We start from the raw sequence: 41,899 nt of genomic DNA, 5'->3' as shown, positions 1-41,899 counted from the left end.
GGAAGCTAAGCCTCACAGCGCCGATGGTACTGCAGGGGGGACCCTGTGGGAGAGTAGGACGCCGCCGAACAATTATTGTGGGGATGCCCCGCACCTTTATGGTGCGGGGCATTTCTGCGTTCAGTGGCGTTCGCTCGCGTTCACCTGCGTTCACGGACGTTCATAGGCGTTCATGGGTGTTGGCCCCCGTTCATGACGCCTTCAAGCTCCGTTCACAAGTCCCGTTCGGTGACGAGGCTCTGAGCATGGCTCAGGATCGGGTATGCTTTATCTCGTTGCAGCGCCCCAATAGCTCAGTCGGTAGAGCGTCTCCATGGTAAGGAGAAGGTCTACGGTTCGATTCCGTATTGGGGCTCCGCGTAGAAGAAGGCCCCCGCCACTCGGCGGGGGCCTTCTTGCTGTCTGCTCGACCGGACAGATTCAGCTGGGGTGGGGCTCCGGGACGCGCATCGCGAGGATGGCCATGTCGTCGGAGGCCGGCTCGGCCGCGAAGCGTTCCACCGCGCGCAGTACCCGGGAGGCGACCGCGCCCGCGGTCAGTCCCGTACAGCTCGTCAGAACATCGGCCAGGCCGTCGTCGCCCAGCATGCGGGTGCCTTCCCGGCGTTCGGTGACGCCGTCGGTGACACACAGGAGGACATCGCCCGGGTCCAGGGTGATCGTCTGCTCGTACAGCTCCAGGTCCTCCATCACACCGAGGAGCGGCTGCGGCTCGGCGGCCGGCTCGACCGTGCCGTCCTGGCGCAGCCGCAGAGGGAGCGGATGGCCGGCGCAGACCATCTTGAGGACCGCGCTGCCGTCCTCCTGTGGCCACAACTCGCCGTACAGCAGGGTGAGGAAGCGGCTGCGGGCGCCCTCCTCGAGGATCGCCGCGTTCAGCCGTTCCAGGACCGCGGGCCCGCGGAAGCCCTCGCGGGCCAGCAGCCGGAGCGCGTGCCGGGCGAGGCCGGTGACGGCCGCGGCCTCCGGGCCCGTACCGCAGACATCGCCGATGGCGAAGCCGTAGGCGCCGTCCCGGATGGGGAACAGATCGTAGAAGTCGCCGCCGACCTCGTTGCCTTCGCCCGCCGCGCGGTAGATGACATCGACCTCGACGCCCGGTACCTCGGGGAGGCCCGGCGGCAACAGGCTCCGCTGGAGTGCCTGGCTGATGGCGGTGCGCTCGGAGTAGAGACGGGCGTTGTCGAGCGCGAGTGCCGCTCGGCGTGAGAGGTCCTCGGCGAGCTCCAGGATCTCCTGGCGGAAGTGCTCGTCCGAGGGCTTGCCGAGCGTCAGCATGCCGATGACCCGGTTGCGGGCCACCAGCGGGAGGACGACGGTCTCGCCGCCGACCGCCGCCGCTGTCGCCAGCGTGATGCCGACGCCCGAGGCGAGGGAGGAGGAACTCCGTCCCAGTTCCCGCATGGAGGTGCGCAGCGCGGCCTGGTGGGCGGCTTCCGAGGGGGCGTTCCAGATACGGGCGCCGGGGGCCGGGACCGGGTCCGGCGGGTCGATCTTGGCGAGGAGCGCCTTGAGGCCGTCGATGCGTTCCTCGTCCTCGTGCAGTACGTACGAGAGGTACGGGTCGGAGGACTGGTCGGCGATCGTGTAGACGGCGCACCAGGTGGCGAGGGTGGGGACGGTCATCTGCGCCATCAGGGCCAGCGTCTGGTCGCGGTCCAGTGTCCCGGCGAGCAGGTCGGAGGCCTCGACGAGGAAGGAGAGCGAACCCCGCCGGAGGCGTTCGAGTTCACCGAGGCGGGCCGATTCGACGGCCAGGGCGATACGGTCGGCGGCGAACTGGAGGCGCAGTGCCTCTTCGTTGGAGTAGCGGCCTGCGCCCTCCGCGGCGACGCCCAGGGAGCCGGTGAGCCGGCCCTCGACCTTGAGCGGGACGGTCACGACGGAGCGCATCCCGGTGCCGTTGAGGAGCGGGACGGCGCCCGGGACCGCCGTCAGGTCGTCATGGACGGCCGGCATACGAGCGGAGCCGTACCGTCCGGTCCCGGCCTCCACGGGGACGCGTGCGAAGCGCTGACGGGCGGAGGGGAGGCCGGTGGAGGCCCGGACCTCCAGCTCCGTCTCGTCGTCCGTGGCGAGCAGCAGGAAGGCCGAGTCGCCGTCGAGCATGTCGCGGGCGCGTTCCACGGTGCGTTGGAGGAGTCCGTCGAGGTCGTCGGGGGCCGGGGAGCCGATGAAGACCTCGAAGGGGTCCGCGGTACGGCTCTCGGCGCCGGAGTCACCCGCGCCGCGCAGCGGGGTCTGGATGACGGCGCGCTCGTAGTCGTGGACGAGGAGACAGACGGTGGACGGCTCACCGTGGGTGTCGCGCACCCTGAGGTGGGAGGCGTAGACGGGGACGACCCGGCCGTCCGAGGCGCGGATTCCGTAGCTGCCCTCCCAGCGGGAGAGCTGGAGGGCCTCGACGATGCCGGTGCCCAGGCCGGGGGTGTGGGGCCAGGCGGCGATGTCGGTCAGCGGCTTGCCGATGACCTGGTCGGCCTTGTATCCGAAGAGGTGCTGGGCGTCCTCGTTCCAGTTGACGACGGCCGCGCTCCGGTCGATCTGGACGACGGCGACCCGTACGCGCTCGTCGGCGACGGGGAGCAGACTGGTGGGCAGGACGGGTCCGGCCGAGCGGGTGCCCACGGGGCGCTGGGGAAGGTCGAGCTGGAACCAGACCTGTTTGTACGTGGAGGTGTACTCGACGCCCCAGCGCGAGGCGAGGGCGGCGCAGAGCAGCAGGCCCCTGCCGTTCTCGCGGTCGGCGTTGGCGAACGACCGGCCGGTGCCCTGGATGGGGATCTCGCGCTCGGGGTAGCGGTCGGCGACCTCGACCCGGACGCCGTCCTCGGTACGGAGGCACAGCACGTCGGCGGAGGTGCCCGCGTGGATGACGGCATTGGTGACGAGCTCGCTGGTGAGGACGACCGCGTCGTCGACGACATCGGCGTAGCCCCATCCCTGGAGCGTGTCGCGGACGAACGCGCGGGCGGTGGCCACGGACCGTCCGACGGGGTCGAAGGTGGCAGCCGCCCGCGCGGTGATCACATAACTCCTCGTACGCGTTTCGACGCCCGGCTCCGCCATGATCGGCTCCGCCCCTCCTGGTGCCCGGTGGGTAGTACCTTCGCCACACCGCCCCCTGCCGGGCGGACCGGGGTGGTTGGACAGCCGGAGGCCAGGTTACTTACCTTCGCTGTCCGAGCGGATGCCGGTCGCCGCTGTTTCCGCCCTGCGGGGGCGGGGACGCTAAGCGAAGCTGCCGAACTGTTATGGCCTGGTTCGGACGTGGTGAAACACTGGGCAGGCTTCCGGAGACAGCCCGGCGGTACGGTCAACCCCTGCGGGAGGGACACGGTGGAGTCTGGCACGGCGGCGCGTGGCACGAGTACGCGTGCGAAAGGCGGACGGTCCCGGAGCAATGGGACTTCCGAGGTGGACACGGCTGAGCTGCAGAGACTGCTGGCCGCCTTGGTGTCGATGCGGGACGGCAATTTCCGTAAACGGCTGACCGTCGCCGGCGACGATGTGATGGCGGAGATCGCCGCTGTCTTCAACGAGGTCGCCGACCGCAATCTCCATCTCACGGGTGAGCTGGCCCGGGTGCGGCGCATGGTAGGGCGTGAGGGAAAACTCACGGAGCGGCTGGAGACGGGCGCCTGCGAGGGATCCTGGGCTGCCGCCATCGACGCGTCGAACGCGCTGGTGGACGATCTGGCACGGCCTGTCTCCGAGGTCGGGCGGGTGCTCTCCGCGGTCGCCGAGGGCGATCTGGAGCAGCGGATGGAGCTGCGCTCGCACTCCGCCGACGGTGCGGAGCGGCCGTTGCGTGGTGAGTTCCTGAAGGTGGCCCGTACGGTCAACAACCTGGTCGATCAGCTCTCGGCGTTCACCGACGAGGTGACGCGGGTGGCGCTGGAGGTCGGTACCGAGGGCAAGCTCGGGGGCCAGGCCAAGGTGCGCGGTATGTCCGGTTCGTGGAAGGACCTCACGGATTCGGTCAACACGATGGCGTACCGGCTCACCGCTCAGGTACGTGACATTGCTCTCGTCACGACGGCCGTGGCCAAGGGTGATCTGTCGCGCAAGGTCACGGTGCATGTGGCCGGCGAGATGCTTCAGCTCAAGAACACCGTGAACACCATGGTGGACCAGCTCTCCTCGTTCTCCTCCGAGGTGACGCGGGTCGCCCGGGAGGTCGGTACCGAGGGTGAGCTGGGCGGTCAGGCGACCGTGCCGGGGGTGGCGGGGGTCTGGAAGGACCTGACCGACTCGGTGAACACGATGGCCGGCAACCTGACCAGTCAGGTGCGCGGTATCGCGGAGGTCACGACGGCGGTCGCCAACGGTGATCTGTCGCAGAAGGTCACGGTGAGCGCGCGGGGCGAGGTGGCGCAGCTCGCGGAGACGATCAACCAGATGACCGAGACGCTCCGTACCTTCGCGGACGAGGTGACCCGGGTGGCGAGCGAGGTGGGCGCCGAGGGTCTGCTCGGTGGTCAGGCGCAGGTGCCGGGCGCCGCCGGGACCTGGAAGGACCTCACGGACTCGGTCAACACCGTCTTCCGTAATCTGACGACGCAGGTGCGGGACATCGCGCAGGTGACGACGGCGGTCGCGAACGGCGATCTGTCGCAGAAGGTCACCGTCGATGTGGCGGGCGAGATGCTGGAGCTGAAGAACACCGTCAACACGATGGTGGACCAGCTCCAGTCGTTCGGTTCGGAGGTCACCCGGGTCGCGCGGGAGGTCGGTGTCGAGGGCCGGCTGGGCGGCCAGGCCGAGGTGCCGGGCGCGGCGGGGACCTGGAAGGACCTCACCGATTCGGTGAACACGGCCTTCCGTAACCTCACCGGCCAGGTGCGGGACATCGCGCAGGTGACGACGGCGGTCGCCAATGGCGATCTGACCCAGAAGGTCACCGTCGATGTGGCGGGCGAGATGCTGGAGCTGAAGAACACCGTCAACACGATGGTGGCGCAGCTCTCCTCCTTCGCCGACCAGGTCACCGTGATGGCACGGGACGTGGGCACGGAGGGCCGGCTGGGCGGTCAGGCGCGGGTGGACGGCGTCAGCGGCACCTGGAAGGAACTCACCGACTCCGTCAACTTCATGGCGGGGAATCTCACGGATCAGGTGCGTCAGATCGCGCAGGTGACCACCGCGGTGGCGCGGGGTGATCTGTCGCAGAAGATCGACGTGGACGCGCGCGGCGAGATCCTGGAGCTGAAGAACACCATCAACACGATGGTCGATCAGCTCTCCGCCTTCGCCGACCAGGTGACCAGGGTCGCGCGCGAGGTGGGTACGGACGGACGGCTCGGCGGTCAGGCGAAGGTGCCGGGTGTGGCCGGTGTGTGGCGGGATCTGACCGATTCCGTCAACGGCATGGCGGGCAACCTCACCGATCAGGTCCGTAACATCGCGGGTGTCGCGACGGCGGTCGCGCGGGGTGACCTGTCGCAGAAGATCGACGTGGACGCCCGGGGCGAGATCCTGGAGCTGAAGAACACCCTCAACACGATGGTGGACCAGCTCTCGAACTTCGCCGAGCAGGTCACGCGGGTGGCGCGCGAGGTGGGCACCGAGGGCATCCTCGGCGGTCAGGCCGAGGTCCAGGGCGTCTCCGGCACCTGGAAGGACCTGACCCAGTCCGTCAACTTCATGGCGAACAACCTGACCTCCCAGGTCCGCAATATCGCCGAGGTCACCACGGCGGTCGCCAGGGGCGATCTGTCGAAGAAGATCACGGTCGACGCCAAGGGCGAGATCCTGGACCTGGTCACGACCGTCAACACGATGGTCGACCAGCTTCTGAACTTCGCGGACGAGGTGACGAGGGTCGCCCGTGAGGTGGGTACGGAGGGCATCCTCGGCGGTCAGGCCAGGGTCCGGGGTGTCACCGGCATCTGGAAGGACCTCAGCGACAACGTCAACACCATGGCCAACAACCTGACCAGTCAGGTGCGGAACATCTCGCGGGTCTCGGCCGCGGTCGCCAACGGCGATCTGACGAAGAAGGTGACGGTCGAGGCGCGTGGCGAGGTCGCGGAGCTCGCCGACACCGTCAACACGATGGTGACGACGCTGTCCTCGTTCGCGGACGAGGTGACCCGGGTCGCGCGTGAGGTGGGCACCGAGGGCGAACTGGGCGGCCAGGCGAGGGTGCCCGGTGTGTCGGGGACCTGGAAGGACCTCACCGAGTCGGTGAACTCGATGGCGTCCAATCTGACCGGTCAGGTGCGTCAGATCGCCACCGTCACGACCGCCATCGCGAAGGGCGATCTCACCAAGAAGATCGACATCGACGCTCGCGGTGAGATCCAGGAGCTCAAGAACACCATCAACACCATGGTCGACCAGCTCTCCTCCTTCGCCGAGGAGGTGACCCGGGTGGCCCGCGAGGTGGGTACGGACGGCCAGCTCGGCGGCCAGGCGCGGGTGCGGGACGTCGACGGGACCTGGCGCGACCTGACCGAGTCGGTGAACGAGATGGCGGGCAATCTGACCCGTCAGGTGCGCGCGATCGCCGCCGTGGCCACCGCGGTGACCCGGGGCGATCTCAATCTGAAGATCGATGTCGACGCGGCGGGCGAGATCCAGGTCCTCCAGGACAACATCAACACGATGATCGCCAATCTCCGGGACACCACCCTCGCCAACGAGGAGCAGGACTGGCTGAAGGGCAACCTCGCGCGTATCTCCGGTCTGATGCAGGGCCGCCGCGATCTCGACGACGTGGCCTCGCTGATCATGAGCGAGCTGACCCCGGTGGTGTCGGCGCAGCACGGCGCGTTCTTCCTGGCGATGCAGACCGGCACTGTGCCCCAGGTCGGTACGGACGGCGGCAGGGACGGTGCGTACGAGCTGTGCATGCGCGGCAGTTACGGCTACTCGGCCGGTTCGATGCCGACGGTCTTCCGGCCCGGTGAGACGCTCATCGGCACGGCCGCCGAGGAGAAGCGCACCATCCAGGTCAATGTGCCGCCGGGCTATCTCAAGATCTCGTCCGGGCTCGGGGAGGCGTCACCGGCGCATGTGATCGTGCTGCCGGTGCTCTTCGAGGGGAAGGTCCTCGGGGTGATCGAGCTGGCGTCGTTCCAGCCGTTCACGCATATCCAGAAGGACTTCCTCAACCAGATCGCCGAGATGATCGCGACGAGCGTCAACACCATCAGCGTCAACTCCAAGACGGAGGTGCTGCTGAAGCAGTCGCAGGAGCTGACCGAGCAGCTCCGTGAGCGTTCGGCGGAGCTGGAGAACCGGCAGAAGGCCCTCCAGGAGTCCAACGAGGAGCTGGAGGAGAAGGCGGAGCTGCTGGCTCAGCAGAACCGTGACATCGAGGTGAAGAACACCGAGATCGAAGAGGCCAGGCAGGTGCTGGAGGAGCGGGCCGAGCAGCTCGCGGTCTCGATGCGCTACAAGTCGGAGTTCCTCGCGAACATGTCGCACGAGCTGCGGACCCCGCTGAACTCGCTGCTCATCCTCGCCAAGCTGCTCGCGGACAACGCGGAGTCGAACCTCTCCCCGAAGCAGGTGGAGTTCGCGGAGACGATCCACGGCGCGGGCTCCGATCTGCTCCAGCTCATCAACGACATCCTCGATCTGTCGAAGGTCGAGGCGGGCAAGATGGATGTCAGCCCGACCCGGATCGCGCTGGTCCAGCTCGTCGACTATGTGGAGGCGACGTTCCGGCCGCTCACCGCGGAGAAGGGGCTCGACTTCTCCGTACGGGTCTCGCCGGAGCTGCCCGCGACCCTGCACACCGATGAACAGCGTCTGTTGCAGGTGCTGCGGAATCTGCTCTCCAACGCGGTGAAGTTCACCGACGGCGGAGCGGTGGAGCTGGTGATCCGCCCGGCCGGCACGGATGTGCCGCACGCCATCAGGGAGCAGTTGCTGGAGGCGGGTTCGCTGCGGGACGCGGACGGCGATCTGATCGCCTTCTCGGTCACCGACACGGGGATCGGGATCGCCGCGAGCAAGATGCGGGTGATCTTCGAGGCGTTCAAGCAGGCGGACGGCACGACCAGCCGGAAGTACGGCGGTACGGGTCTGGGCCTGTCCATCAGCCGGGAGATCGCCCGGCTGCTCGGGGGCGAGATCCACGCCGCGAGCGAACCGGGCCGCGGGTCGACCTTCACGCTCTATCTGCCGCTCCACCCCAGCGAGCTGCCCCCCCAGGGCTATCCGCAGTTGACGCCCGCGGGCATGCGGACGCACGGACGCCCGGTGGAGGACGGTACGGCGGACTCGGCGGGCCGGCAGCAGTCGGAGGCGGCCTCCCCGGACACCGAGCCGGCGGGCCCCGCCGCGCTGTTCCGGCGCCGTCGCAGGAGCACGGGTGCCGGAACGCAGGGCTCCGCGCCGTCGGGACAGGGGGCGCAGGCCCCGCGGGCGGCGGGCACGGGCCCCTCGGGCCGCGAGGAGTCCTGGGGCTCCCGCGCGGGCGGTACGGGCCGTCAGGACGCCCCCCGCGAGAGCCGTACGTTCGGTTTCGCCGGGGAGAAGGTGCTGATCGTGGACGACGACATCCGCAATGTCTTCGCCCTGACCAGCGTGCTGGAGCAGCACGGACTGTCGGTGCTGTACGCGGAGAACGGCCGTGAGGGCATCGAAGTCCTGGAGCAGCACGACGATGTGACAGTCGTTCTGATGGACATCATGATGCCCGAGATGGACGGCTACGCGACGACGACGGCGATCCGCAGGATGCCGCAGTTCGCCGGGCTGCCGATCATCGCGCTCACCGCGAAGGCGATGAAGGGCGACCGGGAGAAGGCCATCGACTCGGGTGCTTCCGACTATGTGACCAAGCCGGTTGATCCCGATCATCTGCTGACGGTGATGGAGCAGTGGATGCGCGACAGGTGAGCGGCCCGATGAGGAAACATCACCATGTCCTGACGGAGTACGCCGGACGGTGTGTGAGGCGGTGGTATTCGGGGAACCTTCTGGTCTCCCGCTACGTTTCTGCTTCGTGCACAGTGACATCACGGTGACAGGGTGTGGCGACAGGCGGGGTGCGGCTACCATGACCGGCACAAGGACGGACGGCGTAAGGGAGTCGTCCCCTGGGGCGGCACCCGGTGTGACACGGGGCACCGCGAGCGGGGGACATCCCATGCCGGGGCGAGGAGGGCGGGCGGCCATGGTGCAGAAGGCCAAGATCCTCCTGGTCGATGACCGGCCGGAGAATCTGCTGGCGCTGGAGGCCATTCTCTCCGCGCTCGATCAGACGCTGGTGCGGGCATCGTCCGGGGAGGAAGCGCTCAAAGCGCTGCTGACGGACGACTTCGCGGTCATCCTGCTGGATGTCCAGATGCCCGGGATGGACGGGTTCGAGACGGCCGCGCACATCAAACGGCGTGAGCGGACGCGGGACATCCCGATCATCTTTCTCACGGCGATCAACCATGGCCCGCACCACACCTTCCGGGGTTACGCGGCGGGTGCGGTCGACTACATCTCGAAGCCGTTCGATCCCTGGGTGCTGCGCGCCAAGGTCTCGGTCTTCGTCGACCTGTACATGAAGAACTGCCAGCTCAAGGAGCAGGCCGAGCTGCTCAGACTCCAGTTGGCCGGGGCGGGCGAGACCAAGGAGCCGACCGGTCTGCTCGCCGAACTGTCGGGACGGCTCGCGGCAGTTGAGGAGCAGGCGGAGGCGCTCTCCAAGCAGCTCGACGACGATTCGGCGGATGCCTCCGCCGTGGCCACCGCCGCCCATCTCGAACGCAAACTCACGGGTCTGCGGCGGGCTCTGGACGCGCTGGAGCCGGGCGCGGGAAGCAGTGGTACGCCCACCCTGCCCTCCCAGAGCTGAGACCGGCACAGGCCCCGCCGGGCCTGATCCGATGTGCCCCCGGATGTGATCCGGTGAACGGCGTCAGTTTTCCCCGGACTTGTGGCGACACGTACGGGTGAAGTGGTAGGCACACGTGTCGACGGCCGTGTACACCGGTAACCTCACCACCATGGCCTCACGTACGTCCGGCAAGGGTTCCCAGGGCACGGCGGGCACCGCGAAGCCGCGGGCCGGCCGTACGACCGGCGCCGCGAAGGTGGTACCCGCCAAGAAGACGGTGGCGAAGAAGACCGCGCCCGCGAAAAGACCACCGGCCAAGAAGGCGCCCGTCAAGAAAGCCGTCGCCAAGCCGGTGCCCAAAGCCGCGCCGTCCCCCACCGGGGGCGTGTACCGGCTCGTACGCGCCGTATGGCTCGGGGCGGCCCATGGTGTCGGCGCGATGCTCCGGGGCGTGGGGCGCGGGGCGAAGGGGCTCGACCCGGCCCACCGCAAGGACGGTCTGGCCCTGCTGCTGCTCGGTCTCGCCCTGGTCGTCGCGGCCGGCACCTGGTCGAATCTGCGCGGCCCGGTCGGTGATCTGGTCGAGATGCTCATCACCGGCACGTTCGGACGGCTCGATCTGCTGGTGCCGATACTGCTGGGCGCGATCGCCGTACGGCTGATCCTCTATCCCGAAAGGCCCGAGGCCAACGGGCGGATCGTCATCGGGCTCTCCGCGCTGGTCGTGGGCGTGCTCGGACTGGTCCACATCGCCTGTGGCGCGCCGGGGCGCGGCGAGGGCACCGAGGCCATCCAGGACGCGGGGGGGCTGCTGGGCTGGGCCGCGTCCAGGCCGCTGATCTTCACCGTGAGCGAGGTCCTCGCCGTACCGCTGCTTCTGCTGCTCACCTTCTTCGGGCTGCTGGTGGTCACCGCCACCCCCGTCAACGCCATTCCGCAGCGGCTGCGGCTGCTCGCCACCCGGCTCGGTCTCCTCGCGCCCCTCGAAGCCCCGGAAGGGGCGGACGAGCGGTACGACGAGCGGTACGGGGACGACGAGCGGTACGGGGACGACGAGCGGTACGACGAGCAGTGGCGTGAGGGGCTGCCCGCCGGCGCGCGCCGCCCGTCCGCGCGCCGGAGCGGAGTGCCCGGGGAGTACGACCCCGACCAGGCCGAGGCGGACGCGCTCTCCCGGCGGCGCAGGCCGCGCAGGGCCTCCGTACAGCCGGCCATGGAGCGTCCCATGGACGCGGTGGATGTGGCCGCCGCGGCGGCGGCCGCGCTGGACGGCGCGGTGCTCAACGGGATGCCGCCCTCGCCGGTCGTCGCGGATCTCACGCAGGGCGTCTCCGCGGGCGGAATGCGCAAGGACGGTACGGAGTCCGGGGAGCGCTCGGAGCTTCCGGAGCGCCCGGAGCCCGCGCCCTCCGCGCCGGTGCCGGCCGCGCGCGAGCCCCGGAAGCGGCCCGCGGGCGCCGCCGTCGCGGATCTGACCAAGCCCGCGCCGGCGCTGGACAAGCCGCTGCCCCCGCGCGCCGAACAGCTCCAGCTCCGCGGGGACATCACCTACGCGCTGCCCTCGCTGGACTTGTTGGAGCGCGGCGGTCCCGGCAAGACGCGCAGCGCCGCCAACGACGCCGTCGTCGCCTCGCTCACCAATGTGTTCATGGAGTTCAAGGTCGACGCGGCCGTCACCGGCTTCACCCGGGGCCCGACCGTCACCCGGTACGAGGTGGAGCTGGGCCCGGCCGTGAAGGTCGAGCGCATCATCGCGCTCACCAAGAACATCGCGTACGCCGTGGCCAGCCCCGATGTGCGGATCATCTCCCCGATCCCCGGCAAGTCCGCGGTCGGTATCGAGATCCCCAACACCGACCGGGAGATGGTCAACCTCGGTGATGTGCTGCGTCTCGCGGACGCCGCCGAGGACGACCATCCGATGCTGGTCGCGCTCGGCAAGGACGTCGAGGGCGGCTATGTGATGGCCAATCTGGCGAAGATGCCGCACATGCTGGTCGCGGGCGCGACCGGTTCCGGCAAGTCGTCCTGCATCAACTGTCTGATCACCTCGGTGATGGTCCGGGCGACCCCGGAGGACGTCCGGATGGTCCTGGTCGACCCCAAGCGGGTCGAGCTGACCGCCTACGAGGGCATCCCGCATCTGATCACGCCGATCATCACCAACCCCAAGCGGGCCGCCGAGGCGCTCCAGTGGGTCGTACGGGAGATGGATCTGCGCTACGACGATCTGGCCGCCTACGGCTACCGGCACATCGACGACTTCAACCGGGCCGTGCGCGACGGCAAGGTCAAGGCACCCGAGGGCAGCGAGCGCGAGCTGTCGCCGTATCCGTATCTGCTGGTGATCGTGGACGAGCTGGCCGATCTGATGATGGTCGCTCCCCGCGATGTCGAGGACGCCATCGTCCGTATCACCCAGTTGGCCCGCGCCGCCGGAATTCATCTGGTGCTCGCCACCCAGCGGCCCTCGGTCGATGTCGTCACCGGTCTGATCAAGGCGAACGTGCCCTCACGGCTGGCGTTCGCCACCTCCTCGCTGGCGGACAGCCGGGTCATCCTCGACCAGCCGGGCGCGGAGAAGCTGATCGGCAAGGGTGACGGGCTGTTCCTGCCGATGGGCGCGAACAAGCCGACCCGTATGCAGGGCGCCTTTGTGACGGAGGACGAGGTCGCGGCGGTCGTCCAGCACTGCAAGGATCAGATGGCGCCGGTCTTCCGCGACGATGTCGTGGTCGGCACGGCGAAGAAGAAGGACATCGACGAGGACATCGGCGACGATCTGGATCTGCTCTGCCAGGCCGTCGAACTGGTGGTCAGCACTCAGTTCGGCTCGACCTCGATGCTCCAGCGGAAGCTGCGCGTCGGTTTCGCCAAGGCGGGCCGGCTGATGGATCTGATGGAGTCGAGGAACATCGTCGGACCGAGCGAGGGCTCCAAGGCGCGCGATGTGCTGGTGAAGGCGGACGAAGTGGATGGAGTGCTCGCCGTGATCCGCGGGGAGCCTCAACCGTAGGAAAACGAGGAAAACGACGAAAACAAGGAAAACGACGAAAACGAGGAAAACGGAATCCTCGGCCAGCCCGAGCCAGCCCGACGGACGCGACCGAGCCTGACCGGGTGCGACCGGATTCTGTCGAGTCCAGCCGGGTTCTGGAGATCCTGACAGAACCCGGGCGAATCCAAGGGCAACCGTTTCCCTTGGGTGAACGTCAAGTTGGTGAGGGAAGCATGCTGTCCCTCTGCCACGCCGTCCGGTCATTCCGATGGCGTACAAAGTGCATCCGCCCGGTTGCCCCACCCTTTCGTACCACCCATAGACTGAACGTCCAGCAGGTGGCTACACGCTCGAAAGGCGCCCCCGTGTCCATCGGCAAATCCCCCGACGGCAGTGCCCCCGACGGCAACTCCCCGGAAGACGACCGGAATCCCCCCGACGACGACCGGAACTCCCTGGAAGAAGATCAGAACTTCCTTGAGGACGACCGGAACTCACTTGAAGACAGTCCCTTTTCGATCGAGGACGATCGGCCCTCGATCGGCCAGATCCTTCAGCAGGCACGTGTCGATGCCCGGCTGAGTGTCGACGACATCAGCAACTCCACCCGTGTGCGCGTGCCCATCGTGCACGGGATCGAGCAGGACGACTTCTCCCGCTGCGGCGGCGATGTCTACGCCCGCGGCCATATCCGCATGATCGCCCGCGCGGTGGGGGTCGATCCCGAACCGCTCGTCGAGCGGTTCGACGCCGACCACGGCGGGCGCCCGGCACCCACTCCCGCCGCCCCGCTCTTCGAAGCGGAACGGATCCGGCCCGAGCGTCGCAGTCCCAACTGGACCGCGGCGATGGTCGCGGCGATCGTCACGGTGGTCGGCTTCGTCGGCTTCACGGTGTTCGGCGGGGAGGAGGACACCGGTGGCAAGGGCAAGCAGGCCGCCGAGGGTCCCAAGCCCCAGAAGAGCGGTGTCAAGCCCACGCCGAGCAAGCCCGCGCCCAAGCCCGAACCGTCGGACAGCGCCATCGCGGCGGCCCCGCTCGACAAGGTCACGGTGCGGCTGTCGGCCATAGAGGACAAGAGCTGGATCTCGGCCAAGGCACATGACGGCAAGCTGCTGTTCGACGGACTCCTCAACAAGGGCGACTCCAAGACCTTCCAGGACGACGAGCAGATCGATCTGATTCTCGGCAACGCGGGTGCGATCGAACTGTTCGTGAACGGCAAGAAGGTCGAGGACGAGTTCGAGGCGGGACAGGTCGAGCGGCTCTCGTACACGCAGGGCGACCCCGAGGCCGGCTGACCAACCCTGCGGGACAGGGGCAGGGCCAGGACAAAGTAGTCTTGAGCCCATGCCCGAACGCCGTACCGTCGCCCTTGTCACACTCGGCTGCGCCCGTAACGAGGTGGACTCGGAGGAGCTCGCAGGCCGCTTGGCAGCGGATGGCTGGGAGCTCGTCCAGGACGCCTCGGACGCGGATGTCGCCGTCGTCAACACCTGCGGGTTCGTCGAGGCCGCGAAGAAGGACTCCGTCGACGCCCTGCTGGAAGCCAACGATCTCAAGGACCACGGCAGGACCCAGGCCGTCGTCGCCGTCGGCTGCATGGCCGAGCGGTACGGCAAGGAGCTCGCGGAGGCCCTGCCGGAGGCCGACGGAGTCCTCGGTTTCGACGACTACGCCGATATCTCCGACCGGCTCCAGACCATTCTGAGCGGCGGGGTCCACGCCTCGCACACCCCGCGTGACCGGCGCAGACTGCTGCCGCTCAGCCCGGTCGAGCGGCAGGGCGCAGGGGTCGCGCTGCCCGGTCACGCGCAGACGGCGGCCGAGGTCGCCCCGGCCCCCGAGGACCTGCCGGAAGGGCTCGCCCCGGCCTCCGGGCCCCGGGCGCCGCTGCGGCGGCGTCTGGACCGCAGCCCCGTCGCCTCCGTGAAGCTCGCTTCCGGCTGCGACCGGCGCTGCACCTTCTGCGCCATCCCGTCCTTCCGCGGGTCCTTCGTCTCCCGCCGCCCCTCCGATGTGCTCGGGGAGACGCGCTGGCTGGCCGAGCAGGGCGTCAAGGAGGTCATGCTCGTCTCCGAGAACAACACCTCGTACGGCAAGGACCTGGGGGACATCCGGCTGCTGGAGACCCTGCTGCCGGAGCTGGCCGCGGTCGACGGGATCGAGCGCGTACGGGTCAGCTATCTCCAGCCCGCCGAGATGCGGCCGGGGCTGATCGATGTGCTCACCTCGACGCCCAAGGTCGCGCCCTACTTCGATCTCTCCTTCCAGCACTCGGCGCCCGGTGTGCTGCGCGCGATGCGGCGCTTCGGGGACACCGACCGTTTCCTGGACCTGCTGGAGACCATCCGGGGCAAGGCGCCGCAAGCAGGAGTGCGCTCCAACTTCATCGTCGGTTTCCCCGGCGAGACCGAGGCGGACTTCGCCGAACTGGAGCGTTTTCTCACGGGTGCGCGGCTCGACGCGATCGGCGTCTTCGGGTACTCGGACGAGGACGGCACCGAGGCGGCGACGTACGAGAACAAGCTGGACGGCGAGGTCATCGCCGAGCGGCTGGCGCACCTGTCGCGGCTGGCCGAGGAACTGACCGCGCAGCGTGCCGAGGAGCGGCTCGGTGAGAGCCTTCAGGTGCTGGTGGAGTCGGTCGGGACCGAGCCGGACGCCGCGGCGGGCGGCTACGGGGAGGCGGCGGTCGGCCGCGCGGCGCACCAGGCGCCCGAGACCGACGGCCAGGTGATCTTCACTTCGGGCGAGGGCCTGCGTCCCGGCCTTATGGTCGAGGCGAAGGTGGTCGGCACCGAGGGCGTGGACCTGGTGGCCGAATGCTACGAGCTGCCGCTGCTCCCCGGGGACGATGCGAGGATCCCGGGCGAGGAGGCGGCCAGATGACGGGTGTCCCGGCGTCCGCGGCCGGGGGAACCGGCGCGAAGCCGGCGCCCGGCGGGAAGCGGGTGGCGGTGGTGGTCGACAAGGCCAGTCTGTGGAACATCGCCAATATCCTCACCATGGTGAGGCTCGTGCTGGTGCCCGCGTTCGTGCTGCTCCTGCTCCAGGAAGGCGGGTACGACCCGGTCTGGCGCGCCTGGGCCTGGGCCGCCTTCGCCGTCGCCATGATCACGGACATCTTCGACGGTCATCTCGCCCGTACGTACAACCTGGTCACCGACTTCGGGAAGATCGCCGACCCGATCGCGGACAAGGCGATCATGGGGGCGGCGCTGGTCTGTCTCTCCGCGCTCGGTGATCTGCCGTGGTGGGTGACCGGGGTCATCCTCTTCCGTGAACTCGGGATCACGTCGCTGCGGTTCTGGGTGATCAGACACGGGGTCATCCCGGCCAGCCGCGGCGGCAAGATGAAGACCCTGGCCCAGGGGGTGGCGGCGGGGATGTACGTCCTGGCGCTGACCGGGCCGCTGGCGACGTTCCGCTTCTGGGTGATGGCGGTGGCCGTGGTGCTGACGGTGGTCACCGGGCTGGACTATGTGCGGCAGGCGGTCGTGCTGCGGCGCCGGGGCCTCGCGGCGGAGAGCGCCGCGGCGCTCGGTGTGCCCGGCGAGGGGAAGTCCGCGCGGTGACCGGGGGGCCGGCCGGGGCCGCCACCGGGTCCGCCGCCGGTGCCCGGAGCGGCGCCGGTGCCGGGAGCGCGGCACGTGGCCAAAGCGCGGCCGGTGCCCGGAGCGCGGCCGGCCTCCGGAGCGCGGCCGGTGCCGGGTCGGGGTCGGCGGGGGAGTGCGCGGCACAGGTGCTGGCGGCCCTGGAAGGCCTCGGTGGGACCCTCGCGGTCGCGGAGTCCCTCACAGGCGGTCTGGTGGCCGCGGAGCTGACCTCGGTCCCCGGCGCCTCCCGGACCTTCCGCGGGTCCGTCACGGCCTATGCCACGGCTCTCAAACGGGATGTACTGGGCGTCGACGCGCTTCTTCTCGAAGAACGCGGTGCGGTCGACCCCGAGGTGGCGCGGCAGATGGCGGCCGGAGTGCGGCGTGTGCTGGGCGCCGGCTGGGGTGCGGCGACCACGGGCGTCGCGGGCCCGGAGCCGCAGGACGGACAGCCGGTCGGAACGGTCTATGTGGCCGTGGTGGGGCCGGAAGACGTGGGGAAAGTGACCGCTTTGCGGTTGAACGGCGACCGTGCGGACATCCGTAAAGAGAGTGTACGCAGCGTGCTCGCGCTGCTCCTCAGCGAACTCTCCAGGAACGGGCGGGCACAGGATACGGAACAGAACGGGGGGAATTGATGTTTGCAGCCCTGAGTGAACACGACATCGCTCCCCGCACGGCCGCGGCGCGAGGCGGTACGGTGGGGCGTGAAGGATGCGGCTACGCGGTCCGAGGAGGGAGCCACCGATGATTCTGCTCCGTCGCCTGCTTGGTGACGTGCTGCGTCGGCAGCGCCAACGCCAGGGCCGTACTCTGCGCGAAGTCTCCTCGTCCGCCCGAGTCTCGCTCGGCTATCTCTCCGAGGTGGAGCGGGGGCAGAAGGAGGCATCCTCCGAGTTGCTCTCCGCGATCTGCGACGCGCTTGACGTACGGATGTCAGAGCTCATGCGGGAAGTGAGCGACGAACTGTCGCTGGCCGAGCTGGCGGCGTCGGCGGCGGCCAACGAGCCGGTGCCCGCGCCGGTACGCCCCATGCTCAATTCTGTCTCGGTGACGTCGGTGGCGGGAGTACCGACGGAGCGGGTGACGATCAAGGCGCCCACCGAGGCGGTGGACGTCGTCGCCGCCTGACGGTGAGGGTCGCGTAGCGTCGCACAGAGTTCCTTACGTCGTGTTTCGTTACTCAGAGTTGGTCATATGACGTCGTCCGGACGACGTCGGCCCGGCCGCACAGCGCTTGACGGAAGCCCCGATCGGTCCCAAGGACCGGCCGGGGCTTTTGTTCTGCACTGAATGACCGTTTTGATTCATATGTGCCATGGTGGAAAGTGACTTCGCGGGCACAAGGGTGAGTGGAACCGTGAACGGAACTGGAGGGCATGCATGTCTGTCGTGAAGAGTTCCCTGTCCGAGGCGGACCTGAAGCTGGTCGGCGAGGCGCTGCAAGGCGCGCTCGTGGATCTGGTGGACACGGCGCTGGTGGCCAAGCAGGTGCACTGGAACGTCGTCGGGCCGCGCTTCCGCTCCCTGCATCTGCAACTCGACGAGGTCGTGGCCACGGCCCGGCAGCACTCCGACACGGTCGCCGAGAGGGCCTCCGCGCTCGGCGTCACACCGGACGGAAGGGCCGCGACGGTCGCGACGACGAGTTCGTTCGTCGCCGCGCCCAGCGGCTGGATCAAGGACGCGGACGCCGTCGGGATCCTGGTCGACGGCTTGGTCGCGGTGATCGGGCGGATGCGTGAGCGCGTCGAGGCGACGGCCGAGGCCGACCCGGTGACGCAGGACGTACTGATCCAGGTGACCGCGGATCTCGAGAAGCACGCGTGGATGTTCCAGGCGGAGAACGTCTGACGGGTCCCGGGGCCGCCGGCCGCCGGCGGCCCGCGGAGCCGGTCCCGTAGGCCGGTCGCGGAGGAAGCTCCGCGCGCCGGGGTGTGCATCCTGTGCGCCCTCCCGGCGGTTGATCGATCAGGTCTAGCGTCGGCCGGAGGAGGCAGCCATGGCAAGGCGATGGGTCCTTCTGCCGGCGCTCGCCCTGGGTGGGCTGTGGTGGTGGGCCGTACTGCGGCTCGCGCTGGTCCCGGAGCACAGCGGTCTGGTGGAGGGGGCGGTGACGGCGGGCGGTTGGGGCCTGAGCCTGCTGCCCGTCCATGTCGCGGCCGCGCGGCGCCGGTCCGGCACGCGGCGCGGATCCGGCGCGGATCGGGGCTCCGGTCGTGGCGGGGCCATCACGGCGGGTGGGGACGGCAGTTGACGGAGCGAGGGCGACGGGGTCCGTGACAGCGGCCCGTGAGCGGTCCGTGGGGCTGGGGCCGTCGGGCAGGCAGTCGGTGCCGCCCACTGACGACCCGTCAGCTCGTCGGCCCCGACTGGCACACCGGACACCAGTAGACGGGCCGGTCGTCCTGGTCGCCCTTACGGATGAGAGCGCCGCAGCGGGTACAGGGCAGCCCCTTCCTGCCGTACACCGACAGCCGCCGACTGCCGCCCGGACGGTTGCGGTTGGCTTCGAGCAGCCTCTTCGCGGCCGTCACCAGGCGCTCGGGCGACGGGAGTTCCCCGACGGGGAGCCAGGGGGTCGCGCGGACCAGGAAACACGTCTCGGACTTGAAGATATTGCCGACCCCCGCGAGATTGCGCTGGTCGAGCAGGGCCTCTCCGACCGGGCGGGCGGGATCGGCGAGCAGATTGCGCAGCGCCGCGACGGGGTCCCAGTCGGGCCCGAGCAGATCCGGGCCGAGATGGCCGACCGCGCGCTCCTCCTCACGGGTGCGCAGCAGTTCCAGAACGGGGAGCCGGTAGCCGATCGCGGTCCGTTCCGCTGTGCCGAGGACGGCCCGGATCTGGTGCGCGGGACCGCCGCGCCAGCGCTCACCGGGGGCGTAGACCTTCCAGGCGCCTTCCATGCCCAGATGGGAGTGGAGGGTGAGACCGCCCTCGATACGGGCGAGAAGATGCTTTCCGCGCGGGATGACCTCCAGGACGGTCCGCCCGGTGAGATCGGCGGTCGCGAACCGGGGCACCCTGAGATCGGACCGGACGAGGGGCCGGCCGGCGAGCGCGGTGTGCAGACGTCGGGCGGTCTGCCAGACGGTGTCTCCTTCGGGCATGTCTTCCATGATGCGCGGTGGTGGGGGAGCGCCGCGCGCCCCCAGGCGTTCAGGCGCGCAGACGCAGGCCCCTGGGGGTCGCGTGGAACCCCGCCGCCTCCAGGACACGGCCCAGGGGGGAGGTCAGCGCCGGGGCCCCGTTGGTCCGCTCCACGGTGACGGTGCCGAGGGCGTCCGCGCGGGCCGCGCCCGCCAGCGCCTCGGCGGCGGCCCCGAGCGCGGGGTCCTCCGGATCCGTGGGCCAGGCCAGCAGTGTCTTTCCGCCGCGCTCCATGTACAGCGTCAGCTCTCCGTCGACGAGGACGACGAGGGACCCGGCCTTCCGGCCCGGTTTGTGACCGGCGCCGTCCGGGGGCTCGGGCCAGGGCAGCGCCGCCCCGTAGGCGTTGGCGGGGTCGGCGGCGGCCAGGACCACGGCACGCGGCGAGGGGTGTGCCTCGGCGCGGTCACGGGCCGTCGCCGCCGCCCGTAGCCGGTCGACCGCGCCGTCCATCGCGAACTGGGCCGCGCCCAGGCCCTCGACGACATAGCCGCGGCGGGCCTGTCCGCTGTCCTCGAAGGCGGACAGCACGCGGTAGACGGCGGAGAAGCCGCCTTCCACCCCCTCGGCCGCGACGGCCCCCCTGGTCACCACGCCATGGCGGTCGAGCAGGGTCCGGGCGAGGGCATGGGCGCGATGGGTGGGATCCGGCTCCTGGGCCGGGAGCAGTGACCAGCGTCCGCTCACCGTCGGCGGACCCGTACGCGACGCGGGTCTGGCCGCGGCCGTCAGGCTGCCGTACCGCCCGCGTGGCACGGGGCGCCGGGCGCGGTGGGCCGTGGAGCCGGCGGTCCGTCCCGAGCCGAGCAGTGACCGCAGCGGCGCGAGCGTGTCGTTGGTGAGCCGGCCCGACCAGGCCAGATCCCAGAGGGCGTCGGCGAGTTGGGGATCGGTCGCCTCCGGGTGGGTGGTGGCACGTATCTGGTCGGCGATCTGCCGGAAGAACAGGCCGTACCCGCCCGACAGCGTGGTCAGTACCGATTCGTGCAGGGCGGTCAGCTCCAGCGGATGCGGAGGAGGCAGCAGCAGCGGCGCGGCGTCGGCGAGATAGAGCGAGACCCAGCCGTCCTTGCCCGGCAGGGCGCCCGCACCGGCCCACAGGACCTCACCGGTGGTGGTCAGTTCGTCCAGAAGCCCAGGGGTGTAGCCGGAGATCCGGGACGGGAGGACCAGCTTCTCCAGCGCCGACGCCGGGACGGGCGCGCCCTGCAACTGCTCGACGGCACGCGCCAGTCCGTCGATGCCGCGCACGCTGTTGGCGTGCAGATGCTGCCACTGCGGCAGGAACGTGGCGAGCGCGGCGGGCGCCACCGGCTCCAGCTCCTGGCGCAGCGCGGCCAGGGAGCGGCGGCGCAGCCGGCGCAGCACCGTGGCGTCGCACCACTCCTGGCCGATGCCGGAGGGATGGAACTCGCCCTGGACGACGCGGGAACTCGCGGCGAGGCGGTGGAGCGCGCCGTCGGTGACCGCCGTGCCGAGACCGAAGCGCTCGGCGGCCGTGTTCGAGGTGAACGGGCCGTGCGTACGGGCATGGCGGGCGAGGAGATCGCCCAGAGGGTCCTTGACCGGCTCGGTGAACGCCTCGGGGACACCGACCGGCAGGGCCGTGCCCAGGGAGTCCCGCAGCCGTCCCGCGTCCTCGACGGCCGCCCAGTGACCGGCTCCGCCGATCCTGACCTTGATGGCCCGGCGGGTCGCGGCGAGCTCCACGGCCCAGGCGGGGTCCGCCCCGCGCGCGGCCAGCTCCGCGTCGGTGAGCGGTCCGAGAACACGCAGGGCGTCGGCGACACCCTCGATGTCCTTGATGCGCCGGTCCTCCGTGAGCCACTGGAGCTCCCGCTCCAGCTCCGTGAGCACATCCGGGTCGAGCAGCTCGCGCAGCTCGGCCTGGCCCAGCAGTTCGGCGAGCAGACGGGAGTCCAGGGAGAGCGCGGCGGCCCGCCGCTCCGCGAGGGGCGAGTCCCCCTCGTACAGGAACTGGGCGACATAGCCGAAGAGCAGGGAGCGGGCGAAGGGGGAGGGCTCGGGGGTGGTGACCTCGATCAGCCGGACCCGGCGGGACTCGATGTCGCCCATCAGCTCCGTGAGACCCGGGACGTCGAAGACATCCTGGAGGCATTCGCGCACCGCCTCCAGCACGATCGGGAACGAGCCGAACTCGCTCGCCACCTGAAGGAGCTGCGCGGCCCGCTGGCGCTGCTGCCACAGGGGGGTGCGCTTGCCGGGGCTGCGGCGCGGAAGCAGCAGCGCCCGTGCCGCGCACTCCCGGAAGCGGGAGGCGAAGAGCGCGGAGCCGCCCACCTGGTCGGTGACGATCCCGCGGATCTCGCCCGCGTCGAAGGCGACGTCCGAGGCCCCCAGCGGCGCCTGTTCGCTGTCGAAGGCCGTGCCGAGGCGGTCCGGCTCGCCGTCCAGCAGGTCCATGCCCAGCAGATCGGCGTCGGGCAGGCGCAGCACGATGCCGTCGTCGGCGTGCATGACCTGCGCGTCCATGCCGTACCGCTCGGAGAGCCGGGCGCTCAGGGCCAGCGCCCACGGGGCGTGCACCTGAGCCCCGAACGGGGAGTGGATCACCACCCGCCAGTCGCCCAGTTCGTCACGGAAGCGCTCGACCAGGATCGTGCGGTCGTCGGGGACATGGCCGCAGGCCCGGCGCTGCTCGTCCAGATACGACAGCACATTGCCGGCCGCCCAGGCGTCCAGCCCCGCCGCCACCAGGCGCAACCGGGCGTCCTCCTCGGAGAGCGAGCCGACCTCGCGCAGGAACGCGCCCACCGCGCGGCCCAGCTCCAGCGGGCGCCCGAGCTGGTCGCCCTTCCAGAAGGGCAGCCGGCCCGGGGTGCCGGGGGCGGGTGTGACCAGGACCCGGTCACGGGTGATGTCCTCGATCCGCCAGGAGGTCGTGCCGAGGGTGAAGACATCGCCCACCCGGGACTCGTACACCATCTCCTCGTCCAGCTCACCGACCCGGCCGCCGCCCTTCTTGGGGTCGGCCCCGGCGAGGAAGACACCGAACAGCCCCCGGTCCGGGATGGTGCCCCCCGAGGTGACGGCCAGGCGCTGGGCACCGGGGCGGCCCGTGACCGTACCGGCGACGCGGTCCCACACCACACGCGGACGCAGCTCCGCGAAGGCGTCGGAGGGATAGCGCCCGGCGAGCATGTCGAGGACGGCGGTGAAGGCCGACTCGGGCAGGGAGGCGAACGGCGCGGCGCGGCGGACGAGCGCGAGCAGATCGTCGGCCTGCCGGATGTCCAGGGAGACCATGGCGACCAACTGCTGGGCCAGCACATCCAGCGGATTGGCCGGGACGCGCAGCGCTTCGATGGCCCCGCTGCGCATCCGCTCCGTCACCACGGCCGCCTGCACCAGATCGCCGCGGTACTTGGGGAAGACGACGCCCGTGGAGACCGCGCCCACCTGGTGGCCCGCCCGGCCGACCCGCTGGAGACCCGAGGCGACCGAGGGCGGCGACTCGACCTGGACGACCAGATCCACCGCGCCCATGTCGATGCCCAGCTCCAGGCTGGACGTGGCCACCACGGCGGGCAGCCGGCCCGCCTTGAGGTCCTCCTCCACCTGCGCGCGCTGTTCCTTGGACACCGAGCCGTGGTGCGCGCGGGCGAGCAGGGCGGGCGCGCCCCTGGCCGCGCCCGACTGGGCCATGATCTCGGCGGGGGCGTGCGCCTCGGGCAGCGATCCGGCGACATCGCCCCCGTCCGGCACCGTCCCCGTGGCCCGTTCGTACGCGATCTCGTTGAGCCGGTTGCACAGGCGCTCGGCCAGCCGGCGGGAGTTGGCGAAGACGATCGTGGAGCGGTGTGCCTGGACGAGATCGGCGATCCGCTCCTCCACATGCGGCCAGATCGACGGTCGGTCCGCGCCGTCCGTCTCCGAGGCGGGGGAGCCGCCCAGCTCACCGAGATCCTCGACCGGGACGACGACGGAGAGGTCGAACTCCTTGCCGGAGGGGGGCTGGACGATCTCCACCCTCCGCTGCGGCGACAGATAGCGGGCGACCTCCTCCACCGGGCGCACCGTCGCCGACAGCCCGATCCTGCGCGCCGGGCGCGGCAGCAACTCGTCGAGCCGCTCCAGGGACAGAGCGAGATGGGCGCCCCGCTTCGTCCCGGCGACGGCATGCACCTCGTCCAGGATCACCGTCTCGATCCCGGCGAGCGCGTCCCGCGCCGAGGACGTGAGCATCAGGAAGAGCGATTCGGGGGTGGTGATCAGGATGTCCGGCGGCTTCGTGGCCATCGAGCGGCGCTCGGCGGCCGGGGTGTCACCCGAGCGGATACCGACCCGTACCTCCGGCTCCGGCAGCCCGCGCCGCACGGACTCCTGCCGGATCCCCGTGAGCGGACTGCGCAGATTGCGCTCCACATCGACGGCGAGAGCCTTCAGCGGTGAGACGTACAGCACCCGGCAGCGCTTGCGCGCCTCGACGGGCGGGGGGACGGAAGCCAGCCGGTCCAGGGCGGCGAGAAAGGCGGCCAGCGTCTTGCCGGAACCGGTCGGGGCCACGACCAGCACGTCCGAACCCCGCTCGATGGCATGCCAGGCCCCCTCCTGCGCCGCGGTGGGTGCGGAGAAGGCCCCCGTGAACCAGCCGCGGGTCGCGGGGGAGAAGGAGTCGAGCGCGGTCCGTGCCATGTCCCCCATCGTGCACCCACCCACTGACAGTCGCCCCTGACCTGCGGCGACGTACCGCACGCAGGGGTGTACGGAACGTGAGCGCAGGGAGCGGGGCCTCGGGGCGGGACGTGCGGAACCGCCGGACGGCACGTGCGGACCCCGGGGGCGGGGACCGCAGAATGGGAGCATGGCGACCCGGGAACAGGCACGGCACTGGCACTACCCCGCCCTGCCCGGCGTCGACCTCCTGCGCGCGAGCTACGTCCGCAAGACCTTTGTGCGCCACACCCATGAGACCTTCGTCATCGCCGCCATCACGGACGGCGTCGAGGTCTTCCACCACGGTGGCGCCAACCGGTACGCGGGTCCCGGCGCGCTGGCGCTGATCAACCCGGAGGCCCCGCACACCGGTCATGCCCAGGGCCCGGAGGGCTGGCGGTACGGGGCCGTCTATCCGGCGGCCGACGTCGTCGCCTCGATCGCCGCGGAGACGACCGCGATCCGGGGCACCCCCGGTTTCACGGCCCCCGTGGTGGACGACCCGTACGCCGCCCACCTCGTCCACCAGGTCCTGCGCGCGGCCGACGAGGGGAACGCGCTGGCCGCCGACACCCTGCTGCGGATCGCGGTCACCAGGCTGCTGCGGCTGAACGGCGGTGTCCTGCCGCAGCGCGCGATACGCGGGGCCGGGGCGAGGACCGCGGCACGCGCGCGTGCCGTGCTGGAGGACCGGATGGCCGATCCGCCGACCCTGGAGCGGCTCGCCGCCGATCTCGGCACCAGCCCGTTCGCGCTGCTGCGGGCCTTCAAGGACACCTACGGGCTGCCCCCGCACGCCTGGCTGACGGACGCACGGGTACGGCGTGCCCGGCGGCTGCTGGACGCCGGTACGGCACCGGCGGAGGCGGCCGTCACCGTCGGCTTCACCGACCAGCCGCATCTCCACCGCCACTTCACCCGGATCGTCGGTGTGCCGCCCGGCGCGTACCGCAGGGAGCGCCGGCGCGTGGCCGGGCCGGGGGAGGCCACGAGGACTCCGGAGTCCTGACCTGACGGTCTCCGGCCGCCGCCGGGCATGTGACGCGCCCCCGGCGGCGGCCGCTCCGGTGTGTACGGCATGCCGGCCGGCCCGTGCGGAGGGCCGGCCACCGGGCAGGACCGGGCAGGACCGGGCAGGAAGGGCCAGGGCCGCGCCGCCCGGAGCGCAAGAACGTACAAGACCGGACGGGGCCGGCCGTCGTAGCGTCCGTGGCGTGCCAGAACAGACAGCGTCCGCCTCCGCGGACATACCGGCAGACGACCCGGCGGCGACCACCGCCCGGCAGACCCTCGCCCCCGAGCCCGCTCCCGGGCCTGTTCCCAAGCCCGTCCCCGGGCCCGTCCCTGAGCCCAAGCCCGACTCGGCCGTCGTGCGCGACGCCCTCGGCGTCGGGGTCGCCGTCGGACTCTCCGGCTTCGCCTTCGGGGTCACCTCGGCGGGCGCCGGGCTCTCCGTCCTCCAGACCTGTGCGCTGAGCCTGCTGGTCTTCACCGGCGCCTCCCAGTTCGCCCTGGTCGGTGCGCTCGCGGCGGGCGGCAATCCGTTCACCGCCGCCGCGGGCGCGTTCTTCCTGGGTGTGCGCAACGCCTTCTACGGACTCAGGCTCTCCCAGTTGCTGCGGCTGCCGGGACCCGTACGTCCGCTGGCCGCCCAGTGGGTGATCGACGAGACCACCGCCGTCGCGCTCGCCCAGCCGACGCGGCGCGGCGCCAGGATCGGCTTCACGGTGACGGGGCTGTCGCTCTATCTGCTGTGGAACCTCACCACCCTCGCCGGGGCCCTGGGCGCGGAAGCCCTGGGCGACACCGCCGCGTGGGGGCTCGACGCGGCGGGGCCCGCCGTCTTCCTCGCGCTGCTCGCGCCGATGCTCCGCACCGCCACCGAGCGGATGGTCGCGGGCCTCGCGGTCGTCCTGGGGCTGGGCTTCCTGCCGGTACTGCCCGCCGGGGTCCCGGTGCTCGTCGCGGGCCTGGCCGCCCCCGCCGTCCTCTGGTTCGAAGGACGGCGGCTCGCCGGAACCCGTCGGAAGGGGGCGGACCGTTGAACATCTGGATCGCGATCGGGGTGACCGCCGTCGGCTGCTATCTCGTCAAGCTGCTCGGGTTGCTGGTCCCCGTCGGTGTCCTGGAGCGCCCCCTCGTCCAGCGGCTGGCGGCGCTGCTGCCCGTCGGTCTGCTCGCCGCGCTCACCGCGCAGCAGACCTTCAGTGCCGGCGGCGCGCTCGTCCTGGACGCGCGGGGCGCGGGACTCGCGGCGGCGGCGCTCGCGCTCGTCCTGCGCGCCCCGTTCCTGGTGGTCGTCGCTGTCGCGGTGGGCGTCACGGCGGGGGTACGGGCGCTCAGCGGCTGACGGCCGACGGGACGGCCGAAGGACCGGCGACCGACAGCCGACAGACCGACAGCCGACAGACCGATAGACCAACAGCCGGCGGTCGGGCGGTCGGGCGGTCGGGCGGCGGAAGCCGGCGGTGCGGACGAGCCGGACGTGCCGCACCTCGTCACCGTGCGGCAGCCGGGAGACCAGCGCCTCCGCACGCTCAGGGGCGCGATACTGGTGCCATGCGGTTGACGATTTTCTGGGAGCGGATGGCGGACCACTTCGGCGCGGCCTACGCCGATTCGTTCGCCCGTGACCATGTGATGGCCGAGCTGGGCGGCCGTACCGTGCACGAGGCGCTCGACGCGGGCTGGGAGGCGAAGGACGTCTGGCGGGCGGTCTGCGCCGCCATGGGCGTACCGCCCGAGAAGCGGTGACGCGTACGCCGCGGACCGGTGAGGGCCGCGACGGGGCAGGGGATGCCCCGGCGGTGGGTGACACTGGCTCAGTGGCACCGACTGACGCGACTGAACCGACCGACGAGACCGACGACACCGCACCCGGCGCGGCGCATGTGCGAGCCCCGCACGTTCCGCAGCCCGCGCCGATTCCCGCGCCGAGCGCACCCGTGGACATGACCGTGGACGCGCCCCCGGACGTACCGGCGGGCGCGCCGCCCGCTCCTGCCGCCGGGACCGCCACCGGGACGGGGGCCGGAGCGGGGAGCGGCGCCGGGCCGGGTGCCAGGACCGGCGGCCAGGTCCCCATGCCGCGCTGGCTGCCCCGCGCCATGATTCTCGCGCTGGCGCTCATCGCCTGCTTCCAGCTCGGGAGCTGGGCGTTCCATCAGCTCATCGGGCTGCTGATCAATGTGCTGATCGCGTTCTTCCTGGCCCTGGCGGTCGAGCCCGCGGTGAGCCGGATGGCGGCTCGCGGTATGCGGCGCGGGCTCGCCACCTTCCTGGTCTTCTTCGCGGTGCTGATCGTGTGCGTCGGTTTCGTGGTGATGCTCAGTTCGATACTGGCGAGTCAGATCATCGACATGATCGAATCCTTCCCCCAGTACCTCGACTCGGTGATGAACTGGATCAACGCGACCTTCCGTACGGAACTGTCCCGGGTCGCCGTCCAGGACAGTCTGCTGCACTCCGACTGGCTCCAGAGATATGTGCAGAACAGCGCGACCGGTGTCCTCGACGTCTCCACCACCGTGCTGGGCGGGCTGTTCCGGCTGCTCACGATCTTCCTGTTCTCGTTCTACTTCGCGGCCGACGGGCCCCGCCTGCGGCGCGCGCTCTGCTCCGTACTTCCGCCGGCCAAGCAGGCCGAGGTGCTGCGCGCCTGGGAGATCGCGGTCGACAAGACCGGTGGCTATCTCTACTCCCGCGGGCTGATGGCACTGATCTCCGGGGTCGCGCACTACATCCTGCTGGAGATCCTGGGCGTGCCCTACGCGCCGGCGCTGGCGATCTGGGTGGGGCTGGTCTCCCAGTTCATCCCGACCATCGGCACGTATCTGGCGGGCGCGCTGCCGATGCTGATCGCCTTCACCATCGCCCCCTGGTACGCGCTCTGGGTGCTCGGGTTCGTGGTGATCTACCAGCAGTTCGAGAACTACATGCTCCAGCCGAAGCTCACGGCCAAGACCGTCGACATCCACCCCGCCGTCGCCTTCGGCTCGGTGGTGGCGGGTACGGCGCTGCTGGGCGCGGTCGGCGCCCTGATCGCGATCCCGGCGGTCGCCACGCTCCAGGCGTTCCTCGGCGCGTATGTGAAGCGGTACGACGTGATGGACGACGCGCGGGTGCGGGGCCGCACGCCGCGCCGCGGACGGTCGGTCCTGGGACAGGTGCGGCGTGCGCTGCGTGCCCGCGACGGCTCGGCGCCCCTTCCCGAGGAGCCCGAGGGCCCCGACGCCACTGAGGGCCCCGAGGCCGCTGAGGACACCGACCGACCCCGACGGGCCGACCGGCTGTCCTAGGGGCGTCGCGCAGGTCCCAGGACCGCACGTGCCTGGGCGCACGGAACCGGGGGCGGTCACCTTCGGAACCGGGGGCGGTCAGCCCCGGAGCCGGTGCGTCTCCCGTTCCGCGAAGGCGCGGAAGCTGCCCGGTGGGCGGCCGGTGAGGCGCTCGACGGTGTCCGTGGTGCGGTCCTCGGCGCCTTCGGCGATGGCGCGGTCCATGCCGGCGAGCATCGCGGCGAACTCGGCGGGCATGCCGCCGGCCAGACGGTCCCGCATCTGCCCGTACGTCAGCCGGCGGTGGGTGATGGTCCGGCCGGTGACCTGGGTGAGGATGGCGGCGATGTCGCCGTAGCTCAGCGCCTGCGGCCCGGTGATGATCAGGTCGGTGTCCGGCGACCGCGGGGCGGTCAGCGCGTGCACGGCCACGGCGGCGATGTCCTCGGCGTCGACGAATCCGACGCGGCCCCCGCCGGCTGCCGTCCGGACGGTTCCGTCCGCTCTGAGGGTCCGGGCGTGCGCGTGGTCGCCGGTGAAGTTCTGCATGAACCACGACGGCCGCAGAACCGCCCACTCGGGGAACAGGCCGGGCAGGGCCTGGTGAACCTGTCCCACGGCGGGACCGCCTGCGGGGATCGCCGACGAGCTGAGCAGCACCGCCCGACGGACTCCCGCCGTACGGGCCTGCCGGAGGAAGGGCAGCATGACGGCCGCCGGGTCCGCGGCGCCGAGCGGAGGGATGAGATAGACCCGGTCCGCGCCGTCGAGGGCGTTCGCGAAGGACGCGGGCTCGTCCCAGTCGAACCGCACGGGACGGGCCCCGTCCACGGGGGTGGCGCCCCGGCTGGCGGCCTTGACGCGCCGGCCTTGGGCGGTCAGCCGGGCGGCGACACGGCTGCCGGTGGTGCCGGTGGCCCCGATGACCAGGGTGAACGCCTCAGGCGCGGGCATCAGTTGTTCCCCGCGAAGTGGGCGGCAGGGTTCTGGACGGCGAGCGGGTTCCAGCAGTGGCTCCAGGTTGTGGCGGTACAGGTCCACCGGTTCGATGTCCGTGCTCATGGTTCGCTCCGTCCCATACGATACGGACCCTGAGTCCGCTTCGCAGGCTGGACGATACGGACCGTGGGTCCGCTTTGCAACTGGAGGAACCGAGCCGAAATGCCCGAACGCAAGCCACGCGCCGACGCCACTCGCAATCGGGAGGCCGTTCTCGCGGCCGCCGACGCGCTCTTCGCCCGCTGCGAGCGCCCTGAGGCCGTCACCATGGCCGACATCGCGTCAGCGGCCGGCGTCGGCAAGGCGACGCTCTTCCGCGGCTTCGGTGACCGCACCGGCCTGATCCGCGCGCTGTACGAGACGCGGCTCGCGCCGATCAGGCTCGCCGCCGAGGAGGGCCCGCCGCCCCTGGGGCCCGCCGCCCCGCCGCTGGAGCGCGTACCCGCCCTCCTCGACGCCGTCCTGTGTTTCAAGATCGACAATCGTCATCTGGCCCTGGCGCTGGAGGGAACCGGCAGCGACAGCCCCTACGAGGCGGCGCACTACGAGCGGTGGCACGGCACGCTGCGGACCATGCTGGAGCGGATCCCCGGACTCGCCGACGGTGATTTCACCGCGCATGCCCTGCTCGCCGCCACCCGCGCCGACCTCGTCGAGCACCTCGTCGGCCGGCGGGGGATGACGCGTGAGCAGATGCGGGCTCACCTGGGGGCCTTCACCGCCGGGGTCCTGGGCTCCCGTGTGTCACCGGACTGAACGCCCACGTTCTCCGGCCGACGGTGTCCACGGCAGCCGACGGTGTCCATGGCGTGGTCCCGGCGGGCGGCCGAGAACGCCCACGGGGCGGCGTACGCCGACGCGGTGCCGGAGTACGCCGCCCTCGGGGCGCGCGAGTTGCGGGAGGCGGCTCGCGCGATCGTCCCGGCTACTTCGGATCGCGGTCGAAAACCGCCTTCGACCAGAGGTAACCCAGTACCGCCAGGGCCACGCACCAGGCGACCGCGAGCCACCCGTTGTGCCCGATCTCGCTGCCGAGCAGCAGGCCGCGCAGGGTCTCGATGGCCGGAGTGAACGGCTGGTACTCGGCGATCGGCTGGAACCAGCCCGGCATCGCGTCGACCGGGACGAAGGCGCTCGAGATGAGCGGCAGGACGATCAGCGGCAGCGCGTTGTTGCTGGCCGCCTCGACGTTCGGGCTGACCATGCCCATCCCGACCGCGATCCAGGTGAGCGCGAGGGCGACCAGCGCCATCAGCCCGAGCGCCGCCAGCCACTCCAGGGCCGTGGCGTCCGTGGACCGGAAGCCGATGGCCACGGCGACGGCGCCCACGAGGACCACGCTCATGACCGACTGCAGCACGCTGCCGATGACATGCCCGATGAGCACGGACCCGCGGTGGATCGCCATCGTGCGGAAGCGGGCGATGATGCCCTCGGTCATGTCGTTGGAGACGGACACCGCGGTTCCGACCACGGTGCCTCCGATGGTCATCATCAGGATGCCCGGCACGACGTAGGCGATGTACGCGGAGCGGTCGGCGCCGCCGCCCATGCCCGCGCTCATCACCTCACCGAAGACGTAGACGAAGAGCAGCAGCAGGACGATCGGCGTGAGCAGCAGGTTCAGGGTGAGGGACGGGTAGCGCCGCGCGTGCAGGAGGTTGCGGCGCAGCATCGTGGACGAGTCGCGCACGGCGAGGGAGAGGGAGCTCATCGGGCAGCCTCCTCGGGCTGGGTGGACTGGCTGGGATGGGTGGGCTGGTGGGGCTGGTGGGGCTGGGCGGAGCCGGTCAGGGCGAAGAACACGTCGTCGAGGTCGGGGGTGTGCACGGTCAGCTCGTCGGCCTCGATGCCGGCCGAGTCCAGCCGGTCGAGGATGGAGCGCAGCTCGCGCTGGCCGCCGTCGCTGGGGATCTGTAGCGACAGCGCCTCGTCGTCCCGGGTGGCCTCGCGCAGTGCGAGGGCGGCGGACCGGTACGCGGACGGGTCGGAGAAGCGGAGCCGGACATGGCCGCCGGGGATCAGCCGCTTCAGCTCCTCGGCGGTGCCCTGGGCGGCGATCCTGCCGTCGTTGAGCACGGCGATACGGTCGGCGAGTTCGTCGGCCTCCTCCAGGTACTGCGTGGTGAGGAAGACGGTGACACCGTCGGAGACCAGCTCGCGAATGATCTGCCACATGTTGTGGCGGGAGCGGGGGTCGAGGCCGGTGGTCGGCTCGTCGAGGAAGATGATCCGGGGGCTGCCGACCAGGGTCATGGCGATGTCGAGGCGGCGCCTCATGCCGCCGGAGTAGGTGGAGGCGGGCTTCTTCGCGGCGTCGGTGAGGTCGAAGCGCTCAAGGAGTCCGGCGGCGGCCCGTCGCCCCTCGCTCTTGGACAGATGGTGCAGATCGGCCATGAGGAGCATGTTCTCCTCGCCGGTGATCAGGTTGTCGACGGCGGAGAACTGCCCGGTGACGCCGATCGCGGCCCGCACCCCGTCCGGTGACATGGCGACGTCGTGCCCCGCGACCTGGGCCTGCCCGCCGTCGGCGGCGACGAGGGTGGAGAGGATCTTGACGGCGGTGGTCTTGCCGGCCCCGTTGGGCCCGAGCAGCGCGAACACGGACCCGGCCGGGATGAGCAGATCGATGCCGTCGAGCACGGTCTGGTCGCCGTACGACTTGCGCAGACCGACGGCGGAGATGGCGGCGGGCGGCTGCGGACGGCCCGGCCTTGGCGCGGGCATGACAGAAGAAGGCATGGAGCCCTCCCGTTCGAAGGCTGGAGTGACGGGGAAGTGGGTGAGTCGGCGGGGTGGTGTTCAGACCCGGGCGCGGCGCACGTCGATGGTGCCGAACCGGGTCCGGGCGCGGACCTCGACGGTGTCCTCGGCCCCCTCCGGGGTCTCGGACGCGGTGAGCGTGTTGCGTACCTGCCCGTGGGCGGAGCTGACGTCGAGCCAGGCGGCGGTGCCCTCGCGGACGCCGACCTCGATGGCGCCGTAGGAGGTCTGCAACTGGACGGTGCCGCGAGCCACATCGGCGACGCGCAGCATGCCATGGGCGGTGGTGGCGACGACGGAGCCCTCGGCGCGCGCGATGTCGATGTCGCCGTTGGCGCCGCTCACCCGCAGGTCGCCGGTCGCGGCGCCGACGTTCGTGATGCCGTGCGAGTTCTTCAGGACGGCGGGACCGTCGACGGTGCCGACGCGCAGGCTGCCGGAGCTGGTGGTGATCTCGGCCATGCCCTCGATCCGGTCGACGGTGATCGAGCCGTGGGAGGCGGTGAGCTGGAGCGGCCCGGTCGTGTCGAGGCGGACGTCACCGGACGAGGTCTTCACCCGGACCTCGCCGAGCCGTCCCTCGCCGAGCACCTGGACCCAGGCGCCGGTCATGTCGACGCGCGAGCCGGTGGGCAGTTCGACCGTCACATCGACGGTGCCGGTGCGCCCGACGAGGTAGCGCTGCTTGGGCGTCCTGACGGTCAGGACGCCGCTCGCGTACGTGACCTCGGTCTGGTCGGCCGCCCGTACGTCCGGGTCCCGCTTCGGGTCGCGGGGCCGCACCTCGACGACGGTGTCGAGGCGCTCGCCCGCGGTGAACCGGATGGAACCGGCCTCCACGTGCGCCGTGGCCGAGATCGGTTCGGGAGTGTCGAAAGAAGGCATGGCTGTCCCGTCCTCTTGGGTCTTCGGGGCGTCCCCGCTGGTGGGACGTGGTGTGGGTGAAGTGGTGTGGGTGGGATGGTGCGGGCGGAATGGTGCGGGCGGGTGGGACTAGCGCACCCAGCCCGTGTAGCTCTGTCCGATGGTCCGGGTCTTCTCCGTCGTACGCGGCCGCGTGCCGCCGTCGACCGCGGCCGACACGGCGCGCACCAACCACGCGTTGACCGACAGGCCCTCGCGGCTCGCGGCCTCCTCGGCGCGCGCCTTGAGGTGGGCCGGCAGACGCAGATTGACACGGGCGGTGCCGCCCTCGTCGCCATCGGCGGGCGACTGGGCCTTGTGCGGTGCGACGGGCGCGGCGGCCGCTTCCATGGGGCCGCCGTCGGCGGGCGGTGGTGTCACCACGAAGTCGGGGTCGAGCCCGCGCAGCCGTACGTCGACCGAGCCGGGGGCGAGTTCGCGGGTGATCTCGTCCATCGCGGCGGAGAGCACGTTGAGCAGGGTCAGCCGCGTCGCCGACTCCAGGGGAGCGGTGAGCCTCTCGGCCAGCTCGCGGGCTTCGTCGCCGCCGGCCTCGGCGGCCACCGCGAGTTCGCGGCGGAGGGTGTCGACATACGGGGTGAGGTCCATAGCGCCATGATGGCACCATGATGGCGCTATGTGCAAGCCCGAGTGGCACCTCGCGGGGAGTCGCCTCGAGGGCATCCGACCTGACCTGCGGAAACGTGGAGTAGGTGACCTTGGGGAGGGTGGTGTCATGCGTGCTCGCGCGCTTCTGAGGGCATGGGGCGGCGCCGGGGTGGTGCCGGATGGCGCCTGGTGGTGTCACCTGGTGCCATTGTGTGGCCCCTCTGTGCCACCCGAACTTCGCCGGCGCGTGTTCACGGTTCAGGGGTGCGGGACGCCAGGCGGTCGGGAGGGGGCGGGGCGCTCGGCGCGCGGGGTGGCGCGCTTGACACTAAAATCGAACATCCATTCTTATGGGGGTCCGGCGCGGTGTTCCGTGGCCGGCCGGTGGGGCTGTCCGGCGCGGTTCGCCCGCGCGGACACCGAGGGAGTTTCGGCGGAGTTGTCCACAGGCCGGGAGGACGTCGGGACGCGTTGTCAGTGGCAGGGGATAGCGTCTTCGACGTGAAGCGATCGACACAAGCAAATCGGGTGGAACCCATGGCAGGAACCGACCGCGAGAAGGCGCTCGACGCCGCTCTCGCACAGATTGAACGCCAATTCGGCAAGGGCGCGGTGATGCGCCTCGGCGAGCGGCCGAACGAGCCGATCGAGGTCATCCCCACCGGGTCGACCGCGCTGGACGTCGCCCTGGGCGTCGGCGGTCTGCCGCGCGGACGCGTGGTGGAGGTGTACGGCCCGGAGTCCTCCGGCAAGACGACCCTGACGCTGCACGCCGTGGCCAACGCACAGCGCGCGGGCGGCGCGGTGGCCTTCGTGGACGCCGAGCACGCCCTCGACCCCGAGTACGCGAAGAAGCTCGGCGTCGACATCGACAACCTCATCCTGTCCCAGCCGGACAACGGCGAGCAGGCGCTCGAAATCGTGGACATGCTGGTCCGCTCCGGGGCGCTCGACCTCATCGTCATCGACTCCGTCGCGGCCCTGGTGCCGCGCGCGGAGATCGAGGGGGAGATGGGCGACTCGCACGTCGGCCTCCAGGCCCGGCTGATGAGCCAGGCACTCCGGAAGATCACCAGCGCGCTCAACCAGTCGAAGACCACGGCGATCTTCATCAACCAGCTCCGCGAGAAGATCGGTGTGATGTTCGGCTCGCCGGAGACCACGACCGGTGGCCGGGCGCTCAAGTTCTACGCCTCGGTGCGTCTCGACATCCGCCGTATCGAGACGCTGAAGGACGGTACCGACGCCGTCGGCAACCGCACCCGCGTCAAGGTCGTCAAGAACAAGGTCGCGCCGCCCTTCAAACAGGCCGAGTTCGACATCCTCTACGGCCAGGGCATCAGCCGTGAGGGCGGTCTGATCGACATGGGCGTCGAGCACGGCTTCGTACGGAAGGCCGGCGCCTGGTACACGTACGAGGGCGATCAGCTCGGTCAGGGCAAGGAGAACGCCCGTAACTTCCTCAAGGACAATCCCGATCTCGCCAATGAGATCGAGAAGAAGATCCTGGAGAAGCTCGGGGTCGGTGTCAGGCCGGAGACGAAGGCCGAGCCCGGCGCGGACGCGGCCGCCGCCGCGGCCCCGGCCTCGGCCGAGGACCCGGTGAAGTCGGCGCCCGCCACTGCCTCCAAGGCCAAGTCGGCCAAGGCGGCAGCGGCGAAGAGCTAGTCCGTCCCATGCCTGGTGGGAAGAGGCGGCGAACGGAAGGACCGGGCGACAGCTTCGACTCGTCGAGGGCCGAGCAGGAGCTGTCGCCCCAGGATCCGGTGGAGCGGGCGCGGGCGATCTGTCTGCGCCTGCTCACCGGGACCCCGCGCACCCGTAAGCAACTGGCGGACGCGCTGGACAAGCGGGGCATCCCCGAGGACGCCGCCGAGGAGGTGCTCTCCCGCTTCGAGGACGTGGGGCTGATCGACGACGCGGCGTTCGCGGACGCCTGGGTGGAGTCACGGCACCACGGCAGGGGGCTCGCCAGACGGGCCCTCGCACGCGAGCTGCGTACGAAGGGAGTGGACTCCGCCCTGATCGAGGAGGCGGTCGGGCAACTGGACACGGATCAGGAGGAGGCGACCGCCCGCGAGCTGGTCGCCCGTAGGCTCCGGGCCACTCGCGGTCTGGAACGGGACCGGCGGCTGCGCAGGCTCGCGGGCATGCTGGCCCGCAAGGGGTACGCGGAGGGCATGGCGTTGCGGGTGGTCAGGCAGGCGCTGGAGGAGGAGGGCGAGGACACCGAGGGGCTGGATGAGAGCCTCTGCTAGGGCGTCCTTGTCCAGGGCGTCTTCGTCCGGATCCCACGGGCTCGCGGGACTGCCCTGCCGGGCGACCGGGGCACGGTCGTGCGCGGGAGCTCAACACCGGGGCCACCAGCTACCACTTGCACGAGCCCGCACGCCACGGCCTCGCCGAGCAGACCGGGCGGCCGGCGCTTTCCGCCGCGCGGCCGTCAGACCCCCGAGACGCGGCTCGTCGGGGACGAGTTGCACCGTCACGCGTACGCCGCCGACCTGGATCTCTTCGAGCGGGCGCGGCGCGGGAGTGACCTGCTCGGCGCGTGGGCGGACGGTTTCCCAGCTCACGCGGCACGATCCGGGCCGTGCCCGAACTGATCTCTTCCGCCCGGCGGTTGACCGGCCGAAGTGATCGGCCCGGATACGGACACACCTGGGAGTCCGCCGCACGCCCCCTGCGTGCTCATCGCGGGCCGCGCACAGCGTCCGGCGACGTGGTGATCGACCGTGCTGGTCCTCTTGCGACCGTGCTGGTCCTCTCGGGCGCGGTCTCGCCACGGATCACCGGCCCCGGCGGCCGGCCGATGGCTGGTCGGGGGCCGGGAATGTCCGGGCGAATGCCACCCGCATGGCGGCGGTGGTCACCCCGCTCGCCCTTGTGTCTCGCCCCTGTGTCCGGCCGAGGAGCCGGCCGAGGGGACGGCACCCCGGCAGTGATCAGGCACTCACCGGGTGACCGGCAGTCCCTCGGCCTTCCACGCCTGGAAGCCCCCGACGAGGTCGGTCGCGCGGTGCAGTCCCAGCGCCCGCAGGGAGACGGCGGCCAGGCTCGACGCATACCCCTCGTTGCAGACCACGACCACCCGCAGATCGTGGCTGGTGGCCTCGGCGGCACGATGGCTGCCCTGCGGGTCGAGCCGCCACTCCAGCTCGTTGCGCTCGACGACCAGCGCTCCCGGTATCAGCCCGTCACGGTCCCGCAGCGCCGCGTACCGGATGTCCACCAGCAGCGCGCCCTCCGCGGCGGCCTCGAAGGCCTCCCGCGGTCCTATCCGGTCCAGGTCCTCACGGACCCGTTCCAGCAGCTCGTCTATTCCCACCGGCCCGGTCCCGGCCGGCGCGCCGCCGACCCGCTCCGCCGCCACCTGCCCGGTCCCCGCGCCGTCGCTCGCCGTCCGCCCGCTCACTGCCACTCCTCCGGGCGCTCGACGTGCTCAAGGCGGAGCACGGCGCCCGTGCGGCTGTAACGCCGCATCAGCGGCAGCGGGGGAAAGTACGCGTGGACGGAGATGGCGTGCTCGTCCCCGGACTCGTTGCGTACCTCGTGCACATGGTGCCTGCCGAACGCGCGGCCCTCGCCCGCCGTCAGCCTGCGCTCACGGTCGACGTCCTCGGCCAGCTCCAGGGTCTTCCACCCCTCGGTGGGCAGCCGCGCCGCCAGCGAGTCCTCCTTGAGCGTGCCCGTCGCCGTGGCGAAGGCCCCGTGCGAGCCGCCGTGGTCGTGCCAGCCGGTACCCGTGCCGGGCGGCCAGCCGATCAGCCAGGCCTCGCTGCCCGCGGGACCGTCGAGGCGGATCCAGGTACGCCCCTCGGGATCGAGGGGGAGCGAGGAGATCAGATCGGTGTCGGAGGCCGTCGTGCGGACGAAGTCGAGCAGCTCGGCGGGGGTGGGGCCGGAGGCCGGCGCGGAGGCGCCGGAAGGCGCGGCGGTGGAGGCGGCAGCGGTGGAGGGTCCGGCGGTGGTGCCGGCGTCCGGCGCGGAGGTACGTACAGGGAGAGACATGGTGACCGTCCTGGGAGGTTCGCGTGAATGTGCTGCCGCGACGGGCGCGGCGAGCGCGTGAAGAGAAAGGGCGAATCAACAGGACGGGCGACACACGCAGCCCGCGTAGCGGAGCAGGTCCATATGGACCCTCCGCCACAGGCGCACATCGGTGTCAGTCACGTTCCGGAGTACACCATGTGCGCCCGCGTCGGTCAATTGATGTTCGCAGTGCGGTCAGGGGATGTCGGCTCGGACGGCCGGGAGCGAGCGGAGGGAGGGCCTCCGCGCGCCGCGTCGGCCGCCGCGTAGAGATCGGCGGGGCGCACCCCGCCGAAGGCCGCGACCAGGTGCCCGTCCGGCCGTACCAGCAGCACACTGTGTGCGGACGCGCCCGGATACGCCTCGGTGACCAGCAGCTCCGCCCGTACCGGCAGGGCGTCCACCGCCGCCGCCAGCCGGGGCATCACCCCGGCCGTCAGCCAGTGCCGCCGGTCCCAGACCCCCGTACCGGGCGCGACCAGCACCACCAGGAGCTGTCCCCGTCCGAGCCGGTCCGCGAGCGGTACGGTCGTCCCGTCCGGCGCCGTGACCAGCACATTCGCGACCGGACCGCCCGGGGGCGTGCCCACGGCCGTATGCGCCTCGGCGTACGGGGGCGCGAGGGGGGAGTGCGGATACGAGGGCGGTGCTCCCAATGGCCCGTGCCCCAGATGCCCGTCGGCGAGCAGGGTGTCATGTCCACGCGTGCCCGGCATATAGGTCCGCAGCCCGCCGCCGCCCCGCAGTATCGGCAGCGACTGGTCGGCCGCGCGCAGCCGTGAGGCCACAGCGGTGCGCCGCTCCGCCTGGTAGCTGTCCAGCAGGACCTCCGTGGCCCCGCGGTGCCAGTCCTCGGCCACCTTCCAGGCGAGGTTGGAGATGTCGCGCAGGCCTTCGTCCAGCCCCTGGGTGCCCACCGCGCCCAGCAGATGGGCCGCGTCCCCGGCGAGGAACGCCCGCCCCACCCGCCAGCGCTTGGCGAGCCGGTGGTGCAGCGTGTAGACGCCCGTGTCGAGCAGCTCGTACGGCGGTGTCGCGCCGCACCAGCCGGCCAGGGTGTCCCGTAAACGTGTGATCAGCGCGTCGGGGGTGACCAGCTCGCCGCGCGCGGGCAGCAGCCAGTCGAGCCGCCACACCCCGTCCGCGAGGGGCCTGGCGGAGACCTCCTCGCCGCCGCTGGGCCAGGGCGGCTGACGGTGCAGCAGCGCCTCACCGGGCCAGGGAAGATCGACACGGAGCGCGGCGACGGCGTGCCGCTCCACCGCCGTACGCCCCGGGAAGCGGATGTTGAGCAGCTTGCGGACCGTGGACCTGGCGCCGTCGCACCCCACGAGATGGCTGCCGCGCCACCAGGTCGCCCCCGGCCCGCGTGTGTGGACGGTGACCCCGCGGTCGTCCTGCTCCAGCGAGTCGAGCCGGCTGCCGGTCACCAGGCGTACGAGTTCCTGGCCGGCGATGGCGTCCCGCAGCCCGCGCGCGAGGGCGTGCTGCGGGATGTGCAGGGGCGCGGGAGCGCCGTCCTCACCGCCGAGCGGCAGCTCCCGCATGAGCTGCTTGCGCCGCATCAGACGCCAGCCGGTCCAGTGGGTGCCCTCCTCGGCGAGGGTGGTGCAGCCGAGCCGGGCCAGCAGGGCGGTGGTGTCGGGCCGCAGTATGGCGGTACGGGCGGGACGCTGTTCGTCCGTACCCGTCCCCTCGTCGAGAACGACGGCCGGGACTCCCTGGGCGGCGAGGGCCAGGGAGAGCGCGAGTCCGACGGGGCCCGCGCCGGCGACGATCACCGGGTCCACGGCGCGACCCCTCCGGCCCGTACGGTCTTGCGGTCAAGGGCGGTAGGAGCCCGGTACGTGATCACACAACGTATGCAACCTATTGGGGGTGCTTGCGTCAAGCGACGGCCTGAGCGGCGCGTACACCCCCTGTCCCGTCCGCCTCAGGCGCCTCCGCCGTCCGGGCCACGGCCCGGAATGCTGGCCTGTTGCGCATCATCGGCACTCAGCACGGCGCCCGTGCTCTTCTTGCCCCGGCGCAGCCGCTGCTCCAGCCATCCGGCGAAGGTGGTGAGCAGGAAGTTCAGCACGATGTAGATCAGCGCGATCACGGCGAAGGCGGCGATGGTGTTGGCACCGTAGTTCGCGGTGATCGTGCGGTTCTGCGAGAGGAGTTCGGGCAGACCGAGGATCGCGCCGCCCAGCGCGGTGTCCTTGACGATCACCACGAGCTGGCTGACCAGCGCGGGCAGCATCACGGTCACCGCCTGCGGCAGCAGCACATAGGTCATGGCCTGGCCCTTGCGCATGCCTATGGCCTTCGCCGCGTCGATCTGGCCGTTCGGCAGCGAGAGGATCCCGGCCCGTACGATCTCGGCCATGACCGAGGCGTTGTACAGCACCAGGCCCGTGACCACGGCGTACAACGGCCGCAGATCCGAGGAGACATCGGTGAACTGCCGGTAGAGCTGAGCGGCGAAGATCATCATCAGCAGGACCGGAATGGCCCGGAAGAACTCGACGACGACCCCGGCCGGGACCCGGATCCAGACATGGTCGGAGAGCCGGCCGACACCGAGCAGCGCGCCGAAGGGCAGGGCGATCACGATGGCCAGCGCCGAGGCCCTGAGCGTCTCGCCAAGTCCCGGCAGCAGATAGGTCGTCCACACCTTGGAGTCCGAGACGAACGGGCTCCACTTCTCCGCCGCGAGCTGGTTCTTGTCGGCCATGGTGGCCAGCACCCACCACGCGGCGAGCGCGAAGAGGACCAGGAACACGATCGTGTACAGGACGTTGCGCCGCTTGGCGCGGGTACCGGGGGCGTCGTAGAGAACGGACGTGGCACTCATCGCTTCACCGCCACTCGCTTGCTGACCCAGCCCAGGATCAGACCGGTCGGAAGGGTGAGAACGATGAATCCGAAGGCGAACACGGCGAAGACCGCGAAGAGCGCGCTGGTTTCGTTCTCGATCATTGTCTTCATCAGGGCCGAGGCCTCCGCGACACCGATCGCCGAGGCGACCGTGGTGTTCTTGGTCAGTGCGATCAGCACATTGGCCAGCGGCGCCACCACGGAACGGAACGCCTGCGGAAGGATGATCAGGGTCAGCACCTGGAAGAAACTCAGCCCCAGCGCGCGGGCCGCCTCCGCCTGGCCCACGGGCACGGTGTTGATGCCGGAGCGCAGCGACTCACAGACGAAGGTGCCGGTGTAGGCGACCAGTCCCAGGATGGCGAGCCGGAACCCCATGGTCTTGAAGTCCTGGCCGCCGAGGGTGATCTGGAGGGTCTGGCCGAGCCCCAGCGAACAGGCGACGATGACCACGGTCAGGGGCGTGTTGCGGACGAGATTGACATACGCGGTACCGAAGGTACGCATCAGCGGCACGGGACTGACACGCATCCCGGCCAGCAGCGTTCCCCATATGAGAGAACCAACTGCGGAGTAGAGGGTGAGCTGCACCGTCACCCAGAAGGCGCCGAGCAGGTCGTACTGCCCGGAATCAAGAAAGTCGAACACGATGCCCCGCGCTCTCCCCTGGTTGGCTGGTCGGTACGCGCCGCCGAACGGGCCGGCGGCGCGTCACTCCTGTCTCAGCTGCCTTCGGTGATCGCCGGGGCAGGCTCGTTCTTGTAGCCGGACGGACCGAAGTTGGCCGTCACGGCCTTCTGCCAGGAGCCGTCCGACTCCATCTTCTTGAGGGCGTCGTTGATCTTCGTCTGAAGCTCGGTGTCGCCCTTCTTGAGGCCGATGCCGTAGTTCTCGTCGCTGAGCTTGAGGCCCGCGAGCTTGAACTTGCCCTGGTGCTCCTGCTGCGAGGCGTAACCGGCCAGGATGGAGTTGTCCGTGGTCAGCGCGTCAACGGCCTTGTTCTCCAGACCGGTCAGGCACTCGGAGTAACCGCCGAACTCCTGGAGGTCGGCCTTGGGAGCCAGCTTCTCCTTCATGTTCTGCGCCGAGGTGGAGCCCGTGACGGAACAGAGCTTCTTGGAGTTGAGGTCCTCGGCCTTGGTGATGGAGTTGTCGTCCGCGCGGACCAGCAGGTCCTGGTGGGCGAGGAAGTACGGGCCGGCGAAGTCGACCTTCTGCTTGCGCTCGTCGTTGATCGAGT

The 41,899-nt window shown here is 70.8% G+C and carries 32 protein-coding genes, 1 tRNA gene and 4 pseudogenes (1 of these 37 only partly in view); 21 read left to right on the top strand and 16 right to left on the bottom strand.

The window, feature by feature from the left end; translation table 11 throughout:
• Nucleotides 1-282: 282 nt before the first annotated feature.
• Nucleotides 283-355: transfer RNA gene (locus ACFYYH_RS29375), tRNA-Thr, on the top strand.
• Nucleotides 356-420: 65 nt separating this feature from the next.
• Here ACFYYH_RS29375 and ACFYYH_RS29370 read toward each other — a convergent pair.
• Nucleotides 421-3,069 (bottom strand): SpoIIE family protein phosphatase, encoded by a 2,649-nt coding sequence (locus ACFYYH_RS29370; protein ID WP_388557169.1) that lies wholly within the window; start codon nucleotides 3,067-3,069, stop codon nucleotides 421-423.
• A 393-nt stretch (nucleotides 3,070-3,462) separates the two neighbouring features.
• On the opposite strand from ACFYYH_RS29370, the pseudogene ACFYYH_RS29365 reads away from it, so the two are divergent.
• Together ACFYYH_RS29365 and ACFYYH_RS29360 are read left to right on the top strand one after the other, a co-directional pair.
• Nucleotides 3,463-5,187: pseudogene (locus ACFYYH_RS29365) on the top strand (HAMP domain-containing protein); the annotation flags it as partial.
• A 42-nt stretch (nucleotides 5,188-5,229) separates the two neighbouring features.
• Nucleotides 5,230-7,086 (top strand): annotated as a pseudogene (locus ACFYYH_RS29360) (HAMP domain-containing protein); the annotation flags it as partial.
• A gap of 76 nt (nucleotides 7,087-7,162) precedes the next feature.
• On the opposite strand, the pseudogene ACFYYH_RS29355 reads toward ACFYYH_RS29360, so the two are convergent.
• A pseudogene (locus tag ACFYYH_RS29355) lies at nucleotides 7,163-7,303 on the bottom strand (hypothetical protein); the annotation flags it as partial.
• 92 nt (nucleotides 7,304-7,395) lie between these two features.
• Between ACFYYH_RS29355 and ACFYYH_RS29350 the strand changes: the two are divergent.
• The 10 genes from ACFYYH_RS29350 to ACFYYH_RS29305 all read left to right on the top strand — a co-directional run bounded on the left by ACFYYH_RS29350 (nucleotide 7,396) and on the right by ACFYYH_RS29305 (nucleotide 18,641).
• Nucleotides 7,396-8,856 (top strand): ATP-binding protein, encoded by a 1,461-nt coding sequence (locus tag ACFYYH_RS29350; RefSeq protein WP_388557197.1) that lies wholly within the window; start codon nucleotides 7,396-7,398, stop codon nucleotides 8,854-8,856.
• Nucleotides 8,857-9,133: 277 nt separating this feature from the next.
• A complete protein-coding gene (locus ACFYYH_RS29345; RefSeq protein ID WP_388557166.1) occupies nucleotides 9,134-9,805 on the top strand; it encodes a two-component system response regulator in 672 nt (223 codons plus the stop codon).
• 151 nt (nucleotides 9,806-9,956) lie between these two features.
• Nucleotides 9,957-12,803, top strand: coding sequence for a DNA translocase FtsK (locus tag ACFYYH_RS29340; RefSeq protein ID WP_388557164.1), 2,847 nt, complete (start codon nucleotides 9,957-9,959; stop codon nucleotides 12,801-12,803).
• Between the two features lie 437 nt (nucleotides 12,804-13,240).
• A complete protein-coding gene (locus tag ACFYYH_RS29335) occupies nucleotides 13,241-14,086 on the top strand; it encodes a helix-turn-helix domain-containing protein (protein ID WP_388557194.1) in 846 nt (281 codons plus the stop codon).
• 49 nt (nucleotides 14,087-14,135) lie between these two features.
• Nucleotides 14,136-15,677 carry a 30S ribosomal protein S12 methylthiotransferase RimO gene (gene rimO, locus ACFYYH_RS29330; protein ID WP_388557161.1) on the top strand — a complete coding sequence of 514 codons (1,542 nt, stop codon included), beginning with the start codon at nucleotides 14,136-14,138 and terminating at the stop codon, nucleotides 15,675-15,677.
• Nucleotides 15,674-16,363, top strand: a complete 690-nt coding sequence (gene pgsA / locus ACFYYH_RS29325) for a CDP-diacylglycerol--glycerol-3-phosphate 3-phosphatidyltransferase (protein ID WP_388557159.1) — start codon at nucleotides 15,674-15,676, stop codon at nucleotides 16,361-16,363. Before rimO ends, pgsA begins: the two co-directional genes overlap by 4 nt.
• A gap of 167 nt (nucleotides 16,364-16,530) precedes the next feature.
• On the top strand, nucleotides 16,531-17,022 hold the full coding sequence (locus ACFYYH_RS29320; RefSeq protein ID WP_388557157.1) for a CinA family protein: 492 nt from the start codon (nucleotides 16,531-16,533) through the stop codon (nucleotides 17,020-17,022).
• Nucleotides 17,023-17,131: 109 nt separating this feature from the next.
• A complete protein-coding gene (locus ACFYYH_RS29315; RefSeq protein WP_363081294.1) occupies nucleotides 17,132-17,515 on the top strand; it encodes a helix-turn-helix transcriptional regulator in 384 nt (127 codons plus the stop codon).
• Between the two features lie 252 nt (nucleotides 17,516-17,767).
• A complete protein-coding gene (locus tag ACFYYH_RS29310; RefSeq protein WP_388557154.1) occupies nucleotides 17,768-18,238 on the top strand; it encodes a Dps family protein in 471 nt (156 codons plus the stop codon).
• A gap of 148 nt (nucleotides 18,239-18,386) precedes the next feature.
• The gene (locus ACFYYH_RS29305; protein ID WP_388557149.1) at nucleotides 18,387-18,641 is read left to right on the top strand and encodes a hypothetical protein; all 255 of its coding nucleotides are present in this window, start codon (nucleotides 18,387-18,389) and stop codon (nucleotides 18,639-18,641) included.
• A 97-nt stretch (nucleotides 18,642-18,738) separates the two neighbouring features.
• On the opposite strand, the gene ACFYYH_RS29300 is transcribed toward ACFYYH_RS29305, so the two are convergent.
• Both ACFYYH_RS29300 and ACFYYH_RS29295 read right to left on the bottom strand, forming a co-directional pair.
• Nucleotides 18,739-19,497 (bottom strand): Fpg/Nei family DNA glycosylase, encoded by a 759-nt coding sequence (locus ACFYYH_RS29300; RefSeq protein WP_388557146.1) that lies wholly within the window; start codon nucleotides 19,495-19,497, stop codon nucleotides 18,739-18,741.
• 49 nt (nucleotides 19,498-19,546) lie between these two features.
• Nucleotides 19,547-24,193, bottom strand: coding sequence for an ATP-dependent helicase (locus ACFYYH_RS29295; protein ID WP_388557144.1), 4,647 nt, complete (start codon nucleotides 24,191-24,193; stop codon nucleotides 19,547-19,549).
• A gap of 169 nt (nucleotides 24,194-24,362) precedes the next feature.
• Between ACFYYH_RS29295 and ACFYYH_RS29290 the strand changes: the two genes are divergently transcribed.
• The 5 genes from ACFYYH_RS29290 to ACFYYH_RS29270 all read left to right on the top strand — a co-directional run bounded on the left by ACFYYH_RS29290 (nucleotide 24,363) and on the right by ACFYYH_RS29270 (nucleotide 28,512).
• Nucleotides 24,363-25,223 (top strand): AraC family transcriptional regulator, encoded by an 861-nt coding sequence (locus tag ACFYYH_RS29290; protein WP_388557142.1) that lies wholly within the window; start codon nucleotides 24,363-24,365, stop codon nucleotides 25,221-25,223.
• Between the two features lie 205 nt (nucleotides 25,224-25,428).
• Nucleotides 25,429-26,259 carry an AzlC family ABC transporter permease gene (locus ACFYYH_RS29285; RefSeq protein WP_388557140.1) on the top strand — a complete coding sequence of 277 codons (831 nt, stop codon included), beginning with the start codon at nucleotides 25,429-25,431 and terminating at the stop codon, nucleotides 26,257-26,259.
• Nucleotides 26,256-26,564 carry an AzlD domain-containing protein gene (locus tag ACFYYH_RS29280; protein ID WP_388557137.1) on the top strand — a complete coding sequence of 103 codons (309 nt, stop codon included), beginning with the start codon at nucleotides 26,256-26,258 and terminating at the stop codon, nucleotides 26,562-26,564. Before ACFYYH_RS29285 ends, ACFYYH_RS29280 begins: the two co-directional genes overlap by 4 nt.
• Nucleotides 26,565-26,773: 209 nt before the next feature.
• Entirely contained in the window at nucleotides 26,774-26,968 is a 195-nt protein-coding gene (locus ACFYYH_RS29275; protein WP_384790274.1) for a DUF3046 domain-containing protein, read from the top strand.
• A gap of 329 nt (nucleotides 26,969-27,297) precedes the next feature.
• Nucleotides 27,298-28,512 carry an AI-2E family transporter gene (locus ACFYYH_RS29270; protein WP_388557191.1) on the top strand — a complete coding sequence of 405 codons (1,215 nt, stop codon included), beginning with the start codon at nucleotides 27,298-27,300 and terminating at the stop codon, nucleotides 28,510-28,512.
• Nucleotides 28,513-28,590: 78 nt separating this feature from the next.
• On the opposite strand, the gene ACFYYH_RS29265 is transcribed toward ACFYYH_RS29270, so the two are convergent.
• Complete coding sequence (locus ACFYYH_RS29265; protein WP_388557189.1) at nucleotides 28,591-29,445, bottom strand: NAD(P)H-binding protein; 855 nt, start codon at nucleotides 29,443-29,445, stop codon at nucleotides 28,591-28,593.
• Between the two features lie 207 nt (nucleotides 29,446-29,652).
• On the opposite strand from ACFYYH_RS29265, the gene ACFYYH_RS29260 reads away from it, so the two are divergent.
• Nucleotides 29,653-30,246, top strand: a complete 594-nt coding sequence (locus ACFYYH_RS29260) for a TetR/AcrR family transcriptional regulator (RefSeq protein ID WP_388557135.1) — start codon at nucleotides 29,653-29,655, stop codon at nucleotides 30,244-30,246.
• Between the two features lie 169 nt (nucleotides 30,247-30,415).
• Here the strand turns inward: ACFYYH_RS29260 and ACFYYH_RS29255 are convergent, their stop codons facing one another.
• The 4 genes from ACFYYH_RS29255 to ACFYYH_RS29240 form a co-directional block, all read right to left on the bottom strand.
• The gene (locus ACFYYH_RS29255) at nucleotides 30,416-31,204 is read right to left on the bottom strand and encodes an ABC transporter permease (protein ID WP_388557133.1); all 789 of its coding nucleotides are present in this window, start codon (nucleotides 31,202-31,204) and stop codon (nucleotides 30,416-30,418) included.
• Nucleotides 31,201-32,232 carry an ATP-binding cassette domain-containing protein gene (locus ACFYYH_RS29250; protein WP_388557131.1) on the bottom strand — a complete coding sequence of 344 codons (1,032 nt, stop codon included), beginning with the start codon at nucleotides 32,230-32,232 and terminating at the stop codon, nucleotides 31,201-31,203. The genes ACFYYH_RS29255 and ACFYYH_RS29250 overlap by 4 nt, the downstream gene beginning before the upstream one ends.
• A 60-nt stretch (nucleotides 32,233-32,292) precedes the next feature.
• The gene (locus tag ACFYYH_RS29245) at nucleotides 32,293-33,138 is read right to left on the bottom strand and encodes a DUF4097 domain-containing protein (RefSeq protein WP_388557129.1); all 846 of its coding nucleotides are present in this window, start codon (nucleotides 33,136-33,138) and stop codon (nucleotides 32,293-32,295) included.
• A gap of 108 nt (nucleotides 33,139-33,246) precedes the next feature.
• Complete coding sequence (locus ACFYYH_RS29240) at nucleotides 33,247-33,765, bottom strand: toxin-antitoxin system HicB family antitoxin (RefSeq protein WP_388557127.1); 519 nt, start codon at nucleotides 33,763-33,765, stop codon at nucleotides 33,247-33,249.
• 537 nt (nucleotides 33,766-34,302) lie between these two features.
• On the opposite strand from ACFYYH_RS29240, the gene recA reads away from it, so the two are divergent.
• Nucleotides 34,303-35,433 (top strand): recombinase RecA, encoded by a 1,131-nt coding sequence (gene recA / locus ACFYYH_RS29235; protein WP_388557125.1) that lies wholly within the window; start codon nucleotides 34,303-34,305, stop codon nucleotides 35,431-35,433.
• Nucleotides 35,340-36,023 (top strand): annotated as a pseudogene (gene recX, locus ACFYYH_RS29230) (recombination regulator RecX); the annotation flags it as partial. The gene recA and the pseudogene recX, both read left to right, overlap by 94 nt.
• 695 nt (nucleotides 36,024-36,718) lie before the next feature.
• Here the strand turns inward: recX and ACFYYH_RS29225 are convergent.
• The 7 genes from ACFYYH_RS29225 to ACFYYH_RS29195 form a co-directional block, all read right to left on the bottom strand.
• Complete coding sequence (locus ACFYYH_RS29225; RefSeq protein WP_388557187.1) at nucleotides 36,719-37,138, bottom strand: rhodanese-like domain-containing protein; 420 nt, start codon at nucleotides 37,136-37,138, stop codon at nucleotides 36,719-36,721.
• 38 nt (nucleotides 37,139-37,176) lie between these two features.
• Entirely contained in the window at nucleotides 37,177-37,776 is a 600-nt protein-coding gene (locus tag ACFYYH_RS29220; RefSeq protein WP_388557123.1) for a cysteine dioxygenase, read from the bottom strand.
• A gap of 75 nt (nucleotides 37,777-37,851) precedes the next feature.
• A complete protein-coding gene (locus ACFYYH_RS29215; RefSeq protein WP_310851512.1) occupies nucleotides 37,852-37,923 on the bottom strand; it encodes a putative leader peptide in 72 nt (23 codons plus the stop codon).
• A 47-nt stretch (nucleotides 37,924-37,970) separates the two neighbouring features.
• Nucleotides 37,971-39,587, bottom strand: a complete 1,617-nt coding sequence (locus ACFYYH_RS29210; protein WP_388557120.1) for an FAD-dependent monooxygenase — start codon at nucleotides 39,585-39,587, stop codon at nucleotides 37,971-37,973.
• A 143-nt stretch (nucleotides 39,588-39,730) separates the two neighbouring features.
• Complete coding sequence (locus ACFYYH_RS29205) at nucleotides 39,731-40,636, bottom strand: amino acid ABC transporter permease (protein ID WP_388557118.1); 906 nt, start codon at nucleotides 40,634-40,636, stop codon at nucleotides 39,731-39,733.
• On the bottom strand, nucleotides 40,633-41,307 hold the full coding sequence (locus tag ACFYYH_RS29200; protein ID WP_388557116.1) for an amino acid ABC transporter permease: 675 nt from the start codon (nucleotides 41,305-41,307) through the stop codon (nucleotides 40,633-40,635). Before ACFYYH_RS29200 ends, ACFYYH_RS29205 begins: the two co-directional genes overlap by 4 nt.
• A 74-nt stretch (nucleotides 41,308-41,381) precedes the next feature.
• Nucleotides 41,382-41,899 carry the 3' portion of a glutamate ABC transporter substrate-binding protein gene (locus ACFYYH_RS29195; protein ID WP_388557114.1) on the bottom strand. It continues 322 nt past the right edge of the window, so the window shows 518 of its 840 coding nt (coding positions 323-840); the start codon falls outside the window, past its right edge; its stop codon occupies nucleotides 41,382-41,384.

It is taken from the genome of Streptomyces sp. NPDC002018, assembly GCF_042890865.1.
GTDB lineage: Bacteria > Actinomycetota > Actinomycetes > Streptomycetales > Streptomycetaceae > Streptomyces.
The sequence above is the reverse complement of the archived record's forward strand: the minus strand, read 5'-3'. Positions and strand labels throughout refer to the sequence as shown.

Coding starts and splice junctions, on each gene's coding strand:
- ACFYYH_RS29305 (WP_388557149.1), top strand. CDS start 18,387: ATGGCAAGGCGATGGGTCCTTCTGCCGGCGCTCGCCCTGGGTGGGCTG.
- ACFYYH_RS29340 (WP_388557164.1), top strand. CDS start 9,957: ATGGCCTCACGTACGTCCGGCAAGGGTTCCCAGGGCACGGCGGGCACC.
- ACFYYH_RS29220 (WP_388557123.1), bottom strand. CDS start 37,776: ATGTCTCTCCCTGTACGTACCTCCGCGCCGGACGCCGGCACCACCGCC.
- ACFYYH_RS29350 (WP_388557197.1), top strand. CDS start 7,396: ATGCGCTACAAGTCGGAGTTCCTCGCGAACATGTCGCACGAGCTGCGG.
- ACFYYH_RS29370 (WP_388557169.1), bottom strand. CDS start 3,069: ATGGCGGAGCCGGGCGTCGAAACGCGTACGAGGAGTTATGTGATCACC.
- ACFYYH_RS29315 (WP_363081294.1), top strand. CDS start 17,132: ATGATTCTGCTCCGTCGCCTGCTTGGTGACGTGCTGCGTCGGCAGCGC.
- ACFYYH_RS29245 (WP_388557129.1), bottom strand. CDS start 33,138: ATGCCTTCTTTCGACACTCCCGAACCGATCTCGGCCACGGCGCACGTG.
- ACFYYH_RS29250 (WP_388557131.1), bottom strand. CDS start 32,232: ATGCCTTCTTCTGTCATGCCCGCGCCAAGGCCGGGCCGTCCGCAGCCG.
- ACFYYH_RS29205 (WP_388557118.1), bottom strand. CDS start 40,636: ATGAGTGCCACGTCCGTTCTCTACGACGCCCCCGGTACCCGCGCCAAG.
- rimO (WP_388557161.1), top strand. CDS start 14,136: ATGCCCGAACGCCGTACCGTCGCCCTTGTCACACTCGGCTGCGCCCGT.
- ACFYYH_RS29345 (WP_388557166.1), top strand. CDS start 9,134: ATGGTGCAGAAGGCCAAGATCCTCCTGGTCGATGACCGGCCGGAGAAT.
- ACFYYH_RS29240 (WP_388557127.1), bottom strand. CDS start 33,765: ATGGACCTCACCCCGTATGTCGACACCCTCCGCCGCGAACTCGCGGTG.
- ACFYYH_RS29310 (WP_388557154.1), top strand. CDS start 17,768: ATGTCTGTCGTGAAGAGTTCCCTGTCCGAGGCGGACCTGAAGCTGGTC.
- pgsA (WP_388557159.1), top strand. CDS start 15,674: ATGACGGGTGTCCCGGCGTCCGCGGCCGGGGGAACCGGCGCGAAGCCG.
- recA (WP_388557125.1), top strand. CDS start 34,303: ATGGCAGGAACCGACCGCGAGAAGGCGCTCGACGCCGCTCTCGCACAG.
- ACFYYH_RS29295 (WP_388557144.1), bottom strand. CDS start 24,193: ATGGCACGGACCGCGCTCGACTCCTTCTCCCCCGCGACCCGCGGCTGG.
- ACFYYH_RS29270 (WP_388557191.1), top strand. CDS start 27,298: ATGCCGCGCTGGCTGCCCCGCGCCATGATTCTCGCGCTGGCGCTCATC.
- ACFYYH_RS29300 (WP_388557146.1), bottom strand. CDS start 19,497: ATGCCCGAAGGAGACACCGTCTGGCAGACCGCCCGACGTCTGCACACC.
- ACFYYH_RS29265 (WP_388557189.1), bottom strand. CDS start 29,445: ATGCCCGCGCCTGAGGCGTTCACCCTGGTCATCGGGGCCACCGGCACC.
- ACFYYH_RS29255 (WP_388557133.1), bottom strand. CDS start 31,204: ATGAGCTCCCTCTCCCTCGCCGTGCGCGACTCGTCCACGATGCTGCGC.
- ACFYYH_RS29290 (WP_388557142.1), top strand. CDS start 24,363: ATGGCGACCCGGGAACAGGCACGGCACTGGCACTACCCCGCCCTGCCC.
- ACFYYH_RS29260 (WP_388557135.1), top strand. CDS start 29,653: ATGCCCGAACGCAAGCCACGCGCCGACGCCACTCGCAATCGGGAGGCC.
- ACFYYH_RS29275 (WP_384790274.1), top strand. CDS start 26,774: ATGCGGTTGACGATTTTCTGGGAGCGGATGGCGGACCACTTCGGCGCG.